This window comes from Saccharolobus shibatae B12 (assembly GCF_019175345.1).
In the GTDB taxonomy this organism is placed as follows: Archaea; Thermoproteota; Thermoprotei_A; order Sulfolobales; family Sulfolobaceae; genus Saccharolobus; species Saccharolobus shibatae.
Genome location: NZ_CP077717.1, coordinates 1,460,940 through 1,518,610, shown reverse-complemented (window position 1 = coordinate 1,518,610; position 57,671 = coordinate 1,460,940). Strand labels below are relative to the sequence as shown.

Annotated in this window: 59 protein-coding genes and 6 pseudogenes (1 of these 65 only partly in view); 43 read left to right on the top strand and 22 right to left on the bottom strand. The window is 36.6% G+C overall.

Annotated elements, in window-relative coordinates; all coding sequences use genetic code 11:
* Positions 1-614 precede the first annotated feature (614 nt).
* From J5U23_RS08260 to J5U23_RS08130, 27 genes and pseudogenes are all read left to right on the top strand, one after another.
* A complete protein-coding gene (locus J5U23_RS08260; protein ID WP_218257783.1) occupies positions 615-767 on the top strand; it encodes a hypothetical protein in 153 nt (50 codons plus the stop codon).
* Between the two features lie 4 nt (positions 768-771).
* Entirely contained in the window at positions 772-1,314 is a 543-nt protein-coding gene (locus tag J5U23_RS08255) for a hypothetical protein (protein WP_218265836.1), read from the top strand.
* A 51-nt stretch (positions 1,315-1,365) separates the two neighbouring features.
* Positions 1,366-1,785 carry a hypothetical protein gene (locus J5U23_RS08250; RefSeq protein WP_218265835.1) on the top strand — a complete coding sequence of 140 codons (420 nt, stop codon included), beginning with the start codon at positions 1,366-1,368 and terminating at the stop codon, positions 1,783-1,785.
* Positions 1,786-2,347: 562 nt separating this feature from the next.
* Positions 2,348-2,860: a hypothetical protein gene (locus J5U23_RS08245; RefSeq protein ID WP_218265834.1), complete on the top strand. Its 513-nt coding sequence runs from the start codon at positions 2,348-2,350 to the stop codon at positions 2,858-2,860.
* The gene (locus J5U23_RS08240) at positions 2,857-3,129 is read left to right on the top strand and encodes a hypothetical protein (protein WP_218257779.1); all 273 of its coding nucleotides are present in this window, start codon (positions 2,857-2,859) and stop codon (positions 3,127-3,129) included. The genes J5U23_RS08245 and J5U23_RS08240 overlap by 4 nt, the downstream gene beginning before the upstream one ends.
* Positions 3,129-3,848 (top strand): CRISPR-associated endoribonuclease Cas6, encoded by a 720-nt coding sequence (gene cas6 / locus J5U23_RS08235; protein WP_218257778.1) that lies wholly within the window; start codon positions 3,129-3,131, stop codon positions 3,846-3,848. The genes J5U23_RS08240 and cas6 overlap by 1 nt, the downstream gene beginning before the upstream one ends.
* Complete coding sequence (locus tag J5U23_RS08230; RefSeq protein WP_218257777.1) at positions 3,836-4,453, top strand: helix-turn-helix domain-containing protein; 618 nt, start codon at positions 3,836-3,838, stop codon at positions 4,451-4,453. Before cas6 ends, J5U23_RS08230 begins: the two co-directional genes overlap by 13 nt.
* Positions 4,454-4,469: 16 nt before the next feature.
* A complete protein-coding gene (locus J5U23_RS08225) occupies positions 4,470-4,847 on the top strand; it encodes a hypothetical protein (protein ID WP_244988754.1) in 378 nt (125 codons plus the stop codon).
* Between the two features lie 11 nt (positions 4,848-4,858).
* A complete protein-coding gene (csx7, locus tag J5U23_RS08220; protein WP_218267519.1) occupies positions 4,859-5,596 on the top strand; it encodes a type III CRISPR-associated RAMP protein Csx7 in 738 nt (245 codons plus the stop codon).
* Positions 5,589-6,425 carry a type III CRISPR-associated RAMP protein Csx7 gene (gene csx7 / locus J5U23_RS08215; RefSeq protein ID WP_218265833.1) on the top strand — a complete coding sequence of 279 codons (837 nt, stop codon included), beginning with the start codon at positions 5,589-5,591 and terminating at the stop codon, positions 6,423-6,425. Before csx7 (J5U23_RS08220) ends, csx7 (J5U23_RS08215) begins: the two co-directional genes overlap by 8 nt.
* The gene (locus J5U23_RS08210) at positions 6,397-7,215 is read left to right on the top strand and encodes an RAMP superfamily CRISPR-associated protein (protein ID WP_218265832.1); all 819 of its coding nucleotides are present in this window, start codon (positions 6,397-6,399) and stop codon (positions 7,213-7,215) included. The genes csx7 (J5U23_RS08215) and J5U23_RS08210 overlap by 29 nt, the downstream gene beginning before the upstream one ends.
* 1 nt (position 7,216) lies before the next feature.
* Entirely contained in the window at positions 7,217-7,381 is a 165-nt protein-coding gene (locus J5U23_RS08205; protein WP_244988753.1) for a hypothetical protein, read from the top strand.
* Positions 7,382-7,388: 7 nt separating this feature from the next.
* Complete coding sequence (locus J5U23_RS08200) at positions 7,389-9,881, top strand: HD domain-containing protein (RefSeq protein ID WP_244988752.1); 2,493 nt, start codon at positions 7,389-7,391, stop codon at positions 9,879-9,881.
* A complete protein-coding gene (locus J5U23_RS08195; RefSeq protein ID WP_218265830.1) occupies positions 9,878-10,495 on the top strand; it encodes an RAMP superfamily CRISPR-associated protein in 618 nt (205 codons plus the stop codon). Before J5U23_RS08200 ends, J5U23_RS08195 begins: the two co-directional genes overlap by 4 nt.
* Positions 10,496-10,536: 41 nt before the next feature.
* Positions 10,537-11,406 carry a hypothetical protein gene (locus tag J5U23_RS08190; protein WP_218267518.1) on the top strand — a complete coding sequence of 290 codons (870 nt, stop codon included), beginning with the start codon at positions 10,537-10,539 and terminating at the stop codon, positions 11,404-11,406.
* A 1-nt stretch (position 11,407) separates the two neighbouring features.
* A complete protein-coding gene (locus tag J5U23_RS08185) occupies positions 11,408-12,166 on the top strand; it encodes an RAMP superfamily CRISPR-associated protein (protein ID WP_218265829.1) in 759 nt (252 codons plus the stop codon).
* A 1,078-nt stretch (positions 12,167-13,244) separates the two neighbouring features.
* Positions 13,245-13,787, top strand: a complete 543-nt coding sequence (locus J5U23_RS08180; protein ID WP_218265828.1) for a PaREP1 family protein — start codon at positions 13,245-13,247, stop codon at positions 13,785-13,787.
* A 56-nt stretch (positions 13,788-13,843) separates the two neighbouring features.
* Positions 13,844-14,311, top strand: a pseudogene (locus J5U23_RS08175) (IS200/IS605 family accessory protein TnpB-related protein); the annotation flags it as partial.
* A gap of 19 nt (positions 14,312-14,330) precedes the next feature.
* Positions 14,331-14,471 (top strand): annotated as a pseudogene (locus J5U23_RS08170) (IS1 family transposase); the annotation flags it as partial.
* 180 nt (positions 14,472-14,651) lie between these two features.
* A complete protein-coding gene (locus tag J5U23_RS08165) occupies positions 14,652-14,981 on the top strand; it encodes a hypothetical protein (RefSeq protein WP_218265827.1) in 330 nt (109 codons plus the stop codon).
* 95 nt (positions 14,982-15,076) lie between these two features.
* The gene (locus J5U23_RS08160; protein ID WP_218257768.1) at positions 15,077-15,280 is read left to right on the top strand and encodes a hypothetical protein; all 204 of its coding nucleotides are present in this window, start codon (positions 15,077-15,079) and stop codon (positions 15,278-15,280) included.
* A gap of 79 nt (positions 15,281-15,359) precedes the next feature.
* Complete coding sequence (locus tag J5U23_RS08155; RefSeq protein ID WP_218265826.1) at positions 15,360-15,707, top strand: hypothetical protein; 348 nt, start codon at positions 15,360-15,362, stop codon at positions 15,705-15,707.
* 39 nt (positions 15,708-15,746) lie between these two features.
* Entirely contained in the window at positions 15,747-15,962 is a 216-nt protein-coding gene (locus J5U23_RS08150) for a hypothetical protein (protein WP_244988750.1), read from the top strand.
* Between the two features lie 333 nt (positions 15,963-16,295).
* A complete protein-coding gene (locus tag J5U23_RS08145; protein WP_244988749.1) occupies positions 16,296-16,550 on the top strand; it encodes a hypothetical protein in 255 nt (84 codons plus the stop codon).
* Positions 16,551-16,587: 37 nt separating this feature from the next.
* A complete protein-coding gene (locus tag J5U23_RS08140; protein ID WP_218265825.1) occupies positions 16,588-16,950 on the top strand; it encodes a hypothetical protein in 363 nt (120 codons plus the stop codon).
* A 309-nt stretch (positions 16,951-17,259) separates the two neighbouring features.
* Positions 17,260-17,478: a hypothetical protein gene (locus J5U23_RS08135; RefSeq protein WP_218265824.1), complete on the top strand. Its 219-nt coding sequence runs from the start codon at positions 17,260-17,262 to the stop codon at positions 17,476-17,478.
* Between the two features lie 53 nt (positions 17,479-17,531).
* Positions 17,532-17,879: a hypothetical protein gene (locus J5U23_RS08130; protein WP_218265823.1), complete on the top strand. Its 348-nt coding sequence runs from the start codon at positions 17,532-17,534 to the stop codon at positions 17,877-17,879.
* Positions 17,880-18,407: 528 nt separating this feature from the next.
* Here the strand turns inward: J5U23_RS08130 and J5U23_RS16000 are convergent.
* Positions 18,408-18,536: a hypothetical protein gene (locus tag J5U23_RS16000; RefSeq protein WP_261310577.1), complete on the bottom strand. Its 129-nt coding sequence runs from the start codon at positions 18,534-18,536 to the stop codon at positions 18,408-18,410.
* 542 nt (positions 18,537-19,078) lie between these two features.
* Here J5U23_RS16000 and J5U23_RS08125 point away from each other — a divergent pair.
* From J5U23_RS08125 to J5U23_RS15790, 3 genes and pseudogenes are all read left to right on the top strand, one after another.
* Positions 19,079-19,525 carry a hypothetical protein gene (locus J5U23_RS08125; protein ID WP_218261575.1) on the top strand — a complete coding sequence of 149 codons (447 nt, stop codon included), beginning with the start codon at positions 19,079-19,081 and terminating at the stop codon, positions 19,523-19,525.
* The gene (locus tag J5U23_RS08120; protein WP_218265822.1) at positions 19,522-19,914 is read left to right on the top strand and encodes a MarR family transcriptional regulator; all 393 of its coding nucleotides are present in this window, start codon (positions 19,522-19,524) and stop codon (positions 19,912-19,914) included. Before J5U23_RS08125 ends, J5U23_RS08120 begins: the two co-directional genes overlap by 4 nt.
* Before the next feature lie 389 nt (positions 19,915-20,303).
* Positions 20,304-20,461: pseudogene (locus J5U23_RS15790) on the top strand (IS630 family transposase); the annotation flags it as partial.
* A 123-nt stretch (positions 20,462-20,584) separates the two neighbouring features.
* Here the strand turns inward: J5U23_RS15790 and J5U23_RS08115 are convergent.
* The gene (locus tag J5U23_RS08115) at positions 20,585-22,207 is read right to left on the bottom strand and encodes a hypothetical protein (RefSeq protein ID WP_218265821.1); all 1,623 of its coding nucleotides are present in this window, start codon (positions 22,205-22,207) and stop codon (positions 20,585-20,587) included.
* 205 nt (positions 22,208-22,412) lie between these two features.
* Here J5U23_RS08115 and J5U23_RS08110 point away from each other — a divergent pair.
* A pseudogene (locus J5U23_RS08110) lies at positions 22,413-22,802 on the top strand (IS1/IS1595 family N-terminal zinc-binding domain-containing protein); the annotation flags it as partial.
* 145 nt (positions 22,803-22,947) lie between these two features.
* Here J5U23_RS08110 and J5U23_RS08105 read toward each other — a convergent pair.
* From J5U23_RS08105 to msrA, 4 genes are all read right to left on the bottom strand, one after another.
* Positions 22,948-24,333, bottom strand: a complete 1,386-nt coding sequence (locus tag J5U23_RS08105; RefSeq protein WP_218265820.1) for a hypothetical protein — start codon at positions 24,331-24,333, stop codon at positions 22,948-22,950.
* Positions 24,323-25,036 (bottom strand): ABC transporter ATP-binding protein, encoded by a 714-nt coding sequence (locus J5U23_RS08100; protein WP_218265819.1) that lies wholly within the window; start codon positions 25,034-25,036, stop codon positions 24,323-24,325. The genes J5U23_RS08105 and J5U23_RS08100 overlap by 11 nt, the downstream gene beginning before the upstream one ends.
* Positions 25,037-25,378: 342 nt before the next feature.
* The gene (locus J5U23_RS08095; RefSeq protein ID WP_218265818.1) at positions 25,379-28,384 is read right to left on the bottom strand and encodes a thermopsin family protease; all 3,006 of its coding nucleotides are present in this window, start codon (positions 28,382-28,384) and stop codon (positions 25,379-25,381) included.
* A gap of 328 nt (positions 28,385-28,712) precedes the next feature.
* Entirely contained in the window at positions 28,713-29,249 is a 537-nt protein-coding gene (msrA, locus tag J5U23_RS08090) for a peptide-methionine (S)-S-oxide reductase MsrA (RefSeq protein WP_218265817.1), read from the bottom strand.
* Between the two features lie 475 nt (positions 29,250-29,724).
* Here msrA and J5U23_RS08085 point away from each other — a divergent pair, with 475 nt between their 5' ends.
* Together J5U23_RS08085 and J5U23_RS08080 are read left to right on the top strand one after the other, a co-directional pair.
* A complete protein-coding gene (locus J5U23_RS08085; RefSeq protein ID WP_218265816.1) occupies positions 29,725-30,984 on the top strand; it encodes a Glu/Leu/Phe/Val family dehydrogenase in 1,260 nt (419 codons plus the stop codon).
* Between the two features lie 406 nt (positions 30,985-31,390).
* On the top strand, positions 31,391-32,620 hold the full coding sequence (locus tag J5U23_RS08080; protein WP_218265815.1) for an ATP-binding protein: 1,230 nt from the start codon (positions 31,391-31,393) through the stop codon (positions 32,618-32,620).
* Positions 32,621-32,729: 109 nt separating this feature from the next.
* Here the strand turns inward: J5U23_RS08080 and J5U23_RS08075 are convergent, their stop codons facing one another.
* The 4 genes from J5U23_RS08075 to J5U23_RS08060 all read right to left on the bottom strand — a co-directional run bounded on the left by J5U23_RS08075 (position 32,730) and on the right by J5U23_RS08060 (position 37,458).
* The gene (locus J5U23_RS08075; RefSeq protein WP_218265814.1) at positions 32,730-34,340 is read right to left on the bottom strand and encodes an alpha/beta hydrolase family protein; all 1,611 of its coding nucleotides are present in this window, start codon (positions 34,338-34,340) and stop codon (positions 32,730-32,732) included.
* Between the two features lie 669 nt (positions 34,341-35,009).
* Positions 35,010-35,585, bottom strand: a complete 576-nt coding sequence (locus J5U23_RS08070; protein WP_218265813.1) for a hypothetical protein — start codon at positions 35,583-35,585, stop codon at positions 35,010-35,012.
* Entirely contained in the window at positions 35,579-37,237 is a 1,659-nt protein-coding gene (locus J5U23_RS08065) for a DNA polymerase domain-containing protein (RefSeq protein ID WP_218265812.1), read from the bottom strand. The genes J5U23_RS08070 and J5U23_RS08065 overlap by 7 nt, the downstream gene beginning before the upstream one ends.
* Positions 37,192-37,458 (bottom strand): DNA polymerase II, encoded by a 267-nt coding sequence (locus tag J5U23_RS08060; protein WP_218257748.1) that lies wholly within the window; start codon positions 37,456-37,458, stop codon positions 37,192-37,194. The genes J5U23_RS08065 and J5U23_RS08060 overlap by 46 nt, the downstream gene beginning before the upstream one ends.
* A gap of 200 nt (positions 37,459-37,658) precedes the next feature.
* Here J5U23_RS08060 and J5U23_RS08055 point away from each other — a divergent pair, with 200 nt between their 5' ends.
* Positions 37,659-37,841, top strand: coding sequence for a hypothetical protein (locus J5U23_RS08055; RefSeq protein ID WP_218265811.1), 183 nt, complete (start codon positions 37,659-37,661; stop codon positions 37,839-37,841).
* Positions 37,842-38,151: 310 nt separating this feature from the next.
* Here the strand turns inward: J5U23_RS08055 and J5U23_RS08050 are convergent, their stop codons facing one another.
* The 3 genes from J5U23_RS08050 to J5U23_RS08040 all read right to left on the bottom strand — a co-directional run bounded on the left by J5U23_RS08050 (position 38,152) and on the right by J5U23_RS08040 (position 39,705).
* Positions 38,152-38,517, bottom strand: a complete 366-nt coding sequence (locus J5U23_RS08050) for a hypothetical protein (protein ID WP_218265810.1) — start codon at positions 38,515-38,517, stop codon at positions 38,152-38,154.
* Positions 38,518-39,069: 552 nt separating this feature from the next.
* Complete coding sequence (locus tag J5U23_RS08045) at positions 39,070-39,288, bottom strand: hypothetical protein (protein WP_218265809.1); 219 nt, start codon at positions 39,286-39,288, stop codon at positions 39,070-39,072.
* A 207-nt stretch (positions 39,289-39,495) separates the two neighbouring features.
* Positions 39,496-39,705: a hypothetical protein gene (locus J5U23_RS08040; RefSeq protein WP_218265808.1), complete on the bottom strand. Its 210-nt coding sequence runs from the start codon at positions 39,703-39,705 to the stop codon at positions 39,496-39,498.
* Positions 39,706-39,775: 70 nt separating this feature from the next.
* Between J5U23_RS08040 and J5U23_RS08035 the strand changes: the two are divergent.
* Positions 39,776-39,970, top strand: a pseudogene (locus J5U23_RS08035) (YeeE/YedE thiosulfate transporter family protein); the annotation flags it as partial.
* Positions 39,971-40,049: 79 nt separating this feature from the next.
* On the opposite strand, the gene J5U23_RS08030 reads toward J5U23_RS08035, so the two are convergent.
* Entirely contained in the window at positions 40,050-41,303 is a 1,254-nt protein-coding gene (locus tag J5U23_RS08030) for an APC family permease (protein WP_218265806.1), read from the bottom strand.
* 105 nt (positions 41,304-41,408) lie between these two features.
* On the opposite strand from J5U23_RS08030, the gene J5U23_RS08025 reads away from it, so the two are divergent.
* Positions 41,409-42,971 (top strand): serine protease, encoded by a 1,563-nt coding sequence (locus tag J5U23_RS08025; protein WP_218265805.1) that lies wholly within the window; start codon positions 41,409-41,411, stop codon positions 42,969-42,971.
* On the opposite strand, the gene J5U23_RS08020 is transcribed toward J5U23_RS08025, so the two are convergent.
* The gene (locus tag J5U23_RS08020) at positions 42,963-43,592 is read right to left on the bottom strand and encodes a pyroglutamyl-peptidase I (protein ID WP_218265804.1); all 630 of its coding nucleotides are present in this window, start codon (positions 43,590-43,592) and stop codon (positions 42,963-42,965) included. The genes J5U23_RS08025 and J5U23_RS08020 overlap by 9 nt on opposite strands.
* Positions 43,593-43,651: 59 nt before the next feature.
* Here J5U23_RS08020 and J5U23_RS08015 point away from each other — a divergent pair, with 59 nt between their 5' ends.
* Positions 43,652-44,023, top strand: a complete 372-nt coding sequence (locus J5U23_RS08015) for a thioesterase family protein (protein WP_218265803.1) — start codon at positions 43,652-43,654, stop codon at positions 44,021-44,023.
* Here the strand turns inward: J5U23_RS08015 and J5U23_RS15785 are convergent.
* The 3 genes and pseudogenes from J5U23_RS15785 to J5U23_RS16090 form a co-directional block, all read right to left on the bottom strand.
* Entirely contained in the window at positions 44,004-45,281 is a 1,278-nt protein-coding gene (locus tag J5U23_RS15785) for a PIN domain-containing protein (protein ID WP_244988746.1), read from the bottom strand. The genes J5U23_RS08015 and J5U23_RS15785 overlap by 20 nt on opposite strands.
* Before the next feature lie 55 nt (positions 45,282-45,336).
* Complete coding sequence (locus tag J5U23_RS08005) at positions 45,337-45,777, bottom strand: vitamin K epoxide reductase family protein (RefSeq protein WP_218265802.1); 441 nt, start codon at positions 45,775-45,777, stop codon at positions 45,337-45,339.
* A gap of 144 nt (positions 45,778-45,921) precedes the next feature.
* Positions 45,922-46,072 (bottom strand): annotated as a pseudogene (locus J5U23_RS16090) (PIN domain nuclease); the annotation flags it as partial.
* 58 nt (positions 46,073-46,130) lie between these two features.
* Here J5U23_RS16090 and J5U23_RS08000 point away from each other — a divergent pair.
* From J5U23_RS08000 to J5U23_RS07985, 4 genes are all read left to right on the top strand, one after another.
* Entirely contained in the window at positions 46,131-46,856 is a 726-nt protein-coding gene (locus J5U23_RS08000; protein WP_218265801.1) for a glycerophosphodiester phosphodiesterase, read from the top strand.
* Between the two features lie 201 nt (positions 46,857-47,057).
* The gene (locus J5U23_RS07995) at positions 47,058-48,269 is read left to right on the top strand and encodes a M20 family metallopeptidase (protein WP_218265800.1); all 1,212 of its coding nucleotides are present in this window, start codon (positions 47,058-47,060) and stop codon (positions 48,267-48,269) included.
* A 306-nt stretch (positions 48,270-48,575) separates the two neighbouring features.
* Complete coding sequence (locus J5U23_RS07990; protein WP_218265799.1) at positions 48,576-48,977, top strand: conjugal transfer protein; 402 nt, start codon at positions 48,576-48,578, stop codon at positions 48,975-48,977.
* Between the two features lie 52 nt (positions 48,978-49,029).
* Positions 49,030-50,835 (top strand): ATP-binding protein, encoded by a 1,806-nt coding sequence (locus tag J5U23_RS07985; RefSeq protein WP_218265798.1) that lies wholly within the window; start codon positions 49,030-49,032, stop codon positions 50,833-50,835.
* A gap of 42 nt (positions 50,836-50,877) precedes the next feature.
* Here the strand turns inward: J5U23_RS07985 and J5U23_RS07980 are convergent, their stop codons facing one another.
* Positions 50,878-52,062 carry a DNA double-strand break repair nuclease NurA gene (locus J5U23_RS07980; RefSeq protein WP_218265797.1) on the bottom strand — a complete coding sequence of 395 codons (1,185 nt, stop codon included), beginning with the start codon at positions 52,060-52,062 and terminating at the stop codon, positions 50,878-50,880.
* A gap of 41 nt (positions 52,063-52,103) precedes the next feature.
* Complete coding sequence (locus J5U23_RS07975; protein WP_218265796.1) at positions 52,104-53,252, bottom strand: AAA family ATPase; 1,149 nt, start codon at positions 53,250-53,252, stop codon at positions 52,104-52,106.
* A 448-nt stretch (positions 53,253-53,700) separates the two neighbouring features.
* Here J5U23_RS07975 and J5U23_RS07970 point away from each other — a divergent pair, with 448 nt between their 5' ends.
* Entirely contained in the window at positions 53,701-54,879 is a 1,179-nt protein-coding gene (locus tag J5U23_RS07970; protein ID WP_218265795.1) for a hypothetical protein, read from the top strand.
* A 1-nt stretch (position 54,880) separates the two neighbouring features.
* On the opposite strand, the gene J5U23_RS07965 is transcribed toward J5U23_RS07970, so the two are convergent.
* The gene (locus tag J5U23_RS07965; RefSeq protein WP_218267516.1) at positions 54,881-55,960 is read right to left on the bottom strand and encodes an NAD(P)-dependent alcohol dehydrogenase; all 1,080 of its coding nucleotides are present in this window, start codon (positions 55,958-55,960) and stop codon (positions 54,881-54,883) included.
* Positions 55,961-56,086: 126 nt separating this feature from the next.
* Between J5U23_RS07965 and J5U23_RS07960 the strand changes: the two genes are divergently transcribed.
* Entirely contained in the window at positions 56,087-57,205 is a 1,119-nt protein-coding gene (locus tag J5U23_RS07960; RefSeq protein WP_218265794.1) for an L-rhamnonate dehydratase, read from the top strand.
* Positions 57,206-57,215: 10 nt separating this feature from the next.
* Here J5U23_RS07960 and J5U23_RS07955 read toward each other — a convergent pair whose 3' ends face one another.
* Positions 57,216-57,671, bottom strand: partial view of an MFS transporter gene (locus tag J5U23_RS07955; RefSeq protein ID WP_218265793.1) — the end only. The gene runs 936 nt beyond the window's last position; 456 of the gene's 1,392 nt are visible here — the last part of the coding sequence; its start codon lies beyond the right edge, outside the window — the gene reads right to left on this strand; it ends in the stop codon at positions 57,216-57,218.

Below are 57,671 nucleotides of genomic sequence, written 5' to 3'. Positions count from 1 at the left end.
AAATTTTCATGACTATCCTTTACTCTTCATGCGACCAATTTTAGTTGTAATTAATTTAACAATTTCTGGTCGCAAGGATTTTATGTTAAATTGAAATACACCCTATCATTTATAAACGTTCAATTATTATAGAAAGATTCGTTTTGGTCGCATTGAGACTCGAACCTTCACACTTTTAAATTACTTAATGAAAACGAAATTTAAAGTTCTTTTCATGATAATAATATTTCACTAATTTCGTAACATATCGATATATACTTTTTATCTTCTATCGTTCTCCTTTTATCTTTCTTTCACTGTAACGTATAATTATCTTTTTAAACTTACTTTTAAATACGCAATATTTCCTAATTTCACTAAGGCTGATAAAGTAAAATTTTTTTAACGTGAGAATTACTTTTTATTATACTCCTTGAGACTTTAAAGGGCAAGACTTTCTCCCTAATATAAGGAAAGGTTTTTGTGTAATTTTAGAAATGTCGTTGTCCTTTAGACTATAAGCAAGTATAACGTGCAGTATATAGATAATTATGAGGATAGATTATATATAAAAAAGAGTTTAATGCCAGAAATCTATGAGTAAAACTTATAATCATTTTTGTAGAAGGTTTATTATGTCATCACGAAATAGGTTGTTATTTTACATTGCTGGGGACGTATCGGGATATAACGTCGTTAAATACATTGGATATTTGTTAGTTAGAAAGGTAATTGTTAATCCTTGCGTTGAACCACAAGATACAAATACCTATAAAAGTAAAGTATAATATAATGGCGTACATAACTGATGACTTTGAGTTCTGGGCTTGGGTGAGTAATGAGCCAAAAGTGATGAGGATGTTTAATGAATTGGAAAAAGCTTTCAAAAGATTTGAAGGTTCATTAATGTCTTTAGGTTATAATTACATATATCTAGATGTTTTTCCCTTTGATCAGAGAAGGATAACTGTTGTATTTGGTGAATACGAACCACTACACGTTGATGAGCTTGAGGGTAAGGAGGAAGAACGTGTCATGAAGGAACGTGAAAATTACTTTTCAATTACTTTTGATAATATTACTCCATCTCCGATAGAACAACCTACTTCGCTATCATATGAAGTGTATGCAATGTGGTGGCTCCATCATGAGGTTCCTGAGGAAAGCGATTTCGTTAATTTGGAAGGAATTGTTGAGAAGGGTCTATTCCATTGCGTGAATGGAGACAAGCGAGAGGGTAAGTCTCAAGCGAAATACCTCTGGGACTTAGAGGAATGCTATAATAATTTAATAAAAGCAGTGAATAAAAGGGACTTTAAATTCCCCTTAATGTAAAAGGGATATAATTTTCCAATAGATTTAAAATATGTTTCTCTTTAATCTTTAATGATGTCTTCTAGCCGTTTTTATCAACGATCTAGGAGGGCTATAGTTTATGAAACTGATGCTCTCTTCAGATATACGAGTGAGGCTGAGTTAAAATTCGTAATCGAGAAAGGAGTAATTATGTCTTACAATCCAAAGGGTACGTATTTGACAAATTTGTTTACTGATGACCCAGATGTTGCTGTAAAAATGTTAGCCCTATCTAAGCTTCCTCGATATAGAATTGGTCCTATTCCCATTAGTAAAAAGTTATTTTCTAAAGTTAAGTATGTAGGCATTGTGACGCCAAAAGGAAGAAGTAGGGGAGGAGCAAAGGAATACGTTTTTATTGATCCCATAATTATTGATGTAGAGAACCTTTACGTTTACGACTTTAAAGATAGAAGAACATATAGAATTCGTTTACCCTCTATTCGTTAAGACACTATTTGAAACAGTAAGAGGTTAAATAGCTAAAATACGTAAGTTAATGGTTTACTTGAAATTGAACTAGCTTCAATTATTATCAGTAAACTCTTACATAGATGTGCTTACTCGCTTCCTTTTCGATAAAGAAAAATTTAAAGTGTAAATGACGATAAGGGAATATAAATTTTCCCATTTACGCATGTTAATTCCTAGATTTTTCATAAAAACCTCAAAGAAAGATAATGGAAGATAGGCTAGTAAAACTTATATATCATGAAATAGCAGAAGATCTTGTCCTAAAATGAATTGATATAAAATATCCGTCATCCAATATCTAATAGCTATTTTCGGTCTACTGTTTTTCCTACAATGATGTTTTTTAATATTTTTTAGGGAGCGATTATATGAGAGGATGCAGTACAGAAAATTTTTTAAGCTAGCTATGAAAAAGTTAATCACGACCTAAAATGGTAAAAAGATATTGCATAACTAAGGCATATAATAAACTAAATAAAGATTTTTTACAAATTAAGGAAGAAGATAGTGTAGATTAGGGAACTGAGGGGTGAGCCTGATGAGGTTCCCATCTAACACTATAGAGTATCAACTATACAAAATAGCATCGTTTAGAGTAAACTATAAAGCTAAATTTGAGAACATTAATTACACCAAACACAACGACTTTTACTATTCTATTAGTGAGATTGTTAATGACATCCTCGGTATAAAGGAAATTAACATAGGAGTAACACTAGAAAATAGCATAAGGGAGTTCATTAATGCAGAACCAGCTTATAGAGTTTGTAAAGATAACATTTGCGGTCGGCCTGATTTCATTAAAGACTATATTCCAGGAGAAATTAAGAGCTTTGCAAGAGAAGTAGACCCCACTTTCGAGAAGAAGGGAATACTGCAAGCTGCGCTCTACGCTTGGCTTTACGGAACTAGAAGGGCAAGCTTCGTTTCAGCGATTTACGATATTGACTCCAATGATGCAGATTACGCCATAGTTAAGAGGATTGACTTCTACAATGTTATAATTACGAAGATTTCAATAAAGAAGTATTTACGCATGGTGGTTGCATGATCAAGGTTACCTTCAGTAACGTTTACGTGATACCATCTGATAGACCAATAGCTGACGGAGGGAACTTAGTGATTAGCTTGACGAATGATAACATTCAAATTCACTTCAACGTATTTCCATATTCTCCAAGTAGGGAAGCGATAACGATAAATGTAGAAGATTTGAGTAAGTTGATTAAGGGTCTTGAGCACTCATTAAATACAACAGCTAGAATTAAGGATTACGGGCAGAACTCATTGTTACATTCAGTCTTAGAGAGGTTGATATAATGATAGTTGCTGAAGTTTTCGTTAAGCCTGAAAACGACGCAATTATACCCTTTAGCAGTAAGATTGGGAAGAGCCTTTTATTAGACCCAAAAAACGTTTCAATATCACCGCTAAAGTACAAGGGAAAATATCTACTAAAATATGTATCAGTCCCAACATATCTGGAAGTCATTGGCAGTAACGTTTATTCCTTTGAAATTGGAGGTGATGAAAAGAACGTATATTCAGCCTTAATTAATCTAGATAGCAGGCATTTATTCAATACTTTTTGGAAAGTTATTGACGTTGAGGTTCACGAGGTCGAGGTTAGTTCGATCCCGAAAAACTTCGAGGTCGAAATTATGACACCGGCATTGATAGTGTCTCCTTACGTAAAGGAAAAGAAAAAGGTGTTCACTAACAAGTCCGAGTACGTTTTCTTCAATAACGTTATTGACGCTACGGGGTTAAATAGGGGTGACAAAAAACTTAATGAGGTGATCTCTCGTTTTGCTCAAATGCTTTGGGAAGAGCCCTCAATTATGAAGTACGCAAGTGTGAGGTATGATGATAAGTTGGTTATAGGACTCACTGGAAAGTTAAGGTACTCCGTTAAGGGAGAGAATGAAATTTTAGTTAAGGTTTTGGAAAACGCAATTGCAAGAGGCATTGGTTCATCAAGGAGGAATGGGTTTGGTGTTGTTAGAGTGAAAGGGGTTGATGTGAGTTGGTCACGATAATTGCATCAGATTTGGTTTACCTCAACTACGAGTTAGAGAACTATACGAAGAACGTTAATAAGGCTATAATTTGCGGGGATGTTAAAGGAACTAGGTTAAAGGTTGACAACGTTCAAGTTATTGACAATTGTAGTTCTCTAAGTTTTGAGGGAATAGCTGAAAAAGTTGCTGAGAAAATCAGTAATAGTAAGGACAGCTACGTAGTTTTGATTACTGCTAATTCCATTAGGTTCAATATTGCAATGCTTTACCTATTTTCCACTATTAACAGAAAGGTGAGGTTTGTAATTTACGATAAAGAAAGGATTGAAGTAGATGGAGAGATTTTCAAAAAGGTTGAGATTGATCATAAAACGTTTGTCGTATTAATGGAGATGATGAACGGGCATTATAAGATAGAGGAAATTGAGAGGATTACGGGCATAAGTAAGGCTACTGTCTCAAGGATTAGGAGGAAATTGGAGGAAATGGGTTTAGTTAAAAAAGTTGATAGTGGGAATTACTATGTTACTGAGAGGGGGAAGATTGTAGTTTTTGGAACTGGATTTTTCAGAAATGTGAAAAAGAAAGGGAGGTATTATGATGACCAAATCTTATATATGTAAAGACGTAAATAGATATGTGTCTTCCCAAAATTTACTTGATACTGCTACTAGAATAGCTATTTCTGCAATAAAGCCAAAACCTAATCGCCAAAAGTATGAACCAGTTGTCAATTCAAGTACCATAAACAGTTTGTTGAGTTTTCTACAAAGTAGAAGGGATATGAATGAGTTATTGCTTTACATTATGCGTCAAGCAGGAAGAGAGGAGATTGACGAGGAGACAGGGAAGTTATTGTTAGCTAGTTTAAAGGATAAGGAGATGAAGGAAGCTGTGAATCTGTTGGGATATGTAAAGTGGGTTTATGATGCTTTAACGGGGTTAGGTGTCAATTACAATAATGTGAGAAATGTTAAGACTTTCAAGGAACTTGTTAGTATCTTGAGTAAGGTGTGAAAATGTCTTGTATGGATCTTGACGCCATAACCAGCATTGTGAAGATTGAGGGTAAGCTACGTAATGAGACCCCCTTAAGGGTAGGTAAGGGTAAGACTCAGGATTTCACTGAAGCTACAGATAACCCTATAATTAAATATGGGGATAAACCTCTCATACCGGGGTCAAGTTTAAAGGGGGCGTTCAGGAGTTTAATAGAATCCTTTACAAATTCGCTAAACGATAGTAAGTATTATGTATGTGATTTAGACGATAATGAATGCGTTAGTTGTGAGGAGAAAAAGAAGGACAACGAGGTTATAGAGAGAAGGTATTGTATTCCTTGCATATTGTTTGGTTTTAAGGATTTGGCTTCAAGGATTTATATTTTGGACTCCTTAGCTGAAAAGTATTCGATTTCACAGAGGACAATGGTTGCAATTAACAGGGTTTTCGGTGGTCAATCGCCCGGCCATTTATATAATTTGGATTACGTAGATCCCGGTGCTGAGTTTACTCTTACCATGATGATTTACAATCTTAACTTAATTGAGGGGGAGAAGGAGGATTGGAAGGTGAAGTCTATTGATGCCCTAAAGTTCCTTTTAGCGACCTTGGTTAAAGAGGGAATTTTCATAGGTGCTAGGAAGAGTGTTGGTTATGGTCTAATTAAGTTAGTTGAAGGTAAGGTGACCTTATATAAGGCGCCTAACCTAATTTCCCCCGTCACTGTGAAGAAGTTAGAAGAGGTGATTGGAGGCAATGGTTAACTATTCCTTTATTAATAAAAGTGTGATAAAGAGGACTACAATTATTGAAGGTATAGTGGAAACCCAATCTCCTTTGAGGATTGGGGGAGGTAGGGAGAGTTTTGATCCAGCTTCCATAGCAAGGGATTCCATTCTAAAGGATGCGGAAGGTAAACCGCTAATTCCAGGATCATCGTGGAAGGGGATATTCAGATCTACTGGAGAAAGGATTTTAAGGTTAAGAAATATGGTGGTTTGTAGCGGTATAGGAAAGGATTACTGTCTGAACAATAATGAAATGGAGAGGGAATTCGAAAGGGGATTGAGGGGAAATATCAATGAAGCGTTAAGGGTGTTTTGGGACTATACTTGCTTGAACTGTAAAGTTTTTGGGACAATGAGCGTCATAGGTGCCGTGAGATTTCTGGATTCGCTTCCCATTAGCTACTCATTGAATACCAGGTCAATGATAGCGATTAGTAGAAGCGAGGGTGCTGTAGCTAGAAGGGCTTTAGTTACTGTGGAATACGTTGAGACGGGATCGAAGTTCAGTTTCAAGATGATTGGCTATAATTTACCTAATTACGCTATTGGTTACTTGGTTACGATAATGAAGAATGTTCACGACGGATTTACGCAAGTCGGAGGACATAAGAGTAGAGGTTTCGGTTTTGTGAGGTTTGGTAAGGTTAAGTTCACTGACGTAGGAGAAAAGAAGATTGGGGATGAGGATATTGCAGTAAAGGATATGAGTGGGTTAGAAGAGGAAGATGGAAATAAGTTTTTCGAAAAAATGAAACCCTTCATGGAGGTTTTCAATAGTGCAAAGATCCCCTATCCGAAGAAGTGATTACACTCCCAGAGATAAAAAGGGTTTAGAGGGAGTGATTGAGTTACAGTTTGCTGTAGTTTCCGACTACTTACACGTGGGTTCCGGAAAGTATGATGTGGAGATAATGAAGAGTGTTAGTGACGTTAGACAATTGGTTGACGAGTACTTAAAGGGAAATAAAATACCTAATGTTGCTCAGTACTTCTCAAGAGTAGCTTTTCTGATGGTTAAAGAAAAGGATAGAGTTGTTATCCCGGGATCAACCATTAAGGGAATGGTTAGGAGTAGGCTGGAATTATCTGTACCGGGTTCATGTTACATAGTTACTGGTCAAGCTACTTCATCCTCCGCAACATACAAGAGGATTTTCAACCCTGATCCCAATAGGGGTAGTGATAAGTTTGACGTTGATAAATTTCCGCAAGTTTGTCCAGTGTGCGATTTGTTAGGCAATACGGGGTTAGCCAGTAGGGTATCGTTTAGCGATTTCGTGATGACCTCTGGTAAAGTGGATTACTTTAACGTAATGGGTAGGGATTACGAAGTCGCCACTAAGGGTTCAATTTTCACTGGAAGAGTTGTATATAAATCTCTAAATTCCGTTGAGCTTGGAATGTTGCTATATGGTTTTGGCTTCATTAGAGATTGTAGTAGCTCTAAGGTTATGTTGTTGGGTAGGTTCAAGTTCGCTGATAGGAAGTTTGGAAGGGTTAGATTCAGTTTGAAAACTTCTCCAACGGAATGTAATAAATATATTTCTGATTTTGTTAAACAATTCAATCCGAGAAATATTAATGAGGAGTGGTAAAATGAAGAAGTGTATTAGATATGATTTATACATAGAGGAATGTAAACCCGGCAAGGATTACCTATATGAGTTGAATTGTAATGAAAGCGAGGAAGGTAATATGAAGAGAATTGAATGTAATGGGGTAAGGTATATTGAGATGGAGGTGAGGTACAATAAGGGGTAAGTTGCTATTGCCAGATGAGAGAGTTGAGTTCGTAGACGAAAGTGAAGTGCAGAGTTTAAGGAAGGACGTTGTAGATACTTTGAAAGCATTTTCGGCTTTAGCCTGTGAGTTGGCAAATAATAACGAGACCATAGCTACAGATATTTTCGCTGATCTAATTTCCATAATTTATAAGCTCCCAATGGTGATTTCCTACGTCCCTGGTAATAGGCTCTCAACCCCGCATGAGTACTTCTTCACTTACATTGTTTATAGGCATATGGCTGATTCCATACCAGTTAACGATATTGTGAGTTTATTGAAGAAACTGGAAGAGCAGAGAAAGGCCATGGAAGAAGTTTTAGGATATGTGAAGACTTTGAGGAGAATTTATGAGAAATTGCTTCACGTTCCAGCTGATACTAGGCCGGGATATAATTTCACGTCTTTAGCCTCTCACCTTCAATTATCATCAATCCTAGTATGGTTATTGCAAAAGGGATCAGTGGATTTAAACTACTTGAGGATTGCAGCTCTACTTCATGACCTAGGTAAGTTGTTCAACCCAACTCAACACGTTAGTGAGTCAATTAAGATTTTGGATGAGGTCATTGAGGGAGCTGAGTGTCTAAAGCCCAATTTAACTAGGGTTAAGAGTTTAGTTGAACAACACCACGCTCCTTTGGAGACCATTTTGAATGATGCTGATAGGTTAGCTGCAGCTACTGATAGGTTTAGTGAAATAGTGAAAGGTGCTATAAATAACACGAAGATAAGAGAGTGCTACAATTGGTGTTATGGCAAAGATGCGAAGGCAAAGGAATGTATGGAGTGTCTTGAAAAGTACGGGAAAGAGACCTATAGTGAGGAAAGTAAGGGATTATATAGAGTAATATATAATGAAATTAATAAAGCCTTTAATACCCAGAAGACTGAGGGAAATCCAATAGGTTACTTGGTTTACGTTGATTTCCCTGGAATACAGAGATTCATAACTAGTTTTCCCAAGTTAAGGGAAATGAGCTTCGCTAGTTTTCTAGTTGACTTTGTAACTTCGGTTTACTCCTTTATAGCCTTAGATCAAGCGTATTACGAAAAGACTAGTAAGAAGTCTAGAATTCCGGCGGAGGCGTTGTTAAGTGGTTATGGTGGTCATTCATATATTATAGTTAGGAGTGACTTCGGCTCTAAAGATGACGTTAAAACAACATTGGGAAGTGCTTCTTCCTCTGCCCTTAGTAAGTTAGATCTTAGATTGGACGTTAAGGTTGTTGATTTCGCCTATGAGAAATACATTAGGAATTACAGGGAGATTTACGATGAAATGAAGTCAAAGAGTTATGAGAGGTATCTGATTTCTGGAGACGGTAAAATTTACTCTTATGGTTTACATAGAGTTTGTGATAATTGTGGAGTGAGGCCAGCTGTTGATGTAGTCGAGGATGAGTATTTATGCGAGACTTGTAAATTAGTTAGAGAGCTATCTAGGGATAGAGGTTTTATGGCAAAACTTAAGTCAATGTATTATTTGGTTGAGGAAGGTAAAGAAAGCAATTCTCCCATTTCTCCTCAAGAACACATAAAGTTTGATCCTAAGGATAATGAGACGTTTAGCAAGTACGCCATGGAGATTATTGCGGGATATAGGAACATTTCTGACACTAAGTATGTCGCCTTTATCAAGGCTGATGGAAATAACGCTGGTAAAATCTTTGGGAATACCATTACTTTTTCAGAGTACGTCGATAAGAGTTTTAGGTTAGATTACGGGGTAAAGAAAATGTTCTATGACACGTTACTGGACATTTTAAGGGCCTCTGGAGATGAGTCGGTTAAGAAGGATTTGGTTTCAAGGATTTTACTAGGTGTACTTTACTTGGGAGGTGACGATATTACGATATTACAGCCCTCGGCAATAGCCGTGCCTTTTGCTACTAAAATGTTTAAGAGGAGCTTGGAGTATACGGGATTTACGTTCAAAGTGGGTATTATATCAGTTAAACCAGATCACCCAGTGCAATTCGCCTATGGGGCTGTAAACACGCTCATGGAAGAGAGTAAGATTCAGACAACTGCACCAGGTGGGAAGTCCTCAATAGGGGTTTTGGTGTTTTCCTCAACTTTAGCCAGTGAGGGTGTTGTTAAGAGTGATCTAGAAAATTATAGGAAAAAGGAAGAGAGCTTATTGGTGGTTTCTAATGACGTTGATGATATAGAGAAATTTTTGAAAATAATGGAATTGGACGACTTTGGAAAGTTGATTGAGTTATACGGTAATCCAGAAGAGGGTAGAAAGGTAATTAGGGATAAGATAAGGCCTTTAGAGAATTTCGTCAATTACGCAGATACTCATGAGTTTTACAATACTTTAGCTTACATATTAAGAGCTAAGGCTAGAAGCGATGAAGGTAGTTTGATTAGGAACATTACTGATTTGATTTTAAAAGGTAGAGATAATAATTTCGTGTTTCCACTTTACGATTATTACTTCATATTAAAAACGATCAGGGTGGGAATATGATAGCGGTTAAGGTGAGCATGAGGAACTTGACTTCACTTACAATAGCTGGAGGCAGTACTATAAGCTCTATAGATATACCTTTAAACCCACTTAGAATCCCGCCGTCTAGCATAAAAGGTGCCATGAGGACTGCAGTACACAATTTATTACCTAAAGGGTACACGTCATGCGGAGAGGTTGAACCTGAAAGTATTAAGGAAGCCCATGAAAAAGGGGTTTGTGATGTGTGCAAACTTTTCGGTTATCCAGATTCACTTACGGGGTGTTTCACTATAGAGGTTTCTCATGCTGATTACCGTATCTCCTATATAACTAGAGTTTCAATTGATGATAAGACACAAAAGGCGAGGGAGGGGTCACTTTTTACTCAAGAAGTTATATTGCCGAATAATGATATCTCCTTCACAATTTACTATACTTGTAATGACGAAAGGTTGTTTAAACTTCTACTTTACTCTATCTTAGATTTAAGGTATTGGAGATTAGGAAGGAATACGATGGTTGACGTAAAGGTGAATAATATTGAGGAAATTTGTAAGGGAATTAAGTGTGATGATGAAATTAAGGGAATACTAAATCAACTTTCCAGTTATTTGTGGGGTGAGAATAAATGATGTTAATAAAGTTAAAGGTTAACGGTTATATAACAACCCAAATGAGGAAAATTAGGAATTACTATTTCTCCATTACAAACTACATTCCTTCAACAACTCTTAGAGGGGCTATTCTAGCTGAATATTTTAATCAAACGGGGAAGATCGACGAGAACTTTTACGTCTCTCCAGCTTATCCAATTAGGACTGCACCAACTCATTATTTCAGTCCAGCTACTGAGAGGAAGGGTGATGAATTCATTGAGGTTAAAAAGGTACTTGAGAAGAAGGAAAAGGAGTTTGAGGCCAATAGACCAATTGAGGAAATTATGAAATTAGAAATAGAAGGTAAAAATCCTAAACCGAAAATCGGATCTTTAATAACTTACGAGGGGGAAAGTGAGAAGGAGAATAAATACAAGGGATTTTCGAGTAAATCCACCATTCAAATGCATGTTGCCATCGATAAGACATCAATATCGTCATACAAGGGAATGTTGTTCGCTTATGAGTACAAACACTTCGATGAAATGTGGGCCATTGCTTCAGACTCTGAAGTTATTGATACTGTTAAGATAATAAAGATTGGTAGAGGGAAAAATAGGGGCAATAAGATTGTAAATATTGAAAAGGTTAAGGAAGTGTCATTGGATCAGTCGAAGGGGTTATTATATTGTCTATCGCCTTGTGTGATATCACTATTTGGAAAAACGTTCTTTAAGGCTAAGCACATTATAGGGGACAAGTCCATGTATTCTGGCTGGTTTACGGCGGACAGTTTTAGTGGTCAAAAACCCGTTTTTGAGACCTTGAGGGAGGGTTCCCTAATTTACGTTGAAAGCTTTAATAACGAGAAGAGCATAATGCCGGCGGGTCTAAATTTCATGTTTAGAATATCGGACTTGAAGTCATTACTTGATAAGGTGAGCTAGAATGGCTATTCAATTATTTAAATTGAATTTCAAGTTAACTACGGGATTCAGAGTAGGGGGAAGTCAAGAGATAGGCGACAACGTATTACGTCAATTAAGAATAGGACCAGAAGGTGTAATGATTCCTGCAAGTAGTTGGAAGGGAATGTTTAGAAGAGTAAGTGAGGTCATTTTAAATAATAATGATCATTTTGAAGGGCATAGTAAAAAGGAAATAGACATTAAGACGATAGGAGCTCTGTTGAAGAGTGATGAGCGGTTTAGAAGGATAGCCGTTAGTAATGTTGGTAAGGATGTTATTACACAAAATGGTATAAACGTTAGTAAGCTAACTAGTGAAAGCTTGAATGAACTAAGGGAAATCTACAACGAATATAATTGCCCAATAGAGAGATTGTATGGAAGTAATTATTTTGCTGGTGGTATAACTATTTCAGATAGTCTAATTACTAGTGCGAGTATCACGGAAAGAACACACGTCACTATTGATAGGAAAAGTAAAAAGTCCTCTGAAGGGCATTTGTTCATCGAGGAGGTGGTTAATACTGAAAAGATTGTAGTTAAGGTAATAGTTAGAAATGAGTTCGAATTATGGAGGAATACTTTAAAGTTCTTAAAGGAAGTTGGCTATTTCATAGGAGGAAGTAAGTCTAGGGGTATTGGTTATATTGTACTAGACGATAGTGAGAGTACATTTGCAGTCGTAAGTAACATCAGCGAGATTCCGAAATTTACAGAAATAAAGGGATATCTTAGTTAAGTATTAGTCTTTTCATTTTTAATGAATTTGTAAAAGTTATCTCTCAGTGCGAAAGTCATATGTTAATCTCAGCTATTAATTACATTCTCAATTGTTTTTCGTTAGAACATACACGAATTGACCTATTATCTAAAAAAGTTAATAGCTGGCTTATCCAGTGTCTTAAGAGGTAGGAATTTGACTATCTATACTGAGCCTCCTCAAGATAGTCTAACCGCATGAAAAGCCTAGTCAATTTGTTGAGAAGTGAATTAGAAGAAGGAAGTTTTGATAATTGAGAACTTAAAAGCCTTTCTCAAGAACTACCTCCGGAATAAGTAGTGCTGAAAAATACGCCATATCTGTCTTAGCCGATAGTGTCGTCATATTGAGGTATAAAGAGGAGAATAGTGGTGAAGACGATTTGCTAGTAGGTCGCACTCATATGACATAAACGAAGAGTAAGTACTACAATTACAACGATAAGGTCTGGAAAGAATACGATTAGTTGTTAACGTTAGACCTCTTAAAGGATTCCAATTAATCCTTTTCTTTATTACGAGTGCAACATTGGGTACCGCAGTTTACGATTCGAAGAGGAAATAAATGAGGTAAGAGGACAGATGTAATAGAAGTAGTAGAGACGGAAATAAAATACGCTAACGCTATCATTGGCTACGTTAAGATATATTATGCTTATATATTACGTGAAAATGAGATAGAGAGAGGTTAGAGAATTCGTTGAAAAGCCTGTTGATATGGACATAAACGAATTATTAGCCTATATGGCTAATAAGCCAAAATACGAAAAAATGTTATAGCTCTTTAACCTTGGATAATGAGTCAAAGAGTAAGGCAATCAATTTTGTTAATTCGGTATAAATCATATAAAATATAAATCTAGTTTCAATTCACCAAAAGATTTAACAGCTAATAAAGTGATTATATTGTGATTTTAATCATGTTCAAAAATCTTTATTGTTAATCGGAGATTTTAAAAGAGAAGACTCTAAGGGAATTTTAACCAAATTTCAAATAAATGAAATTATCGACCACCCTCGAGTCAAAATATTTAAGGCTTAAATGATAAGTTAAAATTGTGAATTCCCCAGAAGTAGTTAAGCTCTACGATAAGTTAAATAAAAAGGAAAAGCTTAGTGACTACGACCTCTCTCTAATTAAAAGTCTATCATACGAAACGGGATGGAGCAGGGATGACATTATGGACGAGATTAAAAATTTAGATAAGGACCCTAGACAACGTATTGAAATTTACAAAAAGATTTTTGAAGAATATTATGAGGAAGCTATAAAATTAAGGGATAGACAAGGTGGAGAGAAATTGTGGGGAGCAGTTACAGCGTTGATAAAAGTATATGCTGCTAATAAGGGAATAATGTTATCTCATTGGAGTCATTACGATTTATATAATTTCATCGCAAGTAATGTCGAAAAGAAAAAGCAAATTAGACTATCAGATGGCACTTTAATAAAACCTTACCAGCTATTTGTTGACCTATTAGCCTTTGCCGATCAACTACATAAGAACTTTTACGAATCGCATTTACCTAAGGAGGTATTTGAAGATATTTTCAATGAGGTTGTCGAACTTGTAAAGAAGGCTAAGGAGATAATATTTTAGTTAAAAAAGAAAGAATGAAGAAGATTTACTTATCTCTTCTTCTTGTTGATAATAAGAGGATGGAAAAGAACAAAAGCAGTGGGCTTAAGCATAGGATTCATCAATGGAGTGTTATTAATTTCGTGGAGATGCTTAATGCACAGCCAATAGACGTTGAGGAGGTCTCTGAGGCTTACACTTCGTCAATTAACCAATTTAACGGTGAGAGGCTGAAGAAGGGTAGGCAAGTTGTCGAGAAGATTATTAAGGTTTTTAACCCCTACATGATGACGGGCACTGCTCACGAGGGTAGGGGTATTAAAGTGGTTAAAGTGAATGCTAGATATTTAGACGGTGGGAATGTTTTATTGGAGAGGGACTCAATTGCACCTCTAAACATTGTGAGAAAGGTGGATGGGAGGGTAGTGGTGTTTCCCTCGACTAGCTCCAATGAGTTAAGGGTAAAGGTGTATGATCCCTTAAGAGGTGTGCCCGTGACGGAATTAGAAGTAATAAAAAGTAAGCATAAGTTACGCCACGGGTAAACACTTGCTAAGATACTAGGTTAATAGGAGTGAGAGGACGGTTGAGTATAGTCTTGCCTTGTTGAACGTCATGTACCTTGTAATCTATTCAAGGGAGATTACTCCCTTGGATGAGGCTTACCGGAAGGGAGTAGAGAATATTAGTGAAAATCTGATATAATTTTACTAATAGATATCGAATAAGATGATTGCATGAGAACATCCCGTTTGCTCATTCTCTAGTTTTGCGTGAATTCCCAGAGGAAAGTGTACCGTCTAAGGTAAGGAGTTTGCTTCAATGGATTCAATACTGACAATGTTTGCAAAAAACATAATATCTGGGTAAGTTAGGTAATTTGTGATGAGGTTAGGGGTAAGGACTCTTTGGCTTATTATAATTATTTGTAATATTATCGATTTGCTCTGCAGTTACGGTTTGTATACTGGATATATCGCAATAACCGGCGGTTTCGTTGAAGTGGCTCCTATAGCGAAGATAGTTGAAGATAATGGAGTTCTTGTGCTACCTGATCTTATTAGTCTTAAAATAATAGGATTAAGCCTTACCTACTGGGATACGAAGTTCTTCCCCCGCTCAAAAACCTTAATACTTAAAATTCTGGCATCTGTCTCATTACTCCTTGTAATTTACGAAATATTTATTTTGCCACGTTTGTCTACTATTCTTTAAGGCTTTTTTAATTCCATAAATGGCTTTGAACTATGCCTTTTCAAATGCTACTCTTTGGATAAGATTTTTTATTTTTTATTTGAAGTTTGTTTTCGATGCAAACTATCACTATATCATACGGAAATCTTTCAACTAACGGTACACCGTTTGGAACTTTTTTCACTACGCCTCAACAACCCACCAGTTTCCCACAAGAAGGTTTTCTTATTTCCATTGTTCTCATATCAATGGCATTGATTTTGATTTCCCTTACCTTATTCGATGTATTTCGTGAGGTGAAGAAGAAGAGAGGAAGATGACGGTTTTAATAGTCACCTAATCTCGTGCTGAGTCGTGTTTGCAAAAAACATAATATCTGCGTTAGTTAGGTGAAAGTTGATGAGAATCCTTAAAATAGTATGGATTCTCTTCATCCTACTTAACGTCTATGACGTCATATTATCTGTATTATATTGGTGGAAAGGAAATATGACGTTTGAAGAGAACTACTTTATATGGTACTATTATTATTACGAAGGTCATATCTCGCTTATTTTAGCGTTAATGATGGTAATATCCATAAAACTTCTGTTTTTCACCGGAGTCTATTGGTATACAAGGCTCTTCGACCTATTTAAGGTAGGTAAGTATAAGTGGCTTTCATTACTACCATTTATCGCAATATCAATAATAATAGATGCAAATAACACATTTATCCTTCTCTTTAACTACGCCCCACCCATTTAACTAAGCCCTTTTTAAAGTCTACCTTCTTTTTCCCTGACAATGAGGAAGTCCTATCTAGCCCTACTAGGAATACGTTACAAACTATCCGATCCAAATAATTGGATTAATAGTAATGTATCATGGGCTTTTGCTTGGTTATCTAGTAACCCTTCATTTTCTGCAAACGCTTACACATCGAGTAGTAGTGCTCAAATCTCGGGAACCTTACAACTTAGTTACACAGAAACACCATTAGTTCTAGCACATATCGACTAACGAAAAAGTATATTATAAAGAATCTTTTTTTCTTATATGGCGTCCTCGGGTATTAATTTTGGCCCAATGAACCAAACTATTAAGCTTGTTCCTTATTCGCCACCTCCGTGGTATGTTCAGTATGCCCCGGAAATTGCCTTAGCGATCGTTTTAGCCTCTTTAGGAATTTTGGTACTTGTGAGTCCCAGATTCCGCTGGATGATAAAGAGGTATCTGAGATTTTAGGTCTCTTTTAATGTCATTTTCTTTTTTCCCACTCTTAATGAATAATGACGTTATAATAGTTAGATCACTAGTTCCCAACGGAACTATTTCTACTACCCAATAGGCAACATGTTACCGAATGCATCGGTAAACTTCTCATATACAATCTCAAGTTTCACAATAGAAGGAAAACCGGCTACATCCGTCGATGTGTTTTCAGTGGGCCCACAATACTCGAGTCCAATATATACATCAAGAAGTAATTGGTTTAAATGGATATCCGGTAGTGTGACTTTCTCAAATCTTGGTGCCTACACCTATACCGATTTGGCTAGAATAGGAGGAAGTGCACAAATAAGCTACACGACGTCACAACTATATTAAGCAAAATCTTTTTTACCTCTTTTTAAATCTGTCTTATATGAAAAAACTGTTTACAGTTGTAGGTTCTATTTTCTCTGGTTCGGGGATTTGGCTTAAGTTAGTAGATAAACCAATTCCAGCAGTAAAAATAATAACAGATAACGGAACGTTAATCAAAATGTGTCCACTTCAGCCAGTAACTACTCAGTTAGTACATGGAATCCTTAATAGTTCACAACCAATACCAATTGAAGTTTATAATAGTTCAACTGGTATACCTGTTTCGTCATCTTTGACCATATACTACATACAAATCCCACCACCTTGGTATGCTAACTTATGGCCGGAAGTCTTAACAATAGGTATAATAATGTTAGGAATTGCGATATTCAGCTGGATTAAACTTAAATTTAGAAAATAGCCCTTTTTAAAGTCTACAATGGTGGATGGGACTACCTATACCAATTCACCTATCCAATTGGTACTACATGTGGGTTATAAGGAATAGCAGTTGTTCTAATTTTCCTCGGTAATACAAAATTCCCGGCACTACCGATAAAGTTTTTAGTTTAGTGTTTAGTTAATTAAAAATATGAGGATAAACTCCTCAGGTTAGTTGAGATGTGTTTAGTTGATGCACTAGGTTTGATGAAAATCTTTAAGTTACGTTAAAGTAGAACAACAACTGCTAAAGGAAAATGTTTTCTATTCTGTTCTTTCTTTTTTAATCATGGCTTTCTTTGTTAATAGCACGCCGGCGAATATAACTAATATATCTATTTTCCCTGGTGAACCACCTAGATTTGCCCAACCGCTTCCTCCACCTCCTTGGTATGCACAATATTTACCGGAGTTTATTATAGTAGCGGGTATTGTAGCTACCGTATTAACTTTTTACTTTTCACCGGAGTTGAGGAGCATTATTAAGAGATTAAGGGGCTATCCTTAAAACTCCCTACTCTTATGAAAGGTTTTATAAACTGTAGTTAATGTTTTTAGCACATGAGGAAAGCAATTTTAATATTAATGGCAGCTCTAGTCCTTCTCGGTGTGACATTTTATCTGCACTCAATAGATCATACGATAAAAACAGTAACAACTACAACTGTTCATCTACCGTTAATAATATTCTTCTCTGAAAAGGTTCAACTACCGGCTACAGTTACAGTCCAAACACCGCAAGGGCCTGAAACAGTTACTGTTGAGCCCTCGGGACAAACAGTAACAGCAGAGACAACATACATTCACCCACCCTATGCCAATCTCTGGCCCGAAATATTAGCAGTCAGTATAGCGTTCTTAGCCTTAGCGATTTTCCTTGTCATTAGACCCAAAAAAGACCCCTTATGAAAACCCCTTATAAATGCAAACTTTTTTTGCTTTATATTAGGTTAAAAATATTCAACATATACTTAACACTTATTTCTGCAGTATTCATAGAACTTTCCTTTTGTTTCCACTCAGTAGATCACGCAAAAAACGATGTTTATAGAAGCAATAAACGGTCAATATTATCTATATCCCAACAATAGCCCTATATACAGATCAATATTTTGCGGGAATTTCTAGAACTAGTTAGCTCTGAATTACAAAGTTTCCATTCTAAATTAATTGCTGAAAAGGGATTTACAGAGTAAGAGGTTAAGGGGGCATACAGCTTCACCATTTATGGAGATGGAGAGCTTCTTATATTTAAATACTTCTTTATCGAGATATCTTTTAGTGATGCTGACGACGCTCCTTTTCAGATCGATTGAGGGTTTAATGGGACTGAATGAGGGCAACTATCATCTCTATTTAAGGGGCTAGACGTTATGGATGAAAGTTCCCTTCTCTTTTCATATGGGGGAGTTTCGGCATCCCCTACTCTCCCTCAAATTAGAGATGTAAACCCGAATCAATGAGGGGAACGATGAGCCCTCTGGGTATTATCCTCTCGTTTGAGGTCAGTTCTATCTCCTCTTCCCTCTGCTCCTTCAGTACCGCTTTAATTTCCTCAACATTCATTGGAATATACTCCAGAAAATAGTTAATAAACTTTTGGAGTATGCTCCATAACTAATTTGGTGTAAAAGTCCTATAGCAGTATCAATGATATGATCTTTTAGTAATAGTGGCAAAAGAACAATAAAGACTAGTTTTAATTTAAGATGTTGAAAATGAGAGAGTTACCGGAAACAACAAGATATATGCTGACCATTTTACCTCCGCACTTACTAGGCTCTATATTCTCCGTCTCTAACAAACATAAGTTTGTAAGCGTGGGAAGAAAAAGACTATCTAACTTGCAAATCTTAGTTAATCTACTGTAGAGAAATAGTGTAGTCATTAAGAACAGGAATTGCTGAAATCCAAGTTAAGCTGCTTTGTTGAATGCCTCAATTTCCTTAAATGTTAATCTCCTTGATTTCTCTTAAATTCTAAATATAAGGTTGAATTAAAAGTGAGTTTAATTTCAACTCCGATAAAAATTGAACTAATCCATAAAGTAGTTTCGACCAAAAAGTTTAAATATTAACTTTACTTAAGTAAAGTTGAGTGAAGAAAAAATGGGTGAAGAAAATCCGTTTGATAAGATAATACAAATGCCACTTGATAGACTAAGAGAAATAATGAATAAAACAAATCTAGAAAGTCAAGTATCTAATGAGATTGTTGGAGATGATTGGAGAGTAAAAATCACTGAAACAAAAATAAGAAAAGACAACAACGATGAAGCTATATACAAATTTTATGGTATTTATCTCGGAAATAAGTCAGTAGCGGTGAGTGTTACAAGTGAAGGAAAACTTAGGCATGTAATATTAAATGACGTAAAAATAGTTAGTGAAACTGACCAGACTATAAAGAAGAAGAATACAATGCTGTTACTGGATTATGAAAACCACAGGGTGATGGTTACAGAGGGTGAAATGGAACTATGGAAAGGTAAGACTGGGTTTGATGCAATTAAATCCTTCAATATCTTAAAGAACGAAGTGAGGAGCTTGCAATGAATATAAATAGGCAGAATAGATTTTATATCGTGAAGAGAAATTTAATACTCGAATATTGTAAGACTCCGAGATCCTTCACGGAACTGAGGAAACTAACTGATATGTCCGACGCGGGTCTGTCTAAGGCACTAAACGATCTAGTAAAAGAGGGGTATTTGCAGAAGACATCAGATGGAAAATATGTGATAACTGATAAGGTAATGCAAAGCTATAAGGAGAGAATAGTTAATGGAATCTGGTTTAAATATCAAGGAATTTCTGACGAAAAAATTGAGAAAATGGCTGATCTTTTGAAGGATGAGGGAGAATTTTACATTGTAGCTTCTAAAGGCAATATCAAGACAGACGATTTAATTCTAATGCTGCAGTACCTATTATTATTTGAATAACTTTTTAATTATATTTTTATCAATAAATATTCGATGGTAGTAATGATACAACAATCGGTAATAATGTAATATTTAAACTCATCTTTTTAAAATGATGTCTTGATCGTCCTCATAATACAAGGATTAGATAATAACTATTCTACATTAACTATTTATGTGAAACGATCCAGAAAGATAAAAATTATAACTTATGAAAACATTAAGAAGAAATTGAGTCGAATAGTGTTACGGTAAATAGAATTAAATTTTATAGTGTTACTTGAGTAGTCTTTTAAGTGTATTCCCTTAACCTTAAACAATCGTAATTTTTGCATGTAATAAATAAACCCATGGGAGTTGCAAAGGGGGACTAGAAGGGATTATCAAATTTAGTGGGGAGATGCTGGGAAATGGGCATGTTTAGGGTAATAAAAAGGGGATCAAAAAACTTCTTTAAAAAACCCAAGAACCTAAATGAGACTAATAGAGAAATATTACTATACTTGGAAGGGATGAACAGTAAAAAATACTGCAAGTTCACTTGAACACAATTTACAGATGGATCGACTAATTCAAAAGAGTAAGAGATCATGTTGTTAACTCTTTAGGGCGATGATGAGCAGATTAGAAACTAGCTTTAACCAGATTTATATCTAATAGACTATTAATAATCTAAAAAATTATTTTAAAATTATCTTCTTAGTAGAAGGACCACTGCTATAGCTATAATTGCAATTATTATTATAGCAACTATAACAATAGTAGTTGGGAACGATGTAGGGTGACTCGTTGATGTACTACTGCTAGGAGTTACCGTACTTATTGATGTCGTACTTGTAGTAGATGTACTACTAGTTGTAGTAGACGATACAGTAGACGTGCTTGTCGTCGTACTCGTCGTTGTAGTAGATGTGCTACTAGTTGTAGTAGATGTGCTACTAGTTGTAGTACTTGTAGTAGTACTGCTAGTTGTACTTATTGTGCTTGTTGACGTTGTAGTAGATGTACTACTAGTTGTAGTAGACGATACAGTAGACGTGCTTGTCGTCGTACTCGTCGTTGTAGTGGCTGGAGGTACTAAGTTTTGCATACTCAGCACATCTACTTGAGTGTTAAATGATTCAAAGTTAAATTGAATTGAAAGTTTGTATAGATAAGCTGATGAGTAAACTACCGATATAGGAAATACGAAAGTCTTAGTTGGAGTTGATAAATTACTATACGCAATCGTTCCATTAACGTATAATATATCAAGTCCAACTTCACTAGTTGGTAGCGTACTAAATCCGCTTGTAGTAGTTGAACTTGTATAAAGTCCTGAGACTAATACGTAACTGTTATTTATAAATTGAACTTCTGATGGTGAGGTTATGTTTGGAAGTAAAATTTTGTTGTAACTACCGTTATTTAGATATAATTTAACATATATATTTCCTATAACTCCGTATAATACATTATTAATTATTATTGAAGAGTTATAAATAACATTTCCTCCGAAAGGTAACTCATAAATTATATTTCCGTTTAATAAATTAAGCAGTAATGTTGTAGATTTATTGGAGACTAATAAGTAGTTTCCGACTATTGTAGATCCTTCATAGTTTTTAATAACGATATGCCACTTGTCTACTAACGATATGTTTGTAACATTTGACGATGTTATTAACGGTATAACCTTATTCGATGAGGGTAATTGAATACCCGTTATTACTACATACCCGTATTTCGTAGGATAAACCTCAGATATAGATTCGTTCTTAAATACATAGACTTTTTCGGGAGTTATTACTACAGTCTTATTTACTCCTATAGAAACGTATGTTATCCCATTTTTAGATGGGTAAGCTATAGTAAAGTTATCGAAGAATTTCCATGAAACGACATTTAATCCGTTTAATATCGTTATATTTGAGTGTATCCTTGAGATTAATTGAGCAAATGTCATATTGGTTTGTTTAGGTAATTCTGTGATATTGATATATAGAGTATTTATTACTGCAAATGAATTATTATATACAGTAGCTATGGGAAATGTAGTAGTATTAACTTGATTTGGGGTGTATGAAGCAATTTTTATATAGTAAGAAGAATTAGCGTAATAAACCGCAGAAGGTATGGAAATATTAGAGCTTTGAATGTTACTTAAAGAAAGTGTTTCTAACGATATTAGCACCCCACCACGATAAGGAGTTTCATATAAGCCATAGCCCGAAATACTATACGAGTTAACAGTTTTTAATTGAATTGCCGCGATAGCTACAATGGATGCTAGTATTAAAAACACTGCTATTACCACTATTTTATACCTATTCATATGTTAACTACAATAAGGAAATATTTAAAATTAATCCTAAGCGTAACATAATTGTTAATAAAATACATGCCACGGGATTCTCAAACAGTCATCCTATTTGATAATGAATAGTAAAATTGTATCTAGTTAGAATTTCTTCAAATAGGCATCTCGATCTAGAGATAAATGGAGTTAGGACGCTCAGGACGGTTTCTTGAGAAAATTTATGTGCAAGGGTTACGAGATTTACGTGAGGGTTACCGAGATTAACCTCATATCGCTCGCACAATTAATACTTCTGATTCTAAGAAATTTAAACTTTAAGCCGAGAAAACACAAGCCAGAAGAGCTTGCTTACGTAATATCATACCTACTGGGAGTACAAGTTACGAAACTCGGGATACCACCATCAACACTCTACTACACCAAAAAATTGGGGGTAAAAAGAAGAAAAAAGAAAGAACCACCATGCCCATCATGTAACCCAAACAAGGTAATAAAGAACGGATCGTCCAGAGGAAAAACAAAATACAAGTACAAAACGTGTAAAAGAACGTTTTACCAAACACCTAATCACAAGTTTGGAAGAGAACAAAAGGAAAGAATCTTGAAAGACACAAGCTGCTTTGTTGAATGCCTCAATTTCCTCAAATGTTAATCTCATTGATTTCTCTTAAATTCTAAATATAAGGTTGAATTAAAAGTGAGTTTAGTGCCAGTCTGATATCAAATTGGACTAACCCACAAAGCAACTCTAAGCATTAAATATATCCTGCCTCTGTCATTTTATTTACTACTTTAAGTATCATTTTATCCCTTAATAAGTATGTTATTGTAATGGCTAACACTGCAATAGCTATTCCAGCGAAAAAGAGTGGGGCATAAATTATTAAGAATAAGGGCATGAGGATAATGACAAATATAAGAGCTATTAAGAAGCTCCTTCCCCTAAACTCTACATTAACTGGATTAAACTCGTCCTTTAGCTGTAGGGGATTAACCATGGCTAATAAATAAGTATATAACATACACGATAACGGTATGTAAAATAACAATGAGATACCGACATTTAGGAAGAGAGGATTCCAGATGGAGAGTATAAGATCAACTATACCGAATGGGAGTATTATAATGAAGCTTTGAACGCCAGAGGCAACTATCATGTACTTGAAGAACTTATAGCCTATTGACGGTATTGTAAGCCAGATTCTCTCACTCATCAAATTACTCATGCCTACGAAAAGAACTGAGAAAACTGCTATGTATGTAGTCGCTATGGATAAGCCAGTGTAGACGAATTCGCTAGATACCATTAATCCGTATCTAAAAACTATGAAGTAAGCAATTCCTATTACGGAAGTTATTATAACAATGCTGCTCATCTGAATCACCCTCATGCTATAACTTCCAGAGGGAGTATAGAACCCTGCTCTGCCTACTAGAGGGAAATAAGTTAACTTTAGCTGTAAAATTGTCCTTAAAGGAGTTGAAGTATTGAAAGATATGGAGTGCTTTACAATTCCGGAAGTCCTCGATATCTTTTTCATCAATATCTGATCATAGTTTCCGACTTTTCTTATTGATGTAAATGTTAGCAGAGCAGTATAAGGCAATGTAACGGAGAGGCTTTCGTAAAAGTGACCGAAAATTGATGAAGTTGGAGAGTATTTAAAGCTTATTAAAGGCGATATGAACCATAGCGCTATTGCTGTCAGTATCAACACTTTATGGCTCGTCCTCATCTCCTGCAGAGTCAAGTTAAGGGAGACTAGGGAAACACTTAATAAAGGTGATATTAACAGTAATCCAGAATTATAGGAAAATATCGATAGATAAATTATAATTATTAAATAAATTATTAAACTGGAAATATATAACGCTATACCTAACTTCTTTCTATCTATGGGTAACGTGAATAAGTAATCGAGGTCTGCTTTCATTAAGGTAAATCCGCCAATGTAAGAGAAAAGGATGCATAATGCGGTAATGTAAGCAATACTGTAATAACTCGGCGTAGTCGAGTGTGCTCCTAAAGTCACTGATCGGATAAAGATTGCCGAGGCTAAGATAGATGCTGCGATCAATGTCGCAAGGCCCCATTTCGAGAATCTACTAAAAATGATCAGTTTCAGTAATTTACCGAACACTTTCCATTAACCTCGCAACTATGGATTCGACGGGTTCGTTCTCCTCACCGAATTTCCTTAAATCCGAAATATTTCCTTGCCATACTACTTGTCCACCAGATAATATTATTACCTTATTGGCTAGCCTACCGGCTATAGACATAATGTGAGTGGAGACTAGTATAGTAGCATTAGTCATGGAGTTAAATAACGATATAATTCTCTCTTGGGTCGGTATATCCAAATAATTTAAAGGCTCGTCCAAGAGTAATATTTCTGGATCGTGAATTAGCGCTAAGGCCAAAGATAATTTCTGCCTATTACCTCTAGATAGAGACATCACCCTATTCCTCTCGTACGGCTTTAGGGCTAGGAGCTCCAGGAATTTGTTAACTCTCTCCTTAACATTATTTACTCCCCTTAATGAAGCTATATACTCCAAATTCTCCCTAACAGTAAGCATTAGGTAGGGGCTTGCATCTTCCGGTAGATAACCAATTATCCTTCTAGCTTGAATTGAGATAGGTTCTAACCCTTTGACAAGAACCTCTCCACTATCGGGCTTGAGTAGGCCAACAATTAGTTTTAGGGTAGTCGACTTACCGGCACCGTTAGGTCCTAAAAGTGCTACTCTCTCCCCGCATTCTATGGCAAACGATACGTTATTTAACGCAGTAACGTTACCATATCTCTTCACTACATTTCTGAGCTCAATACAATTCATAGAGTGAACTTTAAGTTAAAGAATAAAAAGGTTACCTATTCTTTACGTTTACTTAAATAAGTAAAATCCAAAATTATCTTAAGAATCCCATTATTTAGGACTTTCCTTGTTCATCTCAATCGTATTCTTTTTCTCCCCACGGTTACAAATTCAGGTTCGTTAGAGGCGAACTATGAGTGTGTCTTTAATCCCCTAAACACGTTAATTTCAGCATCTCCTCGTTAGATTTGAGATAGTCCCATCTAGCCCTTTTGCAGCTCCTACGGTTGCAAACTCAGGTCTGTTAGAGGCGAAGCATGTGGTGCCTATTATGAAAAAGACTATATAGTTGGAAAAATTTTCTTATTTTCTTTTTCCCTTTCTTGTTAATAATAAGACTACTGCAATCAAAACGGCTGTTATTAATCCAGATACTCCTCCATAGAATACGTAGTTAGGTGATAATACTAACCTTTCATCTATTGGCGAATTAACAGTGATATATGTGCCTGGAGAGACGTTATACGTTCCAACAAATTCGCCTACGTCATATATTGGGACGTTAGCACTTAGCAATACTTTACTTCCCTCGTTGTACCACGTTGATACGTTATTTATCGTCACTAAGTATTGCTTTACTGTTGAAACGTTCACATTTACCTGGCTTTTAACTACAAACGATTGCGGTGAAATGTTGAGTATAACGTATCTTTGTTGAGAATTTACGTAATAGGTGTAGTTCAATATTCCAATGTTAGTGTATTGGTTAATCCATGAGGAGTTTAGATAAGTTAGGGAACCGTTTATGTAAGCTTTAACTGGAATGATTGAGTTCACCGTAATGAAATATTGTTTTATAGCATTTACTTTAACGTTAATTGGAGAGTTTATTGTAAATTGCACAGCCGGCGCTATACTTTTCATAATGTACCTCTCGTGTAATGACGGATAGTATGTAATATTCTCTACTTTTATTTGAGTACCGGTATTGTACCAGTTATTTGTTAACGTTGTGTTCTTTCCGTTAATTATTGCGTAAATTGGCATAGGTGATGAGATATTTAGATAGTACTGTGTGATGGTGTTTATTGCTATCGTAATTGGCGATGTTAAATCTATAGTACTGCTAGGGGATATGCCTATAATGACATCTCTTGTGAGTTGTGATGGATAGTAAGTAATGTTCTCCACGTTAATTGCTATACTACTGTTATACCAATTACTAGTTAGGGAAATGTTCTTACCATTTATTAGTGCGTATATTGGTATTGGTGAGTTAACGGATACGTAATACTGTATGTAATAGTTCGTTGTAATCGAACCGGGGAATATTATAGTTCCTTGATAGTTTGTTGCTATAATTCTTTCGGAATTGCTAGTTATCATTTGTGAGAATTGATAAGGTGAATTATAGTCAGCCCAAACAGTTGTTGGTACTGATGATGTAGTTGGTGTTCCAAAATAATAATATGTTACGCTCGGTTCCGAATAACTCCACTGCCCGTTTATAACCTTATAGTTGAACGTTATTAGAAATTGTTCATAGTAGGTTACACTAATCTTAGTTGGTTTATTTATAATGCCACTAACCTGGTTTTCAGTAGCCCATCGAACATTTGAATTACCTCCTATTATTTGCTGAACAGTGTACGTAGTTCCGGTAGGTACTTGAATTGTGAAGCCACTTGTAAATGGTATAGTTATCACAGTACCGTTGGGGAAGTTAAATGTGACTTCTGGTGATTGTGGTAATGATTGTCCATTTACAGTATACGTTAAGGTAAAGGGGGCAGTAAGTGTTATAACGTTTACCGTAATGGCTTGAGTTATGTAATATCCGGGGAATAGCGTTGCGTTGACAATTAGCGTATAGGTTCCCGTGTTGATCCCATTTATTGTTAGAGTGGCAGTTCCACTTCCATCCACGTAAAATTGAGTTTGTGACAAGGAGTAAGAGATTCCACTTGAAGGACCAATGACGTTAATTGTAACAGTGCCATAGGCGTTAATGTTGATGTTCACTGTCGACGTGGAGTGAACTGTTATGGCAAGTGTTGGATTGTTAACTGAGACTGAAAATTGCGTAGTTGAAGTGACTGCGTTTTCACCAGAATAAGTGTGTATGTTGGCTTCCCCTACTAACTGTCCATTTTGGTTGTAAACTAGGATTGCGTAATTCATAGGATTAAGTGTCAGTGTTACTTGCCCACCGGTAAAGGACACTTCACTTAGAGGTATGCTATTCTCATACTGTATTGCAGTCGAGTAGGGATCGCTTTCATTATAGACATAAACGTATCCGTTATAAGTATTCGTGTATATAGTTAGTTGTGTTGTAGTATCTTGACTCCAAAGTCGAGATAGTGACCCGCTTCCACTTGTTAATCCAGAAGTATATAGTCCGTATAGAGAATAATAGTATGTTAGAACATCTGCGTTATTTACAGTTTCAGCAGTATCTGAGCCGAAGTTATAAGCATTTCTAACCTCTTGATAATTATGTCCATTCCAATAATAGAGTCTAAAGAAAACACTGGCGTTATAAATGTAAGCGCATAATCCTCCACCAGGCCCTCCCATAACTAATTCTGCATCATAAAGATGACCATCTCCCGTTGTGGTATAGCCATCCACTAAAAAGTAAACATTGTTTGCATTGAAAACGTTTGTGACAGTTGCAACGTCATAATTAACCCAACGATTGCCGTCATTATACCAGAAGTAAATTACGGGCTGACCGTTTGAATTAGTAGAAACGCTCACAAAGAGCTGAATAGTTGCTGGAAGTGATAATGTGGTAAAGCCAGGTGCAATGTATGCATAATATGAGACTCCACTATTAGTAGTATAAATTCCCCCATCCCCTTGCACTCCAACGACGCTAGCATTGGGAGAGGTCATATTCCAAATATTATCTACAAAACATATTTCGTTATTGGCAGTATTATAATCTGCGACGTCTTGAACCCATAATGCATAAGTATATCCATTATACTGATAGTTTAACACAACATTGAGCTGGAAACTAACCCACGGGGTGCCATTACTTATTGCGTTTAAGCCATTTATTACAACTATTCCATACCATTCACTAGTATTCCTTATAAATGGACCGTTTGAGGATATACCATAGTCAGCAATACCCATTGGCGCAGGTTCACTACTATAATAAGCATAAGGGTTAATCTGATCTCCTATTTTTAATGGGGAAATATTGTGAGCAGCAGGGGGAAAATAAATGTCATTTAATGAATGAAGTTGGGGATATGACTTTACAGCGACGTTTGTCTGTGAATTGGGTATCACGCTTATCGGTATTATGCTCAACATTACGAAGACGAGGAGGAATAACCTACTCTCTATCTCCATACAATAATAGAGAATCAACACATTTATAAAAATTTTATTCTCAGTGATACGTAAAGTTCCTGAATATTATTCTAAGTTTTCCATGCGTAAGTGATGTATACTTTCTGAGACTTTAAAGGACAAGACTCTCTTCCTAATATACGGAAAGGTCTTTATGTAATTTTGGAAACGTTGTTGCCCTTTAGACTATAAGCAAGTATAAGATAAAATTAATTATTTAGAACACCGTTTTATGTTTATTATTATAATGGCATTGCTACTTATTTTTCGTAATAAAAACTTTAAACTTAATGTCCCTTTTTCCTTATAAGTCAACAATAAAAATCTATTATATCTTTTCTTCAATCTTCACTTTCTCTGGGAAAACCTTCAAGAATTTATTTATTTTCGGACTTATGACAAACCTACAATAGGGATTGTATTTATGTGTATCATAGTAATTGTGGTGGTAGTCTTCAGCTTCATAAAACACTTCAAACGGTTTCAATTCTGTAACGACTTTCTTTCCTATTCTCTTCTCTACTTCCCTTATCATTTCCTCAGCTATTTTCTTCTGCTCTTCGTTATGGTACAATATTATCGACCTGTACTGTGTTCCTATATCATTCCCTTGCCTATTAGGTGTTGTAGGGTCGTGGATTTCGAAGAATATTTCCAGTAGCTCCCTATAGGAAATTATTGAGGGGTCAAATGTTATCTGAACTACCTCAGCGTGACCAGTTGTATCAGTACATACGTCTTCATAAGTGGGGTTAGGTAAGTGGCCTCCAGAATAACCCGGTTTAACACTGATCACTCCCTTAACTCTCTTAAACACTGCCTCTGTACACCAGAAACAGCCTCCTCCTAAAGTTGCAGTTTCCATAAAATATATTAGGGGAAACAAGACTATTAATTTGTGTTTAAAAGAATCTAACGTGGTGTTTTCATTAGGGTTAGAAAAGGTAGGAGAGAGTAATACTAATGAATATTATCTGGCCTTTGAAAATTAATACTCATTTAGTAAATCGTGATCCAAAGGATTTTCCTCATTCAGAAGAACGTGTTAGGCTTTTAACGTGAAGAATAGCTCGTCCTTTGCGTCAAGCGATTAACGAGATATATATTAAGCGGGGTAGAAAATGAAGAAATGGTCTCTAAGATTCTTTAATTCTTCTAAAATTAGATATCAAAAGGAGAAGTTGAATGAGTCTCTACAAAAACCTTACATATTTTATTCCTTTACTTTGAGAAGACCTCTAATATCAATTTGTCTTCCTTACATTGGTAAAACTGTATATTAAAGATTTTTAAAATTCAGTTGGAATAATTTTTTATTCTTAAAGTAGATGACTAAAGCGATGGAAGAACTCCTTACCTCGAATTTGTTCGTTCAACAAGTTAAGAAGTTGTATAAAGTTGGAGAATTGTTGGGTTTAGATCTTGATACCCTAGAAGCCCTTTCACAGCCTGAAAGGGTTATACAAGTTAAGATACAGATTAGGGGTTCCGATGGTAAATTAAAGACATTTATGGGTTGGAGAAGTCAGCACAATTCGGCCTTAGGCCCTTATAAGGGAGGAGTTAGATACAGTCCCAATGTTACACAAGATGAAGTAATAGCACTATCAATGATTATGACGTGGAAGAATTCCCTATTATTACTACCCTATGGGGGAGGAAAGGGTGGGATAAGAGTAGATCCTAAGAAGCTAACATTAAAGGAATTGGAGGATTTATCTAGGAAATACGTTCAATTAATTCACAACTATTTAGGTAGCGATGTGGACATCCCAGCACCCGACATTAACACTAACCCACAAACTATGGCCTGGTTCCTAGACGAGTACATAAAGATAACTGGTGAAGTTGATTTCGCAGTGTTTACCGGTAAGCCTTCTGAGCTAGGAGGGATAGGTGTTAGACTGTACAGCACTGGGTTAGGTGTAGCAACGATTGCTAGAGAGGCTGCCAATAAGTTCATAGGAGGAATTGAAGGATCAAGGGTTATAATTCAAGGATTCGGAAACGTTGGTTCTTTTACAGCTAAATTCTTGAACGAAATGGGGGCTAAAATAATTGGAGTTAGCGATATTGGGGGAGGGGTAATTAGTGATGACGGAATAGATGTTAATAAGGCGTTAGAAGTCGTTCAGAGTACGGGCAGTGTTGTGAATTATCCCGAGGGTAAGAAGGTTACAAATGAGGAGTTGTTAACAAGTGATTGTGATATATTAATTCCGGCCGCAGTGGAAAATGTCATAAATAAGTTTAATGCACCAAAAGTTAAGGCTAAGCTTATTGTTGAAGGTGCAAATGGTCCATTGACTGCAGATGCAGATGAGATAATAAAGCAAAGGGGTATAGTTGTTATACCAGACATTTTAGCTAACGCAGGAGGAGTTGTCGGTAGTTATGTGGAGTGGGCTAACAATAAGTCTGGCGGGATAATTAGTGATGAGGAGGCTAAGAAACTTATTATTGATAGAATGACTAACGCCTTTAACGCTTTATACGAGTTTCATAAGAGGAAGTTTGCTGATCAAGATTTGAGGACTGTGGCAATGGCTTTAGCTGTGGATAGAGTAGTAAGGGCGATGAAGGCCAGAGGTCTATTATAAGAGGAATTACGTTCTTCTTTTTTCTCTCCTCTAAATTTGTTAAGGAAAGTTAATGTTAAACGGCTAATTTTTCGCTTGAGTGTGAATAAAGTGTTATTATTGGGATACATGTTATAGTATTTTTCATAATAATTGCAAAAGGAGTATTAAATGAGGAATGTTGGGAATGAGTGAGTTAAGGGATTTAACTAGCTATATTTTGTATAGATAAAAGCTATTTCTCTTCGCACTTACTAAGAAATTGACTATAATTGAACAATATGTCTTTACAAAGGTATGTATATCAAAAGAAAATTTTATTTCACTTTTGGATTCGCCATTATATTGAAATACCTAAACGCATTTTTAAACCCTTTGATACTCAGACTATCAAGATTTTTTAAACCCTTTGATATTCTAAGTATCAATGGAAGAAAACATTTGGTGGAGAGGGAAGGACTACATAGAGGAAGATGAAGATATTAAGAAGTGGAACTCTGCTAAATTTAAGTGGATTCCGAAGGAAATAAACAAGGTCTCTCTTCAGCCCTTCTCCTTAAACTTTATCGTAGGCCCTAGACAAGTTGGAAAGACCACTCTGATAAAACTTCTAATTAAGAAGCTACTTGAGTCAAATCACAATCCCTTATCAATATTCTACTGTAGTTGCGACCTCGTGTCCAATTACGAAGAACTATTAAAAAAGATAAGGGACTATCTAAAAATTAGGAAACAGGAGGGCATTAGATCCTCCTTCATTTTCCTTGATGAGGTCACTTTTGTTAAGGAATGGTATAGAGCAGTAAAGCACTTAATTGATACCGGTGAACTAACAGGCGATGTAGTTACGGTTTCGGGTTCAAGTTCATTAACGATTCTAAAGCAGAAAGAGAGTTTTCCCGGTAGGAGGGGAAATGGAAAAGACGTAATCTTGTACCCTCTCAGCTTCTCTGGTTATATTAAGGTAATTAATCCGAAAATTGAGGTCAGGCCAGGTTGGTACAGTGAAATTGAAGAGCTCTTTGAGAGTTATCTAAAGGTAGGAGGACTACCTCCGTCGATTAACGGTTTGTCTCCAGTGAAAATATATACAGAGTGGATCATTTATGAGATAAATAGGGTAGGAAGAGATGAGATGCTCGCTAAGCAGATACTTTCTGCAGTCCTCTCAACGACACCTAGTAAGGTGAGCTATAACTCAATTGCCAAGGAGATAGGAGTAAATCACAGAACTGTTGCGGAGTATATTAAGCTCTTTAATGATATGTTTTTGACCTTAACACTTCACTTTATAGACGTTAATACCGGTTACTATAACTACAGAAAGCAGATTAAGATACACTTTGTAGACCCGCTGTTTTATGACGTAATATCTACATGGACCGGAGTCAAGAGACCAGATGATCCAATAATCGTAGAGGGAGTAGTTGCATCACATCTCTCGAGAATTTACAACATAGGTTATACTGAGGTTGGAAAGGAAGAGATAGATGTTGTAACACTGCCAGAGATTATCGGCTACGAAGTAAAATACAGAGAGAGGGCAAAGCAGGTAAAAGTTATTGCTGGAAAGATGAAGAAAGTGATTACATTATCAAAGCATGGAGAAAACGACACATTCCCGGTTCATTTATTCCTCGCCGAGTTAAATATATGAAAACCTTTTAAGAAATTTTCATTTATTTGAGTCTCTTTTTTTAGCAATATTGACTTTGTTCAAATAATCAATTTTCAGAAAATCCATTTTGAACATAGGGAAATCGACTTCAGCAGTGACTACTAATAAACTCCACAGCCTCTTTTATCGAGTCAACATAATTTTCTATTTTTGCAAATCCATGTCCCTCATCTTTGTATATCTTATATTTCACTTCTCTACCCAACTTTCTAAGTTCTTCAACTACTTGCAAAGTTTCCTCAGCTGGACATCTTGGGTCATTTTCACCAGCTAAGAGAAGCAATGGAGTTTTTATCTTAGCAATAAAGAATATAGGTGATCTATCCCTCAATAAGTTTTCATCATTACCAACCTTTATTTCGTCATATTGTTGAAGTATTTCCCTTTCAAGTTTCTTTTCGGTAAACCAATTAACAAAAGGTACTACGGCCACAGCCGAACACCAAAGGTCTGGGAACTTAGTAGTAGCCATCATAGTCAAATAGCCACCATAACTTCCACCAGTTATTGCAATCTTTTTAACTCCTAAGACCTTCACTGAATTTATAACATCTAACAACTCACCTCCCCCTGGGTCTTTATCGTTCAAATGGTTAAACTTCCTTCCATAACCTATAGATCCTCTGTAATTGGGACAAATAACCTTAAATCCTCTCTCCATAAAGAACTGAATTTCTGGGTTGAATGAGTTTACGCATTCCCAATCTGGACCGCCGTGAATATAAACTATACCCTTATCCTCATCACCTTTTTCATAGAGTAAGGCGTAAATCCTTAGCCCATTGGAGTCGTAAGAGACAACCTTAGGTCTTATGAAATCCCCTTTAGCATCGTTCATTGAGTCAGTTAACCTCTCTACCTCCTTCCCATATCTGTATAGGTCTGCTGATCTATCATGCTTAGAGTTTACAAAATAAATATAATCTCCATCAACTTTTAAGGAGTGTGTAAAGCCTTCATTAACTATCTCTTTTTCGTGAATTAAGACTAAGTTGCCGTGCCTATCCTCAACATAAGCGATAGAACCATTATATGGAATAGCCTCGAATATTTCGTAATTGCTTTCCCTTATTTTTCTGATCTCTCCCTTTAAAATATCAAACTCATAAACCTTAGATAAATCCTCGTGATTTGAGAGGAAGATGAATGATGAAGGAGAAGTAAAACAGTTCTCATTTGCAAGCTCTTGCTCCGAGTTTGGGATATTAATTACATGAATTTCATTACCACCGAGATCTATCACGTGAATGTTATTATCATAAATCCCAGTCGAGTAAACTATGTATTTGCCATTAAAACAGTAATTGTTTATCGGGCCTTCACCCTTACTTAGCTTAATATATTTTCCTTCATTGTAGAGGTAAAGATGTAATGTCTTTTTATCATAGTTTGAAATTACTAGAATCCCTTCTTTTGTCTCGCGAGGAGATAAATTATCAAACTCGTTATCAATAATTTTCTCTATCTTCCCGCCATCGTAAAGGTAAATTTTCCTAATTTCACTACCGTTAGGGTCTACTGTGATAAACATTTTATTTCTATTTATCCAGTCTACTCTCTCGGCATATCCTTCTAGCTGGACTTTTTCCTTGTTGACGTAAAGGACGGGTTTTTCATCTCTTATAATTGTTGCTATTTTTCCGTTATATACGTCGTAATCGAGTACAGGTTTTATCTTAAATAAATCTTCATATTTCATAAATAATAAAAGAGGAGTAGAAATAAAAAGTTATTCAGATAGCTGGCCTCATATCACCAATCGTTCCCATTCAAGTTCATCATCAGAATATGATATAAACTCTCCTATATTAAATCATTATTATTTAGCTAATTAGGGTTCCATACATACGGGATTTTGGAATAACAAGTTGATATTACTTATTAAATATAAATCTTGCCTTTTGAGGTCTGGCCGGGCATAATACTTATTGATGATTTTTAGAGCCAAGGGAGACTATCATAATAGGAATTGGAAGTAAATATTTATCCTAAGTTTATAGTTTTTGTAGCTTAAAGGGCGACAATATCTCCGAAATTACTCAGATCGAGAAAACCTAGAAGTCTGCTGTGTTGAATCCTTCAATTTTCTTAGATGTTAACCCCGTTAAGTTTTCTTAAATTAAAATCATGCGTTGATTTAAAAGTAAGTTCCGTGTTAACTCAGATAAAATTGAAGTAATCCACAAAGCAAGAAGTCTGTAAAATCATAAAATCTTTATACTTAAAGTATATCTGTCATTTTCCTTTCGCGTTTACTAGGCACTAAACGCTTCGCTTCTGACAAATCTAAGTTTGCAACCGTGGGAGGAAAAAGACTATTATGAGTACAAATTATATGTCCACTTACACTAGATAGAAAAATCAGCTACTAAACCATATACTTTAACAAACCTCCATCATCATTTACTTTACCGTATAAATCTAACAAATAACTAGGAATTTCAATCTCTCTACTAGTAACGCTTTTTACTATAACGAACTTAAAACCCCTAGCACTCTTCACCAACTTAATCATAGAGTGAGAAGTATGTGAACCGAAAATTGAACCTTCTCTTTCCCTATCCATAAAGCTGAACAAGAACTTCCTACCTCTAACTTTCCTCAATGACGAGACAATCTTAGTGTAATTCTTTCTATGATGATAAGGATCAATAACTATTAAGTCGTTATCTCCCATCGAATCTATAGTAGTTGGCACATCTTCAGCCTTGAAAGCCCTCCTTATATATACTTCAGCGTGATTATCGAAAACGTTTTGAAAACGCCCAATTAGATAAGGATCTAATCCACCTCTTTCGGAAACTACTACAACGTAAACTGGGGCTGAAATGGCTATAACCCTATGATAGAAAATTCTCAACAAATCGTAATCAGTTGAGAAGAACTCCACAATATCATCACTCTTTATTATCTCGTCTAAAAAGGTAAAGCCAGTAGTTAACATCTGGAGATCACCTCTTCGACGTCTTCATAAACCCTCTTCAAGTAATTAATGTAGTAATTCACATCTCTTCCCATATAACCTAGTCTAGCATCATAGAAACCCTTAACTCCCCTCACGTAAGGAATACCCTTAATCCACATAACGTAATCAATTGGCTCGCCGTTTATAGTCCTCTTCTTATAATACTCGAATAAATCCCTAATCCTAACCTTTTTAACATCAGAACAAGTCCTAGTTAATGAAAGCCCTCTTAATACGTCTTCCAAAAACGACTTAATAATGTTTGGCATGTTCTCCCTTATTAAACCCTTTGCGATTATTTCACCATTCATGTTTGCAATATATCTTGTAGGATATGGCGTCTCATTCCTGGTAGTAGTAAAGATAATCCAATTGTAACGTTTATAATCCAGTCTCAACCCCGTTTCTTTCTCAACCTTCTCAATGAATTTATCAATGTTATCCCCCTTAACAACTAGTGAATCTATTATACTGTGTAAAACCTTCAACCCCATCTCCTCGGCAATCTCCATTGTCCTCCTTAAAGTTTTCCTAGCGAAATAGGTTACCATTTCGTAAGCCTCAATCTTCCCAAACAAGGAATTCCTATAACCTAGATAGCCAAAGGATGCAACTAAAATCCACTTTATTGCCTCAGCCCTCTCCTCGTCAATTCTCTTCAACTCTGATTTTCTCTTTATCAACCACTGTAAGGCTTCTGGTACAATTCCCTTTTCCTTTAAGCAAATTGAATGTAGTTCCGTTTTTATATCATCACAAGCGTCAACGGTTTCAGCTGAAATGTTATACTTTACAATCAAGGAGGGGTACATCGAAGAGAAGTCAACTTGATAAACGTTATCGTAACATCCGGGCTGTGGGAATAGGATTAGCCCACCCTTATCCGCCATCATTATATCCTCTAACCTTCTCAACTTCTCAACTCTTGGAACAACTTTAGGTATGATAATTCTTCTCTTAAACGCAACCCAAGCCTCATTTGTAGTTAAAACTTTACCAATCGTTGCGTAGGCTATTTCGTGAATTGGGGTAAGTGAGATTAGGGACCACTCTATTAACCCCTTAGCTGAAACTGGAGACCTCTTCTTCTCAATCCTAATCTTGACGTTTGACTTCACGTAATTACACGCCTCTCCTAGACATTCAACTACATCAGCCTCAACTTCAGGCTTTTCGTAAAATCTCCTAACCTCGTCGTTTATTTCGACTTCAAACACTTTCCCTTTTAACGATTCACCATACCAATCTAAGGGTACAACTCTCGCAATTGTTACCTTTGGGAATTGGTCATCGGAAGAGTGTAATCTCTTAAAGGGCCTTATCCCTAGGCGGTATAGGGTTTGAGACAATATTGTTGGTGTTTCGTTAACTACCTTTAACCTCTTCCTCATGTAATAATAGGCTTCAAAGGACTCAACCTCGAAGCAGTAAACTTTAACCTCTTTTCCGTCAAGGGTTCTCCATTTTTCCTCCTCGTAGTATTTCACTTCTGGGTGTTGTAGTACCATATCCGGGTTATCTGTTATGACGTAAACTGGGAAAGTTGTTCTGATAGTTTTCTCCTTGAAATCGCTTAGGAATAGTTTCACTCCTCCTTTGACCGGGTAAGCGTCAAGTACGTACTCCTCCATTTCTCACACTCCTCCGCTAAAGCCCAAATCAGCGTGAAGTAAACGAGGTTGTAGGGATCAATGAGTTCGTCATAGGACGCACTTTGAGTATACCTCACTTTCTCTTTAACCTTTTCAAGTAGAAGGGATAAGGTGGGTGAATTTAATCGTGAGACAATTCTTTCCAGCTTTTCCAATTCTCTGTTCACTGCCATGGTGTATGAGGGTTGTGTTCTTCCCATGTGTTATATCTCTCCCTTAGCAAATTAAGTCTTTAGAGAGAAAACTGAAAGTGTAGGTTTTAACTTTTGTAGTTAGATATTAGTAAGATAATACTCTAAAGAGAGTATTATCCTTTAATTATAGAAGAAAAAGTTTCGACAAGGTGTGAGAGACTACCCTTGCGAAATGATTTGTGGTTTTGGTTGAGCAACGGGAAAAGATGATATACAGAGTTTACAAATTTCACGATAAAAGTGTTAATATTGACATTGATGAAAAGATAATGAAGTTCATAAAGGGCTGGGCTTCTAAAAGTACGCTAAATATCGTTAATTATGTAATGGAAAAGTATAAGGAATGCAACATTACTGAAATAACCTGGGAAAAATTCCAGGGGTATTAAACGAGATAAGAGAAAAGGAAAAGTTTAAAATGACAAGTAGTTTTTCTGTTACGTGGATAATGAAGAACAAGATAAGGTAATTGAGACTCTCTACTAAGTTTGGAATATAAGGAAGAGAATTTATACCTTAATGACGACACTATGACTGCACTTTATAGTGAACGAAAAGCATTAAATACCATTTAAGACCATATCGATATTTGAGGTGAGTGTCGGTACTTTAAACGTCACGTTCCTCTTCATGACTTACAATATGAAGTGAATACATAAAGATTTAAAATTCGAGATAAATCAACGTGTTAAAAATAGTTTAGTCACAAAGGTACTTATTATTGACAATCTTTATGCAATCCTCATTAATCCTTCTGTTCACCAATTCCTCTCCCATCCACGTTCCGTTCTCAACCCAATACTCGCCTAAAAGGGTTAGCTCTCCATTTTTGTTTAGCTTGAAGTAAGCGTAAACTTCTTGTGCCTTTTTACCCTTTCTGTTGTAAAGGCTATAATTAGCGATAACCCACTTATTAAGCCTTATGAACCAGTTCAGCTTATGTCTGTACTCTTCAGGGTAATATACGTTGCTTTGCAAGTAAGCCATTATTGCATTCTTTATCTTCTCAGCCAATGGGGTCACATGATATTTTATTAACATGAGGTAATAAGTGTAATCTTCCATAACCTATATAACCTATTGTGAGATATTTTTTCCATATGCTTTGTGTAACACTAACGAAAAATCATTAACGTTTATGCAGTTCACTATTATCATCATTATTTATCTTGGGACTGCGAATCATATCTATATTTCCTTACTCTCTCACGTTATGATTTTCACCTTTTCCCTCTAAAGAATAATCAGATCTTCTAGTGCTATTCTCATACGTAAATTGTCTTGTTGAGAGAAACCAACACTATTTTAGTGAGCAGTTAAATTGATAAAAGCAATGGGATGAACGTATAGGTTTTCGTGAACAAGTATGAACGGATAAGAGTTCAACTTTTCTAAACGATAACGCTTCAATTAAACGAAAAAAGAGTTATAATCATAACTGGCACTTTTTCGACGAGATACAATACCATGAGTTATTCTTCACTGTTGTTCTATCATTGAGCTCCAATTACTTGATTATTGTGAAAGAGAACAGAGGAAAGGAAACCTTAAAATAATAGAAATGGAAAAAGGGTGTTGAAAGACCATTTCTTACATAGACCTTAACATACTCTAAATCTATATATTTGACATATTTTTCTCAATGTATTCTGCAGAGGGTCTCTTATATGGATCAGGGTTGACCATCTCCAAAATTAGCCTAGAAAGTTCATTATTAGAAGAAATATCCCTAGCGCTGAATGATGAGTAGAATTGCTTGTGCATATTGTACGCTTCGTCCAACGTCTTAACGTAGTTTCCCTTTCCATATGCGTATTCATCAAAGGCTTGATTCATCAAGTTAATAACTTCTATAGGAGTAATAGCAGTTATTCTACTTTAACGCAACTTAAAAATTTTCATTAAACCTATAGAATTTTCTAAATGAATTTCAACGAACATGAGGAGTTTCTCCTCATACTTTTCAATTAACCAAACGCTATACTAAAAACTTTATCAGTAGTACTGAAAATCTTGTATTACCGAGGAAAAGTAGAACAACTGCTAAGGAGTAACTAACTTGCGTGTAAGCATTCTATAGGCTCTAGCCCCTAAGGCATATATGTCCATGCTAGGTTGTGCACCTACTTGTTCGTAATCGGGGGTCTTCAGCATTGCCTTAACCTGATCTATTGGGCAATGCTCAAACGTGGCTTGGGTAAAATTAGAGCCCTTCTTCCTAGCAGATCCTAAATCTCCCAATTTAACCTTCACTTTTCCACTCTCCAAACTAATTAGAACTTCATAGCCAGTTTTTTCCGGAGGAAGAGAGAAGAAGACATTCCTAGGAGCATTCTTCGGTGCTTTCCTAGTGTTGTTTGGAGCTAGAATGGCAAATGGCCGTGCGTCTGGTCACATACTGTCTGGAAACCTACAGATGGAGATTTCGAGTTTCGCATTCCTAATTGCAGTAATGTTAGGAGCGTGGATAACTTTAAGCTTAGTGCTGAGACTGAGAATTAACAGCAATAGGATATAGGTGAACTATTGTATTAGGTGATAAGGGGATACTTTCTCTTTCTTTTTGGAAAAAATACATATAGAATATCTTTTTTCTTTCACTTTTTCCTATTCTCATGTCCTTTCACTTCCCTCAACGTTTCATACACTAAAATTCCTATAAATAGTGTAACAACACCTATTTCCAAAGAGTTTAAGCCGAGTGAAATCATGAATAGTGCTGAAAGTATTATTGCGAAAACTTGGATTACTGGAAAGGCGGGAGATCTGAAGCTTCCCCTTAGACCTTTTCTCCTGACAATTATGACTTCCAGACCAGTAAGCATATAGGAAAATATGATCCCGAAAGTACTAGCTAACGCTATTGCCTCCACGTTCCCTAATAGTAGTGATGCTAACATTATCCCACCTACAACCAATAGCTCGTGTTTTACTGGTAATTGGAAATCCCTTGATAGTTGCCTTAAAGTCCTTTCACTGGCAACAATGATGGATAAGGTTACACTAATAGTTGCTAGGATTGCTGATATTGAAGTAATTAGGAACAACCACGAGGGAGCGTGAATTTGGGATAGGGCTAAGGAGAGAGGGGCTGAAGTTTGACCGTAATAGTACCAAGGCATTGCGTCAATCATGGAGAACACAACTGAGATGTAGATTATTGAGGTTATTATTAACGACACCACAATTGCCTTAGGAATTACCTTTTCACCGTTTTTAGTTGATGGCGTTAGTGTGGCAATTGTGTTAAAGCCGGAATAGGCGAAAAAGGCCAGATTCGACGCTGTCAATACTCCTTGTATTCCATGGGGAAACAACGGTACGAAATTATGTACCTTTATCCCTACTAGAATGGGGACTGTCAATGAGAAGAGTATTAGACTTGAAATGTTTATTATCACAAATACAGTATCGACTTCAGCAACTGTCCTTATCCCGAAATAGTCCAAAACCAGTAAGATTGCGATGAGTATTACAGCTAAAGGGTAGTAAAGCGTTTTGGGTAGACCAAATAGTAGGAGATAGCCTGAAAAGCCTAGAGCAGTTGCAGCTCCACCAATTGCATATGATATTACCCTAAACCAGCCAACTAGGAATCCGGACATTTCCCCGAGAGTCTTTAAGGTAAAACTGTAAACTCCTCCTTCAACGTCTGTGAAAATTGAGGATAATTCTGCGCTATTTAACCCAACTGTCATTGCGAAAATTGCAGTAAATATAAAGGCTATTATTGATCCAGGCCCAGCGACGCTTATCGTCGAACCCGCCATAACGAATATTCCAGCTCCTATTATGTTTCCTAATCCAATGAATAGTGCTTGCCAAAAGGTCAGTAGTTTCTTTTCACTCATTTGGTTTAACTAGTTTTCTCCAGTTTTAAATATCCATCTTTCACTTTTATATCAGATTTGGGTAAAAGCTTAAAAAAGAAAGTATCTTTCTTTAAATCGATAAAAATGAATAAATATATTTTAGTTTCCGTATTATTAATCTTGGTAATTGTAAGTGGAGTTGTAGGTTACCTAGTGGGAAGTACAAACGACAAAACTACGCAAACTATAGTACAAGAGCAAAAGGTAATAGCGTATCCACAGAGTGATCCTGCGAATTTAGGAAATGGTGAGGACTACCTAATAAACCCAGTATTTCCATATCACACAATAGCTGCACAATACGCCTATGTTACTCCAGGTGAAGGCCTAGTATTTATAGGAAATCCATACATTTCTGGTAATGGTTATTTAGCAGGTGCTAAAGGGGCTGCAGTAGTTTCCTCAATGCTAGCCTACCAACCCTTAACTAGCTATAACTATTATCTGTATATTAATTCTCCTAGCTGCATTAACGTTGGTGGTGCAGTAAAGACTGATTCCGCTACAGTTATGTATTTAGTATCAATGCTAAATGAACAATCTTCTTTAAATAAGTCGTTATACTTCTTAGGGGATGTTGGCTTAGAAGGTTACATGTACTCAACTGGTGTTGTATACCAAAGGATTGTACAATTGTATGAGGGAGGAATTTATTACTTGGTAGTTCCTCAAATGATGGCTCTGGCAGAGGGTCAAAATTACCAAATGGCATTACAATTCGCTAAAGAGCATGGAGAAGTGTTGTATACAGTCTCATCAATACCACAAATTTATCAAATAGTAACACAATTGCAATTACCCCAACCAAAAGGTTACATGGATCTCCCAATTAATTTCAGTGTTGGTTTTAAGTACTTAAGCCAAATTTACAGTACGTTGTATAACGAAAGCACTAATGCTACTGCAAAGGCTATGGCTCAAAAGTATTGGAGTGAAGCTGAGAGTTTAGCAAAGAGTGGAAATTACACCACCTTTTACTTCTTACCAAACCCTGCAGTTAACGCAATTGAGTTACTTTATCAGAACAATTATAACTTATCAGCTGAAGTTGACAAGGCAATTTTAGAAGCAAGTAATTTGAGCAATTTGTGGAAGATCGAAACTGCTGGCGAAGCTGTATATTTATTTACCGGTAATTTATCAGACGAGATATTGGCTAACGCTTGGGCTTCCTTGAGTTTGTCCATAAATGTAGGACCATCCATTACACCCTATGGTTTCTATCAAGGATTGTACAACGCGTTTATAACGGATTTATACGCAGCTGAGTATGTTAATAGTGTTACCAACTCCCAATATGGTAACATTTCGCTACTATTACAAACGTATAGAAATCCTAACGTGATATATGATTTTGGTTTCTTCTCCAACTACTACGCTAAGATGGCTATGGAGTTTAGGGATTACTTCTTAAGGCAGTTGAACAATACGGATCAACAAGTAGTGTTGAATTCAATTTACTCATATATGGCCAATGAGACTCAAATACTTGAGAACGCAGCAGCCTATTACGATGGACCTTCAGTTGTCGGTTATTTAATGATGAGTTATGGCATGCAGACTCACAACTTGGCTCTACTTTACTATTCAATGCCCTTCACGAGGTTTGCTATGAATACAGAGGAGTTAACTTGGCAACTAGGATAAGGTAAGATTCTCTTTTTTATTTGTTAATATAAATTCTATTGATAATCTTATTCCCCTTATCATAGTATCTAAACTCATGGATGGAATAGGTCGTTGTATTCTCGCGGCATATGATTCGTGTAAGGGAACGTGAATGAAACCACCTAAGCTATTATACTTCTTAGATTCCCTAATTATGATGTACATTGCATTATTACACAGATAGCTTCCTGCAGTTAAGCTTAACTCTGCTGGTATTCCATTATTATTAAGGTAATCAACTAAATCCTCCACCGGTATATTCGTAAAGATACCGTCTTGTCCTAAGGGGTCGATTTTCTCTCCCCTATACCTTTTTCCAGAGTTATCGGCTTCTCTTGAGTACCTATAATTTATGGCTATCTTCTCCGGCGTTATTTTCGTCCTACCTGGGGCTACGCCAATTCCTAAAGTTAATATTGGTTTCATCTCCCTAATTTTCGTAACTATCAAATCCTCTATCTTCTCATACTCAACTGGCAATATCACACCTTTGACCTCTTCCTTTAATATGGTACTTCCATTTAAGGCTTCAACAATTAACTGAGATGGATTTTCCTTGTATTCCAAAAAGGGTTCAAAACCAAACAGGAGGACTGTCATACTATCTCTTTAAAGCTCAGACTATTAACTTTATTTTTCCCTTTTCCCTCTCTTCTCTCATGAAGGTTGGGGAGAGTTTGGAAAAGGTCTTTCTCGTTAGGCAAGAACATTCAGCAATTGCAGTTGGAAGTGGTAGCGTTAACGTTTTATCAACTCCCATGATGATTACCTTTATGGAAAACGTGGCCCTTGAGCTAGTTCAAAAGTATTTGGAAAAGGGGAAGACCACTGTGGGATATCACGTAGATGTTAAGCACTTAATACCCATTAGTATTGGTAAGGAAGTTAAAGTTAGGGCAACTCTAATTGAGGTTAATGGTAAAAAGTTGAAATTCAAGGTTGAGGCCTTTTACGAGGATAAGAAAATAGGTGAGGGACTTCACGAGAGGTCAATTGTGGAAGAAAGCGAGTTCATGAAGAGGGTTTTATGACGTCTTTTAGCACCTCTAAAACTTTGGCGTAATTGTATTTAATATCTAACGTTTCAACATTTACTGTTAGTAAATCCTCAGTGTTATAACTGATCTTAGCTACGTCTTTTCCCTCAAGTTCCAAGTATAAGTCTTTCCTAATTCCCTTATTGAAACTATATTGAGGGTAATAGCTTAAGCAATGTAAGAACTCACCCATATCGTATTGTTTATTCGTAACTCTCTTCTCTAACGTTATTGTTTTCACGTTTAACGAAATGTTTGAAGCCAAGTTTTTATCCATTGTAACTAGAACTACGTTATTTGGTAAGGCCGACTTAAGCTTTTTAACTTCATTCATTACCTCAACGTCTCCACTTTTACTCAATCTATCCTCAAGTTGTGGTACTAATGCTAAGTGAACGCTTTTGAAAGCGGCCATACCTAGACGAAATACTACTAGCTTCTCATCCTTTTGAGTACTGTTTAATTTCTCACTCAATTCCTTATAAACTGCGAGAAGCGGGATTAGTCTAAATCCCTTTTCTTGTCCCCAAAATAGTTCCCTTATCCTATTTCCCAGATTAATGTAAACGTTTGTGTCAGCTACGAAGTAGACGTCTTCCTTATTTAGAGAATCCTTTATCCTCTTCTCCTCTTCAAAGGATATCATACCGCTCCTCATTTTGCACAACTCCACAATTTTATCGTCATTCATTTCCTCTACGTAATCCCTCCCTATCTTTATCCTAACTTCACCGTAAAGGGATAAAATGTTGTAAAGGGCTTTTAGGGACTCAATGCCGAGTGTGGAGTTCCTATCGTTAACTGTTGTATGGGGTGGGTTCGAAATTTTTATCTCATTCCCGTTCCTAATGTCAAAGATCTTTATCTCCTCAAAGGGTACGTAGCCGAAAATTCTATACCCTTGAGATTCGTTCCTTAAATAAATATATCTAACTTGATTTGCCTTCCCGTAATTTGCACTTGTTAACGCCATATATTTTCTCCCTGGCGTTATGTCCAAGATATCATATTCGTACTTTTTGATCTCATCCCTCCACTTGTTTACACTCACTCCTATCATAACGTCATTAATTTCAGCGTTAATTCCCATGTAATTTAAAGCCTTCTTAAACCCTTGTCTTATATCCCTTGATGGAGGGGTTTCCCTTAATATTTCGATTTTGGTTGGCTTTACGTCAGTGAATATTTCAGTCATTATTGCATTAACTGTTGTTACTGATTTGTTTGAACCAAGCGTTGCAAGACTCTGCATGTAATATATTAGGTTGATTAAGTAAAAAAGAGTTCGCCCTTGTTGACTAACACCACTAAATGAACCTGAACTTAATCACGGAGAGGATCAGCAGGCTGAAAATTGAGACATGTGCTAATGTGCATAATATACATATGTGCCCCAACAAGAATATTTCAGTGTATATTAAGTAAACTGATATGATAGAGGCTATGATACTCAGAAGGGAAATTAGGTAACCGGTTATATTTATTCTTATTTCCTTTACGACAAGTAAGGAGAGTACTATAATGGCGGAAAAGTAAGCCATTCCGTAATAGTATAGTTTTATACCTAGAAACGTCGAGTATATACTAGTTTCAACTGATGAACAGCTTATTACAGAATTTATGGTACAACTGTTCCTACTTACCACATCTAAGCCAAAGGATAGGTAAGAGTATATCATTGCACCTAGTCCTAGGAGCCCAAAAAGGATAAATAGGTAATCGATTTTGTTAGCTTTCAAGATAATCACAGTAAATAAGCTCTATACAAGTAATTAAAGATGTGTACGAATCAGTTGAAAATAATCTGTTATGGAGAGAATTCTAGAAATACTATTAGGTTTAGTTATAATACAAAACGTCGAAAGCCTAGCCTCATTGAGGTAGCGAGGAATCAGCTTCTTGTCCAAATAGTATTCTTTCCAAATTGCTTTCCCTATCTCATAAAAGGTGAGAACTACGGGAATTTTTTCTAAATCGATTTGTCAATATAATTAAGAAGAGAGGATATAAGGCTAAAGCGTCTAAAAGACACTCATCTCTCAGTTCTATTTAATTTTAGACAGTATTAAAATCTTATTAAACCGTAATGCAATATACTCTCATGAGACCATTACTTTTCGGCCATAGGGGAAGTAGAGGTCTTTCGCCGGAAAACACTATACCTTCCTTCAAGATTGCCAAATGCTTTGGAGTAGACGGTGTTGAATTGGACGTTCATCTTTCAAAGGATAAAAAGTTGGTAGTGATCCACGATGAGACTGTCGATAGGACAACTAATGGTAAAGGAAGAGTATCTGAACTAACTTACGATGAGATAGGAAGACTAGATGCTGGAATTAAGTTAGGTCAACAGTGGAAGGGTACTGGTGTGCCTTTGTTGAAAGATGTCCTTGAGACCTTTGGTGATAGTCTTTTGTACAAGATAGAAATAAAACATAGCTCAAAGGTTTACCCGGATATTGAGAGATTATTACTAGAGGAGATAGAAAGATTTTCGTTGAAGGATAAGGTACAAATAATCTCCTTTGACTTCGACGCCTTAGAGAAGGTTAGGGAATTGGACAAAAACGTGGAGATAGGGTTAATAATAGTTGGGAAACCAAGGTGGTTTATTGACATAGCGAAAAAGTTGAACGCTAAATGGATTCACGCTTCTAGTTGGCTTATAACTAATGATGACCTAAAAATCACTCACGATAATGACCTTAAGATTGGTGTGTGGACAGTTAACGAAGAGGAGGAAATGAAATCGTATTGCGAAATGGGTGTAGATGATATAACTTCCGATTTCCCAAACCAACTTGTAAAAGCATGTAAAAATGATTAAAGGACTTTTCGTTCACCAAGTCAATAGCCTCTGGCTTCCTCACCGTCAGTGAGGCCTTTAGTTATAAAGTTATAAAGATAGGGATTCAAAGGGGGCTATCCGTCCCCGCCTCAGAGAGGCGAGGCTTTCCGCCCCCTTAACCCCCATTTTTTGTAAATCACTTAACACAGTTTAAATACCTTCCTGTACAGTTATGAATATATGATATTGGATGAAATCGTTGAGGCGTCTAAGGATGAGATCGTGGAGTTCTTAAAGCAGTTGATAAGGATTCCAACGGAAAATCCCCCGGGCTTAAATTACGATAAAATTGTTAGCATGCTGAGGGATAAGTTGGAGGAGTTTGGGTATAAAACGGAGATAATTGAGGGCGATAAGGAACTTGTCAGGTTCGGAAGTGGTAATAGACCAAATCTAATAGGTTATCTTGGTAACGGTAACGTAAGGATTGCGTTTAATGGACATTACGATGTCGTTCCTGCAGGTGAAGGATGGAGCGTTAACCCCTATGAGGGTATTGAAAAGGATGGTAAGGTTTACGGTAGGGGAGCCTCTGATATGAAGTCTGGAATAGTTGCCCAAATTTACGCTGTGGAAATGTTAAAGAGGGCTAAACTATTATCCCCTAATGTGAAAATTATACAGACGTTTGTCCCAGATGAAGAGACTGTGGGGAATAAAAATGCTGGTACCTATTGCTTAAGGGAAATTTACAAGAAAAACGCAGATTACGTAATATTCACGGAACCCACTGGACCAGATAACATTTGTAATGGTCATAGGGGTGCAATCTGGGCTGTGGTTAAGGTATATGGGAAGAAGAGCCATGGAGGTTTTCCTCAGTTGGGAATTGACGCAGTCAAGGCTTCAGCAATTATGATTGAAAGGCTTTACGCTTCCTTACCCAACATTACCTCAAAGTACAACATTACACCAGAGGCTGGTAAGAAGCCGTCAATATTGGTAGGTACCGTTAAGTGTGGTACTTGGGTTAACACTGTAGCCGATTACTGTGAGTTCAGCATAGTTAGGAGATTGATCCCAGAAGAGAGAATTGATGAGGTTAGGGAGAGCATTTTACGTGTATTAAGGAATGTGAGTAGTGAGACTGGCGTTAAGTTTGATTACGATGAGTTTTACGCTGTCGATACCGTAGTAAGTGAGGATAAGAGGCTAATAGAAGCTCTGAGGAAGAGTATAAAGGAGGTTAGGGGAGTTGATCCCAATGTTGTTTTATCTGCAGGGACTTTCGATATTAGGTTTACTGTAAGTGAGGGAATAAAGAGTATTAATTACGGTCCAGGAAGAATTGAGTTAGCACATGCTACAGATGAGTTCGTTTACGTTAAAGATTTATTGGATTCAATAAAAGTGTTAGGAAGAGTACTATTGGAGGTGGCTAAAGGAAGTTAGGGAGGAGGTACTGGAGGTGGTGTGGGTATCCTTTTTAATACTTCTATAACTTTGTATCCTGCCTTATGTGTTATTATCAGCAAAACTAGGCTTTACATTGCTAATATTACGGGAAATGATTTTGGGTCTACCGTAAAGGGTGAGGCTTTCAGTTGTAAGCTATAGTGTATAACAACTCCAGTATTATGCCATTCTATAAAGATCTTATAATTCTGAAGAAAATCCATTTTATTTCTAAAATACACTTTACCCTATATTTTTAATCACTATCGGTAAACTGTGTATTATTAAACCCTATAAAATACCATGGAAGAGAGTGAAAAGTACCTATTAGCCTTGCTGAAAGCTAGTTGGGAGGATGAGGCTAAACTTACGCTAAATGAAATACAGTTCATAATGTTCTTACTAGAAAAGGAGCTAGGAGTTGAGTTAAACCTAGACTTCACGCCAAGTATTTTTGGTCCCTATTCCCTAAACCTTAAGGAAACACTGAAGAGGTTAGTTAGTCAAGGCATAGTTGAGGTAATTAAAAGTGTTAGCCTATCAACTTTTGACATTTACGTTTTGAGGAATAACGTTGAGGTTGAGATTGAGGATAACGTTATGAACTTCTTTAGGTATTGGATTAGAAAGGACTATTACGAGATTTTCAAATACCTTCTTGTAAGCTATGGTTCCTACTTTGATACACCCATGACGAGAAGGTAAAGCGTTTTTAACTCGAGTAAAATTTTAATTTCTATTCTTCAACCTTATATTTATGTCATCAGAGGAAAGGGATTTAGAAAACGTTATTGATGAACTAAGGAAAAAGCTCGATGATGCCGAGAATGAGGCAAGTAAATACGGAACAATAATTGGAAGGGTAACTAGGTATGAGACAGTTACCGTTAACGAGAACGAGTTAGTAGGAGTTGACATACTTTTCGATAATTATCAGAACAGCGATATAAAGAGGGGTCAATACCTAGCGATAAGGAGTATCATAAAACCAATCATAATGCTTGGGCAAGTTTACTCCATTAGTAGAGCTGACGCCTTAGCTAGACTGGGAATAAGAGAATTAACTTACCCTAGGGATCCCTCTACCATTGTTACAACCACTTACATAGCCTTGAGACCAATTGCGGAAATGGAGGGAGATAAGATTAGGCCAGCTGTTTCACCCATCGACCCTCAAAGTCCAGTGTTCATCCCAAACCCTAATTTAATTGAGAGAATTTTGAGGATTCCAGAAAACGGTATAGTGATTGGAAAAATATTTTCTGGGGGAGAGGAGATTGAGGCTGAGGTTAGACTTGACCAATACGCCTTAAGACATCACACCTTAATTTTAGGTACAACTGGATCCGGTAAGACCACTTTACTTAAGACGATAATTTCCAGCCAAGACATTGATAAGAGTACTTTGATCTTCGATAGGCAAGGGGACTTCGTTAATTTCCTAAAGGGTAGGAAAGACTTCTCCGTTTTAATGCCAGTCGTTGAAGAACCCAATAGTAAGGTTTCAATTCAAGACCACGTTGAGGATTTCGCCAACTGGTATGGATGTGATCCTAACACCATTAATGTAGTAAACGGTTACGGAGCTTTCGTCAAGTGTAACAATCACGATGTGTTCGTAGTTCCCTATTCCATAAACTTTTACGATAATCTAAGGAACTTCAATAAGATAACCCCTTACTTCACTGCGAGAGCCTCCATGTACTGGGAAGCCATTATTGACGAATTGCTGGATAAGATTAGGTACTCACTAAAGGACAAGATCAATAGGGTATTGACAGATTACGAGATCGCATCCATGTTAAGGGACAATCTAACTCCGGGGAAACTTATAGGTAATATAAGTGTTACTCTAAGTGGCATTAGCATTAGTTCAAATTTTAGTAAAGATGAAGTTGCCTATGATCCTAAGACTAAGACGTTAACTTTCCACATGGGTAAGATGTTACGTAGTGTAATGAAGGAACTTGAGTTAGCCTACTCAACGCAAGACGTTATAGTTAGGACATTGAAGGCTTACGAAAGTTATGGAATATTCACAGTCCCAGGAACAGTTGATTTCAGACCGGATAAGATACCAAATGATGACGTGGTTGTTGACTTGAGCTGGGTTATGGAGAAGTCTGCTTCAATCGAGGCCGTCGCAACTATTGCATATAAGGTATTGGAAGACTTCTTCGCTTGGAAAGATGAACTGTATAAGAAGCATCAAGACACTAAACTATCGTTAATAATCATGGATGAAGCTCACGAATATTTTCCGCAGACTGACTCTGAGAACGTGTCAAAGGACATAGTTGAGGGGTTGATAAATAGGGTAATGAGGTTAGGTAGAGTAAGGAATATGGGTGTTGTGTTAGCTACCCACGTTCCAGAGGATCTGAATCCACTAGTTTTACAGTTAGCCAATACTAAAGTGGTAATGAGGAATGAAAGTCACGTGTTGAGAAGAATAGGATTAGAGGAGTACGAGGATTTCCTAAAACACGCAATTCCGGGGTTGGGTATTGTGTATTCAATTAACTTCAGTGAAATACCAATAAAGACCCTTTTAACTAGTTAAGAGCTGTAGAGGAGTTGAAAGCTAAAACTCTTACTGCAACTTTTAACTAGTTAGGAATTGCTGGAAAACGTTGGCGTAGGTCATCTTATCGTCGTGAATTACGTTCAGGTTATTTGACGCGATTTCATAAGCGTAAATGAAGAGGGAAGCTGATATCCTCTTACTCCTTTTATCCACGATCTCAATGTAAGTTGGTAATAGATTGTTCTCGGTTATTCTTGAGAGAACTGGGGATAAGTCCATTTTATCACTTATACTTTCTATCCTCAAAAAGCTAGGAGGAAAATAGGGTCTCCTCATTATAACGTAATAGGCGTATTTAGGTGGAACCTTTTCAATAACCTTACTTCCGTTCTCGTCCTCAACCTGTATCGCGTATTCTATCTTGAAGGGACCTATGATGCAAATATATGGGTAATTACTCTTTCTACACACTTTTTCATCTATTAATTCCAATACAGTATTATCCTTAACGTTTCTGTTCTCTATTCCCAGCAATTCTGTGATCTTCTTCTCATTTACGAGCTTCTTGGAGTTCTCCAACCTCTTAACCACTCCAATGACTTTGACGTTTAGAGTTTTTATCCTATCGTTCACAAGCTTCGCATACGCGATTTTGTGCTTCCTTCTAGCCTCACTTGTGACTTCCAATTCCTCAGTTAACTCTAGGGGTGTTGGATAAATGGGACCGTCAACTATTACTATATCATGATCGTCAATTACCTCTTTCAAACCTATATTTTCTGCCTCAGTTCTGATCTCATCAGCTATGTCATCTATTTTGTACTCGTTTCTAGGTTCGTTCACGTAATAGTAGCCTATGACGTTCTTAGTCCTAATGTAAATGTCATTGACGTTAATTGCCTTTAAGATGTCCTCATAGCTACTTATCCCCATGTAGGGAGTATTTATTGTGTATGGACCGTCAATGAACCCCTTTTTATTACTATAAATTGACAACCCAACAAGACAGGTGTTGACGGAGTGGTCCCTTAAATACCTAGATGAGGAATCTAAGGAGGCAATTCTCTTATTACTATCATACTTAAAGTAATCCAAGGGGTAGACTTCAGGCTTTACCTTTTCACTAAGTAGTTCTATCGTCATTATTCTCTCCTCAATTTCATGTTCTGGGTTTCCCTCATTATCTACCCTAACCTCTGGCATCCTCCTCTTTGCCGTAGCGATCTTTTCGATTACCTCCTTAATCCTTATCTTCCATTCCATTATATAGAGTGTGGTAGTTGAAAGTAATATTTCTTCTTCTCTTAACTAGATAACTCCTTTGCGATTTGCATTAACTCCTTAGGACCTAAATTCAAGTCACCATAATCATCTGGTTTCTCCTTTAAACTGACAAAACCAACCCTTTCGCTTACCTTACTCATCCTCTTTATACTATTTAATGCTTCACTTTTAGTAATTTCTCCCATCTTAATTTCAAAAGCCCATACTGGCTTCTTTTTCTTAACTATTACAACATCTATGTCCTCTTTAGGAGAATAGTAAAGTTGGCCTCCAAAGTACTTAGCTAACATTTCTCCTATTGAAAACTGGACTTCCCTTCCAATGGGTAGTTCCTCTATCAACGCATCCCTTTCGCTTACCATATACTTACTTTCGGCATACAAAATTAAGGAAAGGGGAGGGGAAGATACCTTGTAATAGTTCTCTTTTCCTAACGTGAGAATCTTACTTACCAGCCCCATTTTAGCCAATTTATTTATCATTGATGCGACTGTTGGTTCTTCCCTTTGTATTATTCCAGCGATTTCCTTACTCCTCCATACACCTTCCCCTAAGGTTAACAATATTTTGTAATATAGATCTGTGAGTTGTCTTTCCTCCTCTTTGAAAACCTCTCCTATTAAACCCTTTGCAACTAGTGAAAACTCCTTTATTCTCTTCTTTAACTCATCGTAACTTTCTATGAAGGGAATTATCCAAGGGTCTCTGTAAAGTACCGATAAGACTGGGTCGTTAAGTTGTGACAACACGTCTTCATATGAGATTAGACCTATTTCTAAAGGTGTGAAAATCCCTAACAAGGGGCTATTTCTATCAAAGATCTTATTGACAATCCCGTAACTTGAGCCAATAGCTACCAATATACCGGAAGGCGCCCAACTGGCAATTAGAGACCAATATATCTCTGGCAATCTTTGGAATTCGTCAATTACCGCTATTCCTCCATTCTTTAGAGTTCTCTTTACCTCTTCCAATGCCTTTTCAATTCTTACTATTTCATCGCTTTGAGTTATTGCGTTATTTACGTCTCCTATTATAATATAAGTGTCGTATTTCAATGCACTCTTAACTAATGTAGTTTTGCCTGTTTTTCTTCTACCGTAAATTAGCGTCCAGTTCTTTATGCCTGCAATTTTATTCTCTTCTTGTCTTCTGAGATATAGTCTCACGGGAATAGTCTCATAAGACTATAATATATAAACTTTTCGTTTAAAGATACTTTGTGGGTTACTTCAATTTTTATCTGATTTAACGCTGAACTTACTTTTAAAACAACGGTTGATTTTAATTTAAGAAAACTTAATGAGCTTAACATCTTCTAAGAAAATTGATAGTCCACAAAGCAGTTTAAAGAGTAAATGGTAAAACCCCTTTATCGAAAAGGACAAATCTTATTCATTTTAAGCTGTTACCATCTTCAGAGGGTGTTCATGAGAATTCTTCTAATTTTCAATATTTCAAGATAATGGTCTCACAGATTCAAAAATATTTAGTTCTAGTACCTCGATCTTTAGATTATCAACTATATGTGATCTTTTAGTAAATTTTTGATATACAATAGAAAATCCATACTGGTGTGCGGTTTTACTTATAAACTGTTATATCATAATATTATTAATGAGAGAGCAATCCACTATTCAACCCGTAATTCTTCCTCAAAAGTCACCTGTAAATGAAATTAAGGGAGGAGTTGGTACGCCATACATTATCTATGACGTTAAAAGAGATAAACATTGGCTATTGTTCACTGGATGGATTGATCCTATGGGGTTAAAGAGGGAAGGGTTCGTAATGCAAATTGATCGAAGTCTAAACGTGGATTACACTACGATTAAGAAGATTCTGCCCTATAACTTTCCAAGTCAAGTCAATTACAGTAATAATGCAGTGAGGGGATTCTATAATGAGGCTAGGGATGAATTTTACGTAACGTCAACACACGGTAATGACGTTTATTTGTTCGTCTTCGACCCGGAATGGAAATTAAAGGGATATAAACTTTTAAATAAGGACTTAAAGAAGGATTCGGGATTTCCAATAAGACCTACCGGTGCATATAGGAACTTACATGACGCATTTGCCGTAAGTCCAAATGATGATTCATCTGGAGTTAAACTATTTCTAATAAGGAACATTGACGACCTGGAGAAAGTGACAGTTGAGGATCTAGGGGAAGTGGGAGTATGGGCTAGGAGTAATGACGTGTTAGACTTGACATTAATTCCAAGGTTTCAAATATTCGTTGAAATAGATACCATTTCTAAATGGGCATTGCAAACCTTTATAGGGCCTAGTATAGATGAACTCTACTTACCTGAAGACATCAAAAATGTTGGTATGCTTCAAGGTTCAATAATGCCCCTTTTAGGTTTAGATGACTCATTCGTTCAAGTAGGACATCCCCATTACACCACAGAGCCAGACGGAAAGCCTAAGCTATTCTTCGCATCATTTAGAGACACCTACACTACTAGGCTGGACACGGGAAGAGAAGGGTATACTCACGAGATTTGGGCGGAATACGTTAATGAGTCCATATTTGATCCTAGGAGTTACGGCGAGCTAAGGGGGAAGTTCAAGGGAAGGGAGAGTAAGTGGTACTACGCTCCTTGTGCAAATAGGTTAATCCTTTCACTTAACGGAGAAGCTGAACTACAGTTAAAAGCTGATATTAATGATGAGGTTAGCGATAGCGTAAAGTTAAAGGCTGGAGTTAACGTTATTGAAAGGCCAACAACGTGGTTTAGGATAGTTTCATCCAATGAGGTAAAAGTTACCATTAAAGTCTTAAATTGAGCTAAGGTGTTATTACTTGTCTTCCCTCTACTCTTCCATCATCTAAATCCTTAAAGGCCTTGTTTATTTCATCTAAAGGTAACTTCACAATATATGGCCTAATTTTCCCACTTTCGCTTAGCCTTACTACGTCTTCTAAATCGTTTAGTGAACCGTAATTGGATCCTAGAAACTTCTTATTCCACACCGCGGTATCAAAGGCCTCTAAACTCACCCTCTTCCCCTCCATTCCCACCAGTATTATTGCACCCTCTTGTGCCAACAATTTACCTAAATTATAAGTAGTTTCCTCAGTGCCAACAAGGTCTATGGCAACACTAGCACCTAAACTGTCTGTGAGTTTGTTTATTAAATTTTCAGCGTCTTTCATTTCAACCGCGTAATCGACTCCCAACTTTAACGCCAAATCCCTATGCTTTTTACTCCTAGAAATTCCAACTATGATTACGCTCTTCATTAATGCCCTTAATATTTGGATAGTGTAAACGGCTAACCCTCCAATACCGTTAACTATCACTACTGGTTCTGCGAATTTGTTGATAAACGGTAAGGCTTGCCTTACAGCTCCCATAGAAGTAGTACCGGCATCTGCCAATGGCGCAGCTTCCACTGGGCTAAGGCTGTTTAATTTCACTAACCATCTGTAACTTTTAACTAACATGTATTCTGAGAAACCGCCATTTGTTGTTTGCCCAGGAATCACTTGATTTTTGCAAATGTTAAACTTTCCCTCTCTGCAATATCTACAAGTCATGTCACCCCATGTTGCGTAAACCACAACGTTATCTCCCTTCTTTACCTTCGCCAATTCCCCAACTTCCACTACTGTCCCAGCGTTTTCGTGACCTAATATTATTGGTAATCTAAAACCTTGTTTCGCTTCAACTCCCTTCCATACTCTCAGATCCGTTCTGCAGACTCCAGCTCCTCCTATCCTTATCAACACCTCTTCCCCCTTGGGTTCTGGAATTTCAACGTCTTCTATTGATAATGGTTCTGAGAACTTCTTTAGAAGGGCTGCTTTTGATTTAACCATGATTATATTTTTCCATGTAACGGAATAAAAGGTGATTCCAAACATGTTAGGGTTGATATTAAATTTTAGATAGATGCTAAGATTAGTTGAATACACTTTCTGTGAGACTATCATTCTTATCCACACAAGTTAGGGTTAATAGATAAAAGTTTAACAGATAAATATTATAGCATGACGGCAAAAATTGATAAGATATATGTAATTAGCACAGAGAGTATTTCGAGGCAGAACTTTCCTTACGTTAAACCAACTGATTATTACAAAGAGTATTTGGGATCTTTATCGCCATTTCAATCAGCTTTCATGGATAAGGTTTGCTTTATAAGAATGGATCTAGACGATAACGCTACTTATTCCATTCTTGAAATCTCTGAGTCAGTGTGTAATTTCGTAATGTCTAATTTAGTTAATCTGGTTAGGGGTTTACCAATCTCTAGAATAAACATGACGTGGGATTTGTTATATAGATACACCTTGCCAATTGGTAGAAGTGGGATAGCAATGCACGCTATAAGTGTTATAAATCTTTTAATGTATGACGCATATGCGAAGTTATTAGGAGTTCCAGTTTACGAACTACTAGGAGGAAAAACAAGGGATAAGATAAGGGCTTACGCCAGTCACTTACATCCCGCAAGTAAGGAGGAGTTGGAAAAGGAGGCCAGGAGTTATGTGGAAGAGGGATATACTGCAATGAAGATGAGGTTCTGCTGTGGTCCCTCTGATCCTTTAGGCGTTGACAGAAATGCCGAATTGGTTAAAGTTATAAGGGATAGTGTTGGTTACTCCGTGGATTTAGCTGGAGATGCGTGGATGTCTTGGAATTTGAATTTCGCATTAAAGATGGCTAGGAGATTGGAGAAATATGAGTTGAGTTGGATTGAGGAACCCTTCTTACCTGATGACTTCGAGTCTTATAGCTACTTGAGCAGAAGAACAGATATTCCAATATCTGCTGGTGAACATCACTATCACGTTTACGATTTCAAGAGACTTTTGGATTCCGGAGTGAGAATATTACAGCCCGATGCCTTATGGGTTGGAGGGATAACTCCAATGAAGAGAATTGCAGGATTGGCTGAAGCTTATGGTGGTGTTGTAATCCCTCATACTTCTAACATATACAATTTGCACTTTATAATATCCGAGCCAGAAAGTATTGCACCAATGGCTGAGTACTTAACTAAATATAAATGGCTAGAGGATAGAGTTTTGAATTCTCCTAAGCCAATAAAGGGATATTTCGAGCTGGGAGAAGAAAAAGGTTTTGGCTTAAAGTATGACCTTTAAACTAAATGATTTATTTGCTGCTAGGAAGTTTTGTATCTAATTCTACTACTTTAGATACTGGAACCTTTCCTCCGTAAAAGTCCTTTATCACCTCTTCTAAAGCTTTTCCTTGACTCTTGGGCCCTACTAGTAACCCCAAGATAATATTTAGTATAAAGAATGAAGTAGCAACTGCTGCTATTGCTGAGTAACCTATTGCGTCAATTATAGAAGGCACGAAGATGCTCCATATTCCTAATGCTATTCTCATCCAGCCCCATACAAAACCTTGAGCTGTATTCCTTATTTCTGTCGGGAAAAGCTCCACTGACCAGACTCTAGTTTGAGGCCATAATCCCATTCCATGGCCAAATCCAAATAGGAATACATTAAATAGAGCAACCCAAAGTATCTTAAATGGTAATCCTATAGGTAATGCGAAACCGATTGCACATATAAGAGAACCTACTACATATAGTAGCTTCCT

Excerpts from the sequence above, each read along its gene's own strand:
- J5U23_RS08260 (WP_218257783.1), top strand. The coding sequence starts at position 615 with ATGTCATCACGAAATAGGTTGTTATTTTACATTGCTGGGGACGTATCG.
- J5U23_RS08255 (WP_218265836.1), top strand. The coding sequence starts at position 772 with ATGGCGTACATAACTGATGACTTTGAGTTCTGGGCTTGGGTGAGTAAT.
- J5U23_RS08250 (WP_218265835.1), top strand. The coding sequence starts at position 1,366 with ATGATGTCTTCTAGCCGTTTTTATCAACGATCTAGGAGGGCTATAGTT.
- J5U23_RS08245 (WP_218265834.1), top strand. The coding sequence starts at position 2,348 with ATGAGGTTCCCATCTAACACTATAGAGTATCAACTATACAAAATAGCA.
- J5U23_RS08240 (WP_218257779.1), top strand. The coding sequence starts at position 2,857 with ATGATCAAGGTTACCTTCAGTAACGTTTACGTGATACCATCTGATAGA.
- cas6 (WP_218257778.1), top strand. The coding sequence starts at position 3,129 with ATGATAGTTGCTGAAGTTTTCGTTAAGCCTGAAAACGACGCAATTATA.
- csx7 (WP_218267519.1), top strand. The coding sequence starts at position 4,859 with ATGGATCTTGACGCCATAACCAGCATTGTGAAGATTGAGGGTAAGCTA.
- csx7 (WP_218265833.1), top strand. The coding sequence starts at position 5,589 with ATGGTTAACTATTCCTTTATTAATAAAAGTGTGATAAAGAGGACTACA.
- J5U23_RS08205 (WP_244988753.1), top strand. The coding sequence starts at position 7,217 with ATGAAGAAGTGTATTAGATATGATTTATACATAGAGGAATGTAAACCC.
- J5U23_RS08195 (WP_218265830.1), top strand. The coding sequence starts at position 9,878 with ATGATAGCGGTTAAGGTGAGCATGAGGAACTTGACTTCACTTACAATA.
- J5U23_RS08190 (WP_218267518.1), top strand. The coding sequence starts at position 10,537 with ATGAGGAAAATTAGGAATTACTATTTCTCCATTACAAACTACATTCCT.
- J5U23_RS08185 (WP_218265829.1), top strand. The coding sequence starts at position 11,408 with ATGGCTATTCAATTATTTAAATTGAATTTCAAGTTAACTACGGGATTC.
- J5U23_RS08165 (WP_218265827.1), top strand. The coding sequence starts at position 14,652 with ATGAGGTTAGGGGTAAGGACTCTTTGGCTTATTATAATTATTTGTAAT.
- J5U23_RS08160 (WP_218257768.1), top strand. The coding sequence starts at position 15,077 with ATGCAAACTATCACTATATCATACGGAAATCTTTCAACTAACGGTACA.
- J5U23_RS08155 (WP_218265826.1), top strand. The coding sequence starts at position 15,360 with ATGAGAATCCTTAAAATAGTATGGATTCTCTTCATCCTACTTAACGTC.
- J5U23_RS08150 (WP_244988750.1), top strand. The coding sequence starts at position 15,747 with ATGAGGAAGTCCTATCTAGCCCTACTAGGAATACGTTACAAACTATCC.
- J5U23_RS08145 (WP_244988749.1), top strand. The coding sequence starts at position 16,296 with ATGTTACCGAATGCATCGGTAAACTTCTCATATACAATCTCAAGTTTC.
- J5U23_RS08140 (WP_218265825.1), top strand. The coding sequence starts at position 16,588 with ATGAAAAAACTGTTTACAGTTGTAGGTTCTATTTTCTCTGGTTCGGGG.
- J5U23_RS08135 (WP_218265824.1), top strand. The coding sequence starts at position 17,260 with ATGGCTTTCTTTGTTAATAGCACGCCGGCGAATATAACTAATATATCT.
- J5U23_RS08130 (WP_218265823.1), top strand. The coding sequence starts at position 17,532 with ATGAGGAAAGCAATTTTAATATTAATGGCAGCTCTAGTCCTTCTCGGT.
- J5U23_RS16000 (WP_261310577.1), bottom strand. The coding sequence starts at position 18,536 with ATGAATGTTGAGGAAATTAAAGCGGTACTGAAGGAGCAGAGGGAAGAG.
- J5U23_RS08125 (WP_218261575.1), top strand. The coding sequence starts at position 19,079 with ATGGGTGAAGAAAATCCGTTTGATAAGATAATACAAATGCCACTTGAT.
- J5U23_RS08120 (WP_218265822.1), top strand. The coding sequence starts at position 19,522 with ATGAATATAAATAGGCAGAATAGATTTTATATCGTGAAGAGAAATTTA.
- J5U23_RS08115 (WP_218265821.1), bottom strand. The coding sequence starts at position 22,207 with ATGAATAGGTATAAAATAGTGGTAATAGCAGTGTTTTTAATACTAGCA.
- J5U23_RS08100 (WP_218265819.1), bottom strand. The coding sequence starts at position 25,036 with ATGAATTGTATTGAGCTCAGAAATGTAGTGAAGAGATATGGTAACGTT.
- J5U23_RS08095 (WP_218265818.1), bottom strand. The coding sequence starts at position 28,384 with ATGGAGATAGAGAGTAGGTTATTCCTCCTCGTCTTCGTAATGTTGAGC.
- msrA (WP_218265817.1), bottom strand. The coding sequence starts at position 29,249 with ATGGAAACTGCAACTTTAGGAGGAGGCTGTTTCTGGTGTACAGAGGCA.
- J5U23_RS08085 (WP_218265816.1), top strand. The coding sequence starts at position 29,725 with ATGGAAGAACTCCTTACCTCGAATTTGTTCGTTCAACAAGTTAAGAAG.
- J5U23_RS08080 (WP_218265815.1), top strand. The coding sequence starts at position 31,391 with ATGGAAGAAAACATTTGGTGGAGAGGGAAGGACTACATAGAGGAAGAT.
- J5U23_RS08075 (WP_218265814.1), bottom strand. The coding sequence starts at position 34,340 with ATGAAATATGAAGATTTATTTAAGATAAAACCTGTACTCGATTACGAC.
- J5U23_RS08070 (WP_218265813.1), bottom strand. The coding sequence starts at position 35,585 with ATGTTAACTACTGGCTTTACCTTTTTAGACGAGATAATAAAGAGTGAT.
- J5U23_RS08065 (WP_218265812.1), bottom strand. The coding sequence starts at position 37,237 with ATGGAGGAGTACGTACTTGACGCTTACCCGGTCAAAGGAGGAGTGAAA.
- J5U23_RS08060 (WP_218257748.1), bottom strand. The coding sequence starts at position 37,458 with ATGGGAAGAACACAACCCTCATACACCATGGCAGTGAACAGAGAATTG.
- J5U23_RS08055 (WP_218265811.1), top strand. The coding sequence starts at position 37,659 with ATGATATACAGAGTTTACAAATTTCACGATAAAAGTGTTAATATTGAC.
- J5U23_RS08050 (WP_218265810.1), bottom strand. The coding sequence starts at position 38,517 with ATGGAAGATTACACTTATTACCTCATGTTAATAAAATATCATGTGACC.
- J5U23_RS08045 (WP_218265809.1), bottom strand. The coding sequence starts at position 39,288 with ATGAATCAAGCCTTTGATGAATACGCATATGGAAAGGGAAACTACGTT.
- J5U23_RS08030 (WP_218265806.1), bottom strand. The coding sequence starts at position 41,303 with ATGAGTGAAAAGAAACTACTGACCTTTTGGCAAGCACTATTCATTGGA.
- J5U23_RS08025 (WP_218265805.1), top strand. The coding sequence starts at position 41,409 with ATGAATAAATATATTTTAGTTTCCGTATTATTAATCTTGGTAATTGTA.
- J5U23_RS08020 (WP_218265804.1), bottom strand. The coding sequence starts at position 43,592 with ATGACAGTCCTCCTGTTTGGTTTTGAACCCTTTTTGGAATACAAGGAA.
- J5U23_RS08015 (WP_218265803.1), top strand. The coding sequence starts at position 43,652 with ATGAAGGTTGGGGAGAGTTTGGAAAAGGTCTTTCTCGTTAGGCAAGAA.
- J5U23_RS15785 (WP_244988746.1), bottom strand. The coding sequence starts at position 45,281 with ATGCAGAGTCTTGCAACGCTTGGTTCAAACAAATCAGTAACAACAGTT.
- J5U23_RS08000 (WP_218265801.1), top strand. The coding sequence starts at position 46,131 with ATGAGACCATTACTTTTCGGCCATAGGGGAAGTAGAGGTCTTTCGCCG.
- J5U23_RS07995 (WP_218265800.1), top strand. The coding sequence starts at position 47,058 with ATGATATTGGATGAAATCGTTGAGGCGTCTAAGGATGAGATCGTGGAG.
- J5U23_RS07990 (WP_218265799.1), top strand. The coding sequence starts at position 48,576 with ATGGAAGAGAGTGAAAAGTACCTATTAGCCTTGCTGAAAGCTAGTTGG.
- J5U23_RS07985 (WP_218265798.1), top strand. The coding sequence starts at position 49,030 with ATGTCATCAGAGGAAAGGGATTTAGAAAACGTTATTGATGAACTAAGG.
- J5U23_RS07980 (WP_218265797.1), bottom strand. The coding sequence starts at position 52,062 with ATGGAATGGAAGATAAGGATTAAGGAGGTAATCGAAAAGATCGCTACG.
- J5U23_RS07970 (WP_218265795.1), top strand. The coding sequence starts at position 53,701 with ATGAGAGAGCAATCCACTATTCAACCCGTAATTCTTCCTCAAAAGTCA.
- J5U23_RS07965 (WP_218267516.1), bottom strand. The coding sequence starts at position 55,960 with ATGTTTGGAATCACCTTTTATTCCGTTACATGGAAAAATATAATCATG.
- J5U23_RS07960 (WP_218265794.1), top strand. The coding sequence starts at position 56,087 with ATGACGGCAAAAATTGATAAGATATATGTAATTAGCACAGAGAGTATT.